Source organism: Foliimonas ilicis (assembly GCF_039939195.1).
Classification (GTDB): domain Bacteria; phylum Pseudomonadota; class Alphaproteobacteria; order Rhizobiales; family Rhizobiaceae; genus Foliimonas; species Foliimonas ilicis.
Window position 1 is genome coordinate 399,350 of record NZ_JBDUUH010000001.1, and the last position, 54,197, is coordinate 453,546.

62 protein-coding genes and 1 tRNA gene (2 of these 63 running past the window's edge) are annotated in these 54,197 nt (G+C 57.9%); 35 read left to right on the plus strand and 28 right to left on the minus strand.

Features of this window, described 5'->3' with window-relative positions; genetic code table 11:
- From ehuD to ABFT80_RS01930, 7 genes are all read left to right on the plus strand, one after another.
- Positions 1-484 carry the 3' portion of an ectoine/hydroxyectoine ABC transporter permease subunit EhuD gene (gene ehuD / locus ABFT80_RS01900; RefSeq protein WP_347970158.1) on the plus strand. 173 nt of this gene lie to the left of the window's left edge, so the window shows 484 of its 657 coding nt (coding positions 174-657); its start codon lies off the left edge, out of view; its stop codon occupies positions 482-484.
- Between the two features lie 5 nt (positions 485-489).
- The gene (gene eutA, locus ABFT80_RS01905) at positions 490-1,269 is read left to right on the plus strand and encodes an ectoine utilization protein EutA (protein WP_347970159.1); all 780 of its coding nucleotides are present in this window, start codon (positions 490-492) and stop codon (positions 1,267-1,269) included.
- 5 nt (positions 1,270-1,274) lie between these two features.
- Complete coding sequence (gene eutB / locus ABFT80_RS01910) at positions 1,275-2,267, plus strand: hydroxyectoine utilization dehydratase EutB (protein WP_347970160.1); 993 nt, start codon at positions 1,275-1,277, stop codon at positions 2,265-2,267.
- A complete protein-coding gene (gene eutC, locus ABFT80_RS01915; RefSeq protein WP_347970161.1) occupies positions 2,264-3,256 on the plus strand; it encodes an ectoine utilization protein EutC in 993 nt (330 codons plus the stop codon). The genes eutB and eutC overlap by 4 nt, the downstream gene beginning before the upstream one ends.
- A gap of 38 nt (positions 3,257-3,294) precedes the next feature.
- A complete protein-coding gene (gene doeA, locus ABFT80_RS01920; RefSeq protein WP_347970162.1) occupies positions 3,295-4,476 on the plus strand; it encodes an ectoine hydrolase DoeA in 1,182 nt (393 codons plus the stop codon).
- Positions 4,477-4,481: 5 nt separating this feature from the next.
- Positions 4,482-5,489: a N(2)-acetyl-L-2,4-diaminobutanoate deacetylase DoeB gene (gene doeB / locus ABFT80_RS01925; RefSeq protein ID WP_347970163.1), complete on the plus strand. Its 1,008-nt coding sequence runs from the start codon at positions 4,482-4,484 to the stop codon at positions 5,487-5,489.
- Between the two features lie 341 nt (positions 5,490-5,830).
- The gene (locus ABFT80_RS01930; RefSeq protein WP_347970164.1) at positions 5,831-7,123 is read left to right on the plus strand and encodes an NCS2 family permease; all 1,293 of its coding nucleotides are present in this window, start codon (positions 5,831-5,833) and stop codon (positions 7,121-7,123) included.
- 126 nt (positions 7,124-7,249) lie between these two features.
- Here ABFT80_RS01930 and ABFT80_RS01935 read toward each other — a convergent pair.
- Positions 7,250-7,324 (minus strand) — tRNA-Gly (locus tag ABFT80_RS01935).
- A gap of 196 nt (positions 7,325-7,520) precedes the next feature.
- Between ABFT80_RS01935 and ABFT80_RS01940 the strand changes: the two genes are divergently transcribed.
- The 4 genes from ABFT80_RS01940 (at position 7,521) to ABFT80_RS01955 (ending at position 10,120) form a co-directional block, all read left to right on the plus strand.
- On the plus strand, positions 7,521-8,018 hold the full coding sequence (locus tag ABFT80_RS01940; RefSeq protein ID WP_347970165.1) for a prolyl-tRNA synthetase associated domain-containing protein: 498 nt from the start codon (positions 7,521-7,523) through the stop codon (positions 8,016-8,018).
- Between the two features lie 71 nt (positions 8,019-8,089).
- On the plus strand, positions 8,090-9,070 hold the full coding sequence (trxA, locus tag ABFT80_RS01945) for a thioredoxin (RefSeq protein ID WP_347970817.1): 981 nt from the start codon (positions 8,090-8,092) through the stop codon (positions 9,068-9,070).
- A gap of 134 nt (positions 9,071-9,204) precedes the next feature.
- Positions 9,205-9,876 (plus strand): LON peptidase substrate-binding domain-containing protein, encoded by a 672-nt coding sequence (locus ABFT80_RS01950; RefSeq protein WP_347970166.1) that lies wholly within the window; start codon positions 9,205-9,207, stop codon positions 9,874-9,876.
- A gap of 19 nt (positions 9,877-9,895) precedes the next feature.
- On the plus strand, positions 9,896-10,120 hold the full coding sequence (locus tag ABFT80_RS01955; RefSeq protein ID WP_347970167.1) for a Trm112 family protein: 225 nt from the start codon (positions 9,896-9,898) through the stop codon (positions 10,118-10,120).
- A gap of 6 nt (positions 10,121-10,126) precedes the next feature.
- Here the strand turns inward: ABFT80_RS01955 and ABFT80_RS01960 are convergent, their stop codons facing one another.
- The 3 genes from ABFT80_RS01960 to ABFT80_RS01970 are packed head-to-tail and all read right to left on the minus strand — an operon-like array spanning position 10,127 to position 15,835.
- Positions 10,127-13,459 (minus strand): error-prone DNA polymerase, encoded by a 3,333-nt coding sequence (locus ABFT80_RS01960; protein ID WP_347970168.1) that lies wholly within the window; start codon positions 13,457-13,459, stop codon positions 10,127-10,129.
- Positions 13,456-14,892 (minus strand): Y-family DNA polymerase, encoded by a 1,437-nt coding sequence (locus ABFT80_RS01965; RefSeq protein WP_347970169.1) that lies wholly within the window; start codon positions 14,890-14,892, stop codon positions 13,456-13,458. The genes ABFT80_RS01960 and ABFT80_RS01965 overlap by 4 nt, the downstream gene beginning before the upstream one ends.
- Positions 14,834-15,835 carry an ImuA family protein gene (locus tag ABFT80_RS01970; protein ID WP_347970170.1) on the minus strand — a complete coding sequence of 334 codons (1,002 nt, stop codon included), beginning with the start codon at positions 15,833-15,835 and terminating at the stop codon, positions 14,834-14,836. The genes ABFT80_RS01965 and ABFT80_RS01970 overlap by 59 nt, the downstream gene beginning before the upstream one ends.
- Positions 15,836-16,041: 206 nt before the next feature.
- Between ABFT80_RS01970 and ABFT80_RS01975 the strand changes: the two genes are divergently transcribed.
- Complete coding sequence (locus ABFT80_RS01975; RefSeq protein WP_347970171.1) at positions 16,042-16,500, plus strand: metallopeptidase family protein; 459 nt, start codon at positions 16,042-16,044, stop codon at positions 16,498-16,500.
- A gap of 9 nt (positions 16,501-16,509) precedes the next feature.
- On the opposite strand, the gene ABFT80_RS01980 is transcribed toward ABFT80_RS01975, so the two are convergent.
- Positions 16,510-16,716 (minus strand): DUF1737 domain-containing protein, encoded by a 207-nt coding sequence (locus ABFT80_RS01980; RefSeq protein ID WP_347970172.1) that lies wholly within the window; start codon positions 16,714-16,716, stop codon positions 16,510-16,512.
- On the minus strand, positions 16,713-17,606 hold the full coding sequence (locus tag ABFT80_RS01985; protein WP_347970173.1) for an HpcH/HpaI aldolase/citrate lyase family protein: 894 nt from the start codon (positions 17,604-17,606) through the stop codon (positions 16,713-16,715). Before ABFT80_RS01985 ends, ABFT80_RS01980 begins: the two co-directional genes overlap by 4 nt.
- Between ABFT80_RS01985 and ABFT80_RS01990 the strand changes: the two genes are divergently transcribed.
- Both ABFT80_RS01990 and ABFT80_RS01995 read left to right on the plus strand, forming a co-directional pair.
- Complete coding sequence (locus tag ABFT80_RS01990) at positions 17,599-17,721, plus strand: hypothetical protein (protein WP_347970174.1); 123 nt, start codon at positions 17,599-17,601, stop codon at positions 17,719-17,721. The genes ABFT80_RS01985 and ABFT80_RS01990 overlap by 8 nt on opposite strands.
- Positions 17,708-18,877, plus strand: coding sequence for an NAD(P)/FAD-dependent oxidoreductase (locus ABFT80_RS01995; protein WP_347970175.1), 1,170 nt, complete (start codon positions 17,708-17,710; stop codon positions 18,875-18,877). Before ABFT80_RS01990 ends, ABFT80_RS01995 begins: the two co-directional genes overlap by 14 nt.
- On the opposite strand, the gene ABFT80_RS02000 is transcribed toward ABFT80_RS01995, so the two are convergent.
- The gene (locus ABFT80_RS02000; protein ID WP_347970176.1) at positions 18,870-19,589 is read right to left on the minus strand and encodes a DUF72 domain-containing protein; all 720 of its coding nucleotides are present in this window, start codon (positions 19,587-19,589) and stop codon (positions 18,870-18,872) included. The genes ABFT80_RS01995 and ABFT80_RS02000 overlap by 8 nt on opposite strands.
- A 222-nt stretch (positions 19,590-19,811) precedes the next feature.
- Here ABFT80_RS02000 and ABFT80_RS02005 point away from each other — a divergent pair, with 222 nt between their 5' ends.
- From ABFT80_RS02005 to leuB, 5 genes are all read left to right on the plus strand, one after another.
- Complete coding sequence (locus ABFT80_RS02005) at positions 19,812-20,252, plus strand: glyoxalase superfamily protein (RefSeq protein WP_347970177.1); 441 nt, start codon at positions 19,812-19,814, stop codon at positions 20,250-20,252.
- A 127-nt stretch (positions 20,253-20,379) separates the two neighbouring features.
- Complete coding sequence (leuD, locus tag ABFT80_RS02010) at positions 20,380-20,985, plus strand: 3-isopropylmalate dehydratase small subunit (protein ID WP_347970178.1); 606 nt, start codon at positions 20,380-20,382, stop codon at positions 20,983-20,985.
- A gap of 151 nt (positions 20,986-21,136) precedes the next feature.
- Positions 21,137-21,964 carry a DUF1292 domain-containing protein gene (locus tag ABFT80_RS02015; protein ID WP_347970179.1) on the plus strand — a complete coding sequence of 276 codons (828 nt, stop codon included), beginning with the start codon at positions 21,137-21,139 and terminating at the stop codon, positions 21,962-21,964.
- A gap of 8 nt (positions 21,965-21,972) precedes the next feature.
- On the plus strand, positions 21,973-22,353 hold the full coding sequence (locus tag ABFT80_RS02020) for a RidA family protein (RefSeq protein WP_347970180.1): 381 nt from the start codon (positions 21,973-21,975) through the stop codon (positions 22,351-22,353).
- 87 nt (positions 22,354-22,440) lie between these two features.
- Positions 22,441-23,553: a 3-isopropylmalate dehydrogenase gene (gene leuB / locus ABFT80_RS02025; protein ID WP_347970181.1), complete on the plus strand. Its 1,113-nt coding sequence runs from the start codon at positions 22,441-22,443 to the stop codon at positions 23,551-23,553.
- Here leuB and ABFT80_RS02030 read toward each other — a convergent pair.
- Positions 23,534-23,938 (minus strand): hypothetical protein, encoded by a 405-nt coding sequence (locus ABFT80_RS02030; protein ID WP_347970182.1) that lies wholly within the window; start codon positions 23,936-23,938, stop codon positions 23,534-23,536. The two genes, leuB and ABFT80_RS02030, sit on opposite strands and share 20 nt — an antisense overlap.
- 1 nt (position 23,939) lies before the next feature.
- On the opposite strand from ABFT80_RS02030, the gene ABFT80_RS02035 reads away from it, so the two are divergent.
- Complete coding sequence (locus ABFT80_RS02035) at positions 23,940-24,974, plus strand: aspartate-semialdehyde dehydrogenase (protein WP_347970183.1); 1,035 nt, start codon at positions 23,940-23,942, stop codon at positions 24,972-24,974.
- Positions 24,975-25,051: 77 nt separating this feature from the next.
- Here the strand turns inward: ABFT80_RS02035 and rpsP are convergent, their stop codons facing one another.
- The 6 genes from rpsP to ABFT80_RS02065 form a co-directional block, all read right to left on the minus strand.
- Positions 25,052-25,435 (minus strand): 30S ribosomal protein S16, encoded by a 384-nt coding sequence (gene rpsP / locus ABFT80_RS02040; protein ID WP_347970184.1) that lies wholly within the window; start codon positions 25,433-25,435, stop codon positions 25,052-25,054.
- 42 nt (positions 25,436-25,477) lie between these two features.
- Entirely contained in the window at positions 25,478-25,840 is a 363-nt protein-coding gene (locus ABFT80_RS02045) for a chorismate mutase (protein ID WP_347970185.1), read from the minus strand.
- 5 nt (positions 25,841-25,845) lie between these two features.
- Positions 25,846-27,432, minus strand: a complete 1,587-nt coding sequence (ffh, locus tag ABFT80_RS02050; protein WP_347970186.1) for a signal recognition particle protein — start codon at positions 27,430-27,432, stop codon at positions 25,846-25,848.
- Between the two features lie 345 nt (positions 27,433-27,777).
- Positions 27,778-28,065 (minus strand): hypothetical protein, encoded by a 288-nt coding sequence (locus ABFT80_RS02055; protein ID WP_347970187.1) that lies wholly within the window; start codon positions 28,063-28,065, stop codon positions 27,778-27,780.
- 64 nt (positions 28,066-28,129) lie between these two features.
- Positions 28,130-28,402 (minus strand): hypothetical protein, encoded by a 273-nt coding sequence (locus tag ABFT80_RS02060; protein WP_347970188.1) that lies wholly within the window; start codon positions 28,400-28,402, stop codon positions 28,130-28,132.
- Between the two features lie 373 nt (positions 28,403-28,775).
- On the minus strand, positions 28,776-29,834 hold the full coding sequence (locus ABFT80_RS02065; RefSeq protein WP_347970189.1) for a zinc-binding metallopeptidase family protein: 1,059 nt from the start codon (positions 29,832-29,834) through the stop codon (positions 28,776-28,778).
- A 235-nt stretch (positions 29,835-30,069) separates the two neighbouring features.
- On the opposite strand from ABFT80_RS02065, the gene ABFT80_RS02070 reads away from it, so the two are divergent.
- A complete protein-coding gene (locus ABFT80_RS02070) occupies positions 30,070-30,891 on the plus strand; it encodes a lytic murein transglycosylase (protein WP_347970190.1) in 822 nt (273 codons plus the stop codon).
- Positions 30,892-30,953: 62 nt separating this feature from the next.
- On the opposite strand, the gene ABFT80_RS02075 is transcribed toward ABFT80_RS02070, so the two are convergent.
- Positions 30,954-32,177: an argininosuccinate synthase gene (locus ABFT80_RS02075; protein ID WP_347970191.1), complete on the minus strand. Its 1,224-nt coding sequence runs from the start codon at positions 32,175-32,177 to the stop codon at positions 30,954-30,956.
- A gap of 167 nt (positions 32,178-32,344) precedes the next feature.
- On the opposite strand from ABFT80_RS02075, the gene ABFT80_RS02080 reads away from it, so the two are divergent.
- Both ABFT80_RS02080 and ABFT80_RS02085 read left to right on the plus strand, forming a co-directional pair.
- Positions 32,345-33,238 (plus strand): hypothetical protein, encoded by an 894-nt coding sequence (locus ABFT80_RS02080; RefSeq protein ID WP_347970192.1) that lies wholly within the window; start codon positions 32,345-32,347, stop codon positions 33,236-33,238.
- Between the two features lie 102 nt (positions 33,239-33,340).
- Complete coding sequence (locus tag ABFT80_RS02085; RefSeq protein WP_347970193.1) at positions 33,341-33,982, plus strand: LysE family translocator; 642 nt, start codon at positions 33,341-33,343, stop codon at positions 33,980-33,982.
- A gap of 3 nt (positions 33,983-33,985) precedes the next feature.
- Here the strand turns inward: ABFT80_RS02085 and ABFT80_RS02090 are convergent, their stop codons facing one another.
- The 4 genes from ABFT80_RS02090 to ABFT80_RS02105 form a co-directional block, all read right to left on the minus strand.
- On the minus strand, positions 33,986-34,531 hold the full coding sequence (locus ABFT80_RS02090; RefSeq protein ID WP_347970194.1) for an acyltransferase: 546 nt from the start codon (positions 34,529-34,531) through the stop codon (positions 33,986-33,988).
- Positions 34,532-34,536: 5 nt separating this feature from the next.
- A complete protein-coding gene (locus ABFT80_RS02095) occupies positions 34,537-34,980 on the minus strand; it encodes a hypothetical protein (RefSeq protein WP_347970195.1) in 444 nt (147 codons plus the stop codon).
- Positions 34,981-34,988: 8 nt separating this feature from the next.
- On the minus strand, positions 34,989-36,224 hold the full coding sequence (rlmN, locus tag ABFT80_RS02100; RefSeq protein ID WP_347970196.1) for a 23S rRNA (adenine(2503)-C(2))-methyltransferase RlmN: 1,236 nt from the start codon (positions 36,222-36,224) through the stop codon (positions 34,989-34,991).
- Positions 36,225-36,360: 136 nt separating this feature from the next.
- Complete coding sequence (locus ABFT80_RS02105) at positions 36,361-36,864, minus strand: invasion associated locus B family protein (RefSeq protein WP_347970197.1); 504 nt, start codon at positions 36,862-36,864, stop codon at positions 36,361-36,363.
- 330 nt (positions 36,865-37,194) lie between these two features.
- On the opposite strand from ABFT80_RS02105, the gene ABFT80_RS02110 reads away from it, so the two are divergent.
- Positions 37,195-37,761: a sigma-70 family RNA polymerase sigma factor gene (locus ABFT80_RS02110; protein ID WP_347970198.1), complete on the plus strand. Its 567-nt coding sequence runs from the start codon at positions 37,195-37,197 to the stop codon at positions 37,759-37,761.
- On the opposite strand, the gene ABFT80_RS02115 is transcribed toward ABFT80_RS02110, so the two are convergent.
- The 4 genes from ABFT80_RS02115 to ABFT80_RS02130 form a co-directional block, all read right to left on the minus strand.
- The gene (locus ABFT80_RS02115; RefSeq protein WP_347970199.1) at positions 37,758-38,126 is read right to left on the minus strand and encodes a YkvA family protein; all 369 of its coding nucleotides are present in this window, start codon (positions 38,124-38,126) and stop codon (positions 37,758-37,760) included. The genes ABFT80_RS02110 and ABFT80_RS02115 overlap by 4 nt on opposite strands.
- A gap of 74 nt (positions 38,127-38,200) precedes the next feature.
- Complete coding sequence (locus tag ABFT80_RS02120) at positions 38,201-38,494, minus strand: 4a-hydroxytetrahydrobiopterin dehydratase (RefSeq protein WP_347970200.1); 294 nt, start codon at positions 38,492-38,494, stop codon at positions 38,201-38,203.
- Positions 38,495-38,521: 27 nt separating this feature from the next.
- Positions 38,522-39,118: an RNA 2',3'-cyclic phosphodiesterase gene (thpR, locus tag ABFT80_RS02125; protein ID WP_347970201.1), complete on the minus strand. Its 597-nt coding sequence runs from the start codon at positions 39,116-39,118 to the stop codon at positions 38,522-38,524.
- Between the two features lie 113 nt (positions 39,119-39,231).
- Positions 39,232-39,876: an arylesterase gene (locus ABFT80_RS02130; RefSeq protein ID WP_347970202.1), complete on the minus strand. Its 645-nt coding sequence runs from the start codon at positions 39,874-39,876 to the stop codon at positions 39,232-39,234.
- Between the two features lie 65 nt (positions 39,877-39,941).
- On the opposite strand from ABFT80_RS02130, the gene ABFT80_RS02135 reads away from it, so the two are divergent.
- From ABFT80_RS02135 to ABFT80_RS02150, 4 genes are all read left to right on the plus strand, one after another.
- Positions 39,942-40,649 carry an ABC transporter ATP-binding protein gene (locus ABFT80_RS02135; protein WP_347970203.1) on the plus strand — a complete coding sequence of 236 codons (708 nt, stop codon included), beginning with the start codon at positions 39,942-39,944 and terminating at the stop codon, positions 40,647-40,649.
- Between the two features lie 7 nt (positions 40,650-40,656).
- Complete coding sequence (locus ABFT80_RS02140; RefSeq protein WP_347970204.1) at positions 40,657-43,203, plus strand: ABC transporter permease; 2,547 nt, start codon at positions 40,657-40,659, stop codon at positions 43,201-43,203.
- A gap of 230 nt (positions 43,204-43,433) precedes the next feature.
- Complete coding sequence (locus tag ABFT80_RS02145) at positions 43,434-44,213, plus strand: Bax inhibitor-1/YccA family protein (protein WP_347970205.1); 780 nt, start codon at positions 43,434-43,436, stop codon at positions 44,211-44,213.
- An 82-nt stretch (positions 44,214-44,295) separates the two neighbouring features.
- A complete protein-coding gene (locus ABFT80_RS02150) occupies positions 44,296-44,862 on the plus strand; it encodes a GNAT family N-acetyltransferase (protein WP_347970206.1) in 567 nt (188 codons plus the stop codon).
- 26 nt (positions 44,863-44,888) lie between these two features.
- Here ABFT80_RS02150 and ABFT80_RS02155 read toward each other — a convergent pair whose 3' ends face one another.
- Both ABFT80_RS02155 and ABFT80_RS02160 read right to left on the minus strand, forming a co-directional pair.
- Entirely contained in the window at positions 44,889-45,278 is a 390-nt protein-coding gene (locus ABFT80_RS02155) for a DUF2794 domain-containing protein (protein WP_347970207.1), read from the minus strand.
- 354 nt (positions 45,279-45,632) lie between these two features.
- Positions 45,633-46,385: a DUF1223 domain-containing protein gene (locus ABFT80_RS02160; RefSeq protein WP_347970208.1), complete on the minus strand. Its 753-nt coding sequence runs from the start codon at positions 46,383-46,385 to the stop codon at positions 45,633-45,635.
- A gap of 125 nt (positions 46,386-46,510) precedes the next feature.
- Here ABFT80_RS02160 and ABFT80_RS02165 point away from each other — a divergent pair, with 125 nt between their 5' ends.
- On the plus strand, positions 46,511-47,179 hold the full coding sequence (locus ABFT80_RS02165; protein WP_347970209.1) for a ceramidase domain-containing protein: 669 nt from the start codon (positions 46,511-46,513) through the stop codon (positions 47,177-47,179).
- A gap of 110 nt (positions 47,180-47,289) precedes the next feature.
- Here the strand turns inward: ABFT80_RS02165 and acnA are convergent, their stop codons facing one another.
- Positions 47,290-49,980 carry an aconitate hydratase AcnA gene (gene acnA / locus ABFT80_RS02170; RefSeq protein ID WP_347970210.1) on the minus strand — a complete coding sequence of 897 codons (2,691 nt, stop codon included), beginning with the start codon at positions 49,978-49,980 and terminating at the stop codon, positions 47,290-47,292.
- Between the two features lie 47 nt (positions 49,981-50,027).
- Between acnA and ABFT80_RS02175 the strand changes: the two genes are divergently transcribed.
- From ABFT80_RS02175 to ABFT80_RS02200, 6 genes are all read left to right on the plus strand, one after another.
- A complete protein-coding gene (locus ABFT80_RS02175; RefSeq protein ID WP_347970211.1) occupies positions 50,028-50,192 on the plus strand; it encodes a hypothetical protein in 165 nt (54 codons plus the stop codon).
- Between the two features lie 73 nt (positions 50,193-50,265).
- A complete protein-coding gene (gene ccmA / locus ABFT80_RS02180; RefSeq protein ID WP_347970212.1) occupies positions 50,266-50,877 on the plus strand; it encodes a heme ABC exporter ATP-binding protein CcmA in 612 nt (203 codons plus the stop codon).
- A 201-nt stretch (positions 50,878-51,078) separates the two neighbouring features.
- Positions 51,079-51,744, plus strand: coding sequence for a heme exporter protein CcmB (gene ccmB / locus ABFT80_RS02185; RefSeq protein ID WP_347970213.1), 666 nt, complete (start codon positions 51,079-51,081; stop codon positions 51,742-51,744).
- A 97-nt stretch (positions 51,745-51,841) separates the two neighbouring features.
- Positions 51,842-52,012 carry a heme exporter protein CcmD gene (gene ccmD, locus ABFT80_RS02190; RefSeq protein WP_347970214.1) on the plus strand — a complete coding sequence of 57 codons (171 nt, stop codon included), beginning with the start codon at positions 51,842-51,844 and terminating at the stop codon, positions 52,010-52,012.
- Complete coding sequence (locus ABFT80_RS02195) at positions 52,009-52,581, plus strand: DsbE family thiol:disulfide interchange protein (protein WP_347970215.1); 573 nt, start codon at positions 52,009-52,011, stop codon at positions 52,579-52,581. The genes ccmD and ABFT80_RS02195 overlap by 4 nt, the downstream gene beginning before the upstream one ends.
- Positions 52,582-52,623: 42 nt before the next feature.
- Positions 52,624-53,670: a DUF2332 domain-containing protein gene (locus tag ABFT80_RS02200; RefSeq protein WP_347970216.1), complete on the plus strand. Its 1,047-nt coding sequence runs from the start codon at positions 52,624-52,626 to the stop codon at positions 53,668-53,670.
- A gap of 4 nt (positions 53,671-53,674) precedes the next feature.
- Here the strand turns inward: ABFT80_RS02200 and ABFT80_RS02205 are convergent, their stop codons facing one another.
- Entirely contained in the window at positions 53,675-53,842 is a 168-nt protein-coding gene (locus ABFT80_RS02205) for a hypothetical protein (protein ID WP_347970217.1), read from the minus strand.
- A gap of 184 nt (positions 53,843-54,026) precedes the next feature.
- Positions 54,027-54,197: the final stretch of a pyridoxamine 5'-phosphate oxidase family protein gene (locus ABFT80_RS02210; RefSeq protein ID WP_347970218.1), read on the minus strand. The gene runs 444 nt beyond the window's last position; only the last 171 of its 615 coding nucleotides appear in the window; its start codon lies beyond the right edge, outside the window; it ends in the stop codon at positions 54,027-54,029.

A 54,197-nucleotide genomic window follows, 5' to 3' on the forward strand; every position in this document is an offset into this window, starting at 1 on the left:
TGCCGAATTCATCCGCGGCACGCCGTTGCTGGTTCAGCTCTATTTCATCTTCTACGTTCTGCCGGATATCGGGATCGTGCTGTCGCCGCTTGTCGCTGGCGTCATTGGCCTCGGCGTGCATTACGGCACCTACACGGCTGAGGTTTATCGCGCCGGCATCGACAATGTGCCGCGCGGTCAGTGGGAAGCGGCGAAGGCCTGCAATCTGTCGGCCAATCAGACCTGGACGCGGATTATCATGCCGCAGGCTCTGCCGCCGATGATCCCGGCGCTGGCGAATTACTTCATCGCCATGTTCAAGGAAACGCCGCTGCTTTCCGCGATTACCGTGCTGGAACTGATGAATCAGGCGAAAAGCGTTGCGAATTCCAGCTATCGCTACATCGAACCCATCACAATGGTCGGCGGGTTTTTCCTCGTCATCAGCGTGATTTCGGTCATCGCTCTGCGTTGGCTCGAACGCCGCTACGGCCGGATCGGGTGAAAGAGATGCTCGACAAACCAATCATACGACTTGCCGATCTCGCACCGGTTCTGGACGATAGGCCGCTTCGCAAGCGTATCGGCCTGATCATTCTCGCGACCGATCACACGTCGGAGCCGGATTTCGCGCGCATGGTTTCGAGCGAGGAGATCGGCGTTTATGTCACGCGCATTCCCTATGCCAATCCGACGACGCCGGAGAATCTCCGCAAGATGCAGCCGGTTCTGACAGACGGCGCAAGGCTTTTGCTGCCGGACGCGGAGCTCGACGCGATCTGCTATTCCTGCACGTCGGCCTCCGTAGTGATCGGCGACGAGGAAGTAGCGGCTGCAATCCGCGCGGCAAAACCCGGCGTGCCGGTGGTGACGCCTACCGATGCAAGCGTAAAGGCACTGCAAGAACTGGGTGCCAAACGCATCAGCGTGCTGACGCCATACACGGTCGAGACGAGCCAGCCTATGGCCGACTATTTCACGGATCGCGGCTTCGATATTCGCAGCTTCATTTGTCTCGGCCTCGATGATGATCGCGACATGGCGCGCATTTCGCACACCTCGCTGATCGAGCACGCTAAAGATGCGATCGCGCCCGATGCTGACGCGCTTTTTATCTCGTGCACGGCGGTTCGTGCTGCGGCTGTCGTCCCTCGCATTGAGGATGCGATCGGCAAACCTGTGGTCAGCAGCAATCTTGCCAGCGCATGGGCGTGCCTTCGAATTTGCGGCGACAAAGCGGCCCGTCCTGAACTCGGCCAGTTGATGACGCTGCCGGGCAATTGGGCCTGATTTTCATGCATCAGGTCACGCTCAAACATATTGAGGCGGCGCGCAGCCGTATCGCCGGAAAGATCGAACGCACGCCAACGATCATATCGCATTCGCTCTCGGAGCGGTTTGGTGTGCCGGTCTGGCTGAAGCATGAGCATCGGCAACTAACAGGCGCTTTCAAGCTTCGCGGCGCGACGAATGCAATCGCGCAATTGTCTGCTGAAGAGAAGGCGCGAGGCGTAGTTGCGGCATCGACCGGCAATCACGGACGCGCGCTTGCGCATGCGGCAAAGCTGGAAGGCATCCGTGCCGTAATCTGCATGTCGCGGCTGGTTCCGGAAAACAAGCTGGCCGAAATCCGCAGGCTCGGTGCGGAAATCAGGATCGTCGGCAAAAGCCAGGATGACGCGCAGCAAGAGGTCGAGCGCCTTGTCGCGGAAGAGGGCCTTATCATGGTGCCTCCCTTCGACAATGCGGCGATCATTGCCGGGCAAGGGACGATCGGGCTTGAGATCGTGGAAGACGTTCCTGATGTCGCGATGGTTCTCGTTCCGCTTTCCGGCGGCGGGCTGGCCGCTGGAATCGCGGCCGCTGTCAAAGCGCTGAAGCCCGACTGCAAGATCGTCGGTGTCTCGATGGATCGCGGTGCCGCGATGAAAGCCAGTATCGATGCCGGAATGCCGGTTTCGGTCGAGGAGTTCGCCAGCCTTGCGGATTCGCTCGGCGGCGGCATCGGGCTTGAGAACCGCTATACGTTTTCGATGTGTGCCGAGCTCCTGGACGAGGTGATCCTGCTTTCGGAGGCCGAGATAGCAGCCGGGATCGACCACATTTACGGCCAAGAGCGTGAGATCGTCGAAGGTGCCGCAGCCGTAGGTGTTGGCGCGCTGCTTGCGGGAAAACTCAACCCTGCAGGGCCGGTCGTCGCACTGCTTTCGGGGCGAAACATCGACATGGCGTTGCATCGCCGGGTGATTTCCGGCGAAACAAACATATTCGGGGAGGTGGCGGCATGAGCCGGATGACGATCCTGACGGAAAGCGATTTGCGCGCCGTCGTGAAGCTCGATCTCGACACGGTTGCATGCGTTGAAGGTGCATTTCATGCCTTGGCAACGAAGCCCGTCGCGATGCCTCCCATCCTGCGTCTCGACATTCCCGAACATAATGGCGAGGTGGATGTCAAAACGGCCTATGTTCCGGGCATCGATGCGTTCGCCATCAAGATCAGCCCCGGATTTTTTAATAATCCAAGCCTCGGCCTGCCCAGCCTCAACGGTATGATGGTGCTTTTGAGCGCCAAGACGGGTCTGGTCGAAGCACTGCTGCTCGACAATGGCTATCTGACGGATGTGCGCACCGCAGCCGCCGGTGCAGTTGCTGCAAAGCATTTGTCGCGTGCGGATTCCAGCAAGGCTGCGATATTCGGCGCGGGTACGCAAGCCAAGCTCCAGCTTCAGGCGCTGATGCTTGTGCGACCGATCCACGACGCACGCATCTGGGCGCGCGACAATGTGAAAGCAGAAGCCTGCGCGCAGGCATTGTCGAGCGAGCTAGGCATCGACGTGCGGGCGTTCGCTAACCCGAAACAGGCTGTGCTCGGCGCAGACATAATCGTGACGACTACACCCGCGACGCAGCCGATCCTTCAAGCTGACTGGATCGAACTCGGCCAGCACGTAACGGCTATGGGGTCCGATTCCGAACACAAAAACGAAATCGAGCCGGAAATTGTTCGCAAGGCGCATCGCTATGTGGCCGACAGTTTGAAACAGACACTGCGCCTGGGGGAATTGCACCATGCCGTCGCCAGCGGCGCAGTCGATGCAAATGGCGATTACGCTGAACTCGGCCGCGTCATCGCAGGGCTCGATATGGGCCGCGCGTCTCATTCTGCGATCACGGTTGCCGACCTGACCGGGACCGGCGTTCAGGACACCGCAATTGCCACTCTGGCGCGCGACCGCGCACGGTCAGCCAATGCCGGCACGAGCTTCGAAAGCTGATCGAGACCAACGAGTCTCAAAACGAGGAAATAGAGGAAATGTCCGAACCTAATCTCAAATTCTCGCGGGCGGAATTTGCCGAGCGTCTCACCAAGACGCGCGCCGCCATGGAAAAGCGCGGTCTCGATCTGCTGATTGTCAGTGATCCCTCCAACATGGCCTGGCTGACGGGCTATGATGGCTGGTCGTTCTACGTGCATCAGGCGGTCATTGTGCCGCCGCAGGGCGAGCCCGTCTGGTTCGGTCGCGGGCAGGATGCGAATGGCGCAAAGCGCACGGCCTATCTCGATCATGCAAACATTATCGGCTATGCCGATCATTACGTGCAGTCGACCGAGCGGCACCCGATGGATTATCTGGCAACGGTGCTCGCCGAGCGTGGTTGGGACAAGCTCCGCACGGGCGTCGAGATGGACAATTACTGGTTCTCGGCCGCCGCCTTCGCTTCGTTGCAAAAGCATCTTCCGAATGCGCGTTTCTCGGATGCGACAGCACTCGTGAACTGGCAGCGCGCCGTAAAAAGCGCGCAGGAACTGGACTATATGCGCAAGGCCGGGCGCATCGTCGAATTGATGCACAAGCGCATTGCGGAGAAGGCCGAAGTCGGCATGCGCAAATGCGATCTCGTTGCTGAGATTTACGACGCGGGCATTCGCGGAACACCGGAATTCGGTGGCGATTATCCGGCAATCGTGCCGCTCTTGCCATCGGGCGCGGATGCTTCCGCACCGCATCTGACTTGGGACGACAAGCCGATGAAGCGCGGCGAAGGCACGTTCTTCGAAATCGCCGGCTGCTACAATCGCTATCACGTTCCGCTGTCGCGCACCGTATTTCTGGGCAAGCCGACGCAGGAGTTTCTCGATGCGGAAAAGGCAACGCTCGAAGGCATGGAAGCCGGTCTTGCAGCCGCAAAGCCCGGCAACACTTGCGAGGACATCGCCAAGGCTTTCTTCGCCGTTCTCAAGAAATATGGCATCGTGAAAGACAACCGCACAGGCTACCCGATCGGTATTTCCTATCCGCCGGATTGGGGCGAGCGCACGATGAGCCTGCGCCCGGGCGACAAGACCGAGCTGAAACCCGGTATGACATTCCATTTCATGACCGGTCTATGGCTCGAAACAATGGGTCTGGAAATCACTGAAAGCATCCTGATCACCGAAACCGGCGTGGAGTGCCTTTCGAACGTTCCGCGCCAGCTTTTCGTCAAGGATTGACACTCATGCTGAACCTCAGCACAAGGCCGTCGCCAGTGACGCCTACGGTCGATTTCCAGCAGCAGGGCCTGCAGCACGGGTTTCTGCGGCTGCCTTACAGCCGGGACGATTCGGCATGGGGGTCGGTGATGATTCCGGTCTCGGTATTCCGGAATGGGGAGGGGCCGACGGCTCTTCTCACCGGCGGCAACCATGGCGACGAATATGAAGGGCCAATCGCGCTTTTCGATCTGGCTGCGAAGCTTCGTCTGGAAGATGTTTCGGGAACGGTCATAATCGTTCCTGCGATGAACTACCCGGCGTTTCGCGCCGGAACGCGGACGTCACCCATCGACAAGGGAAATCTCAACCGCAGCTTTCCGGGCAGGCCGGACGGCGGGGTGACCGAGAAGATCGCAGACTATTTCCAGCGCCATCTCTTGCCGCTTGCCGATATCGTTCTGGATTTTCACTCCGGCGGCAAAACACTGGATTTCTTGCCTTTCTGTGCCGCGCACATTCTGCCGGATAAGGACATCGAGAAGAAAGCCTTCGATGCAGTTGCGGCGTTTTCGGCGCCATGGTCGGTGAAGATGCTGGAGATCGACGCCGTCGGCATGTACGACACTGCGGCAGAAGAAATGGGCAAGATCTTCGTGACCACAGAGCTTGGCGGCGGCGGCACGTCCAACGCAGAGACAGTGCGCATTGCCAAGCGCGGCGTGATGAATGTTCTTAGACATGCAGGCATCGTGAAGGGCGCGGTCGAAACCCAGCCCACGCGCTGGCTCGACATGCCATCCGGCGATTGCTTCTCGTTTGCTGAAGATGATGGAATGATCGAGCCTCTCGTCGATCTTGGCGAGGCGGTGGAAGCTGGCCAGACAGTCGCGCGCATTCATGCTGTCGGGCGTACCGGCGTGCAGCCTATCGAGATCAAGGCAAAGCTTTCCGGCATTCTTGCCGCCCGCCATTTTCCCGGTCTGGTGAAAGCTGGCGACTGCGTTTCTCTCGTAGCCGTCATCGAAGCCTGACAACGCAAGGCATTCTCGCGCCCGCTTCCGCCTCGTGCGGGGCGGGCGTTTTTTATGGCTCTGCGCGCCATTCATCTCAATTTCCAGGCGAAACTGCTTCATCTTAATCGACGATAGTGAGGGCTTGTGCCTCTCGCGCGATGAGCGGAATGTGCGTGTCAGGCAGCCAATCTGGAGGAACGGCTGCCGACGATCTGTCTGGCGTTGTGGAGATGCACCCCGTCAAGCAATGGCTTCACCATTGTCGGGAAGACGCTCAAACCGCAATCGCTGCGCAGCATCGACATGTTCATTCGTAGCGAGGTCATGCTTTAAAGTATGACGCTCGCGGGGAGGTAATCTTGCTCGAGAAGCTGTTTTCATTACGCGAACACGGTACCAATGTTCGCACCGAAGTCGTGGCCGGCCTGACCACATTTCTCACCATGTCCTACATCATCTTCGTAAATCCGGAGATATTGTCGAGCACGGGCATGGACCGCCATGCGGTCTTCGTCGCGACCTGTCTTGCCGCAGCACTCGGCACATTGGTCATGGCCTTCGTCGCCAAATGGCCGATCGGCATGGCGCCCGGCATGGGGCTCAACGCGTTCTTCGCCTTCACGGTGGTTGGAGCGATGGGCTTCACCTGGCAACAGGCATTGGGTGCCGTTTTCATCTCCGGCGTCATCTTCTTCATCCTGACGATAACCGGCGTTCGAAGCTGGCTGATCGCCGGAATACCACATTCCATGCGCAGCGCGATTGCAGCCGGTATCGGCCTTTTTCTGGCGATCATCGCGCTCAAGAGTTCCGGCATCGTGGTGGCCAGCGAGGCGACATTCGTCACACTTGGAAATCTCGGCCAGACGGGGCCGCTGCTGGCAATCTTCGGCTTTTTTCTGATTGCGGCACTCGATGCGCTTAAAATTCGCGGTGCGATCCTCATCGGTATGCTCGCCGTAACCGTGCTTTCCATCCTGCTCGGTGTAAGCCAGTTCAACGGTGTGTTTTCAGTCCCGCCAAGTCTGGCACCAACGTTCCTGCAGCTTGATATTCTGGGCGCGCTGCATGTCGGTCTCGTCCACGTCATTCTGGTTTTCGTACTGGTCGAAGTGTTCGACGCGACGGGAACGCTGATCGGCGTTGCAAAACGGGCGGGGCTTATCGAGGAAGGCAAGCCGAATCGTCTTGGCCGCGCGCTTCTGGCCGACAGCACGGCAATCATCGGCGGCTCGCTTTTAGGAACCAGCAGCACCACCGCCTATGTCGAAAGCGCTTCCGGCGTTCAGGCGGGCGGGCGTACCGGCCTTACCGCGCTAGTTATCGCGATTCTCTTTCTCGCAGCGTTGTTCATCTCGCCGCTGGCAAGCTCGGTTCCGGTTTATGCCACCGCCCCCGCGCTGCTTTACGTGGCCGGCCTGATGATGCGCGAGCTGGTCGAGATCGAATGGGCCGATGTGACGGAGGCGACGCCTGCAGCACTTACCGCGCTGATCATGCCATTCACCTATTCCATCGCAAACGGTCTGGCCTTCGGCTTCATCTCTTACGCCGTGCTCAAGGCGCTGACGGGTCGCTGGCGCGAAGTGCACCCGGCAGCCTGGATCGTTGCGGCGCTGTTCATCGTCCGCTTCGCGTTTTTCGCGGATTAAACCGCGGAAGATGTTGGAAATACCAAAAGCCACGCTGATGCGTGGCTTTTTGCTTTCAAATTTGCGGTTTAAAAGCCTGAAAACGAAAAAGCCGCGGCGAACCGCGGCTTTTCGATGCTTGCTTATTGGAGCGGGTGAAGCGATTCGAACGCTCGACCCCAACCTTGGCAAGGTTGTGCTCTACCCCTGAGCTACACCCGCTCACATGACGTTTCCGCCACAAGCCGCGCCTATATGGCCGAAGAGCGAAACGAATGCAACAGGGAATTCAGATGTCTCGTAAGGGAATTTGCAAAATTTTTCGCCGCTTCTTCTCTCCTGGACAAAAGGGCGGGCTTGTCTCGCGACCGGCTTTGGCCATAAACCCCTTATTTCCCCGACGAACGGATTGTGAATCATGCCAAAGACGCCGGATGAGCTTTTCTCCTTCCTCTCCGACCTGAATATCGAGGTGGTCACAAAGACGCATCCGCCGCTTTTCACCGTGGCCGATTCGCAATCGCTTCGCGGCGAGATTCCCGGGGCGCATACCAAGAACCTCTTTCTCAAAGACAAGAAGGACAAATATTTCCTGATGACAGTCGATGAGGCGGCGCAGGTCGATCTGAAACAGATCCATCATCTGATCGGCGCTTCCGGCCGCGTGTCTTTCGGCAAGCCGGAGGCGCTTCTGGAATTGCTGGGCGTTACGCCGGGCTCGGTTACCGCGTTCGGCCTCATCAACGACCAGTCGAACAGGGTGAAATTCATAATCGATGCGGATCTCGTCGAGCATGATATCATCAATGCGCATCCTCTGACGAACGAGGCAACCACGTCGATCGCAGCAAACGATCTGCTGAGCTTCGTCAAGGCGACCGGACATGAGCCTACGGTCTTGAAAGTCTCGGCCTGATCGCCACATGCGTTAGAAATTTCGTCCGTCCGCGTCAGATAGATTGCCGGACCAGAATTCAGGGTAAAATGATGAGCGGAAACGACAATTCATTCGGCGGCGTTGGTGGCCAGTACACGGTGAGCTTCGGCGACGAACCGCAGGCCAGTGTTCCCGGAGCCAATGGTGCGGTTTCTGCAGGCAACCTAATCAAGGACACGACGACCGCAAGTTTTGCCGTCGATGTCATTCAGGAATCACGCAATCAGCCGGTGCTGGTCGATTTCTGGGCGCCATGGTGCGGACCCTGCAAGCAGCTAACGCCTGTCATCGAAAAGAGCGTGCTGGCTGCAAAGGGCAAGGTCAAACTCGTAAAGATGAACATAGACGAGCATCCGGCGATTGCCGGCCAGCTCGGCATCCAGTCGATCCCGGCAGTCATCGCATTCAAGGACGGCCAGCCCGTCGATGGCTTCATGGGAGCTGTTCCTGAAAGCCAGATCAACGAATTCATCGGAAAGCTCGGTGGGAAGGACGCAGGCGCTGCCGCACTGGAAGAGGCGCTCGCTGCCGCCGCCGAGGCGCGCGCTGCAGGCGACATGCAGGGTGCAGCTTCCATCTACGATTCCGTTCTTGCCGAGCAGCCCGATAATCTGGATGCAATCGCTGGCCTAGCCGATTTGCTTTTCGAAGCTGGCGACAAGGACGGTGCGCGCGAATTGCTTGTTACGGCAGGCGAGGGTGCTGAGAAACATGCCGGGCTTGTCGCTGTGCAGGCAAAGCTCGCGCTTGACGAACAGGCCTCGTCGCTCGGCGATCCAGCGGAAATGGAGCGGCGTCTTGCTGCCGATCCGAAAGATCATCAGGCGCGTTTCGATCTGGCCATGATCCAGAATGCGCAGGGCAAACGCGAAGAGGCTGCCGACAATCTGCTGGCGATCGTCAAAGCCGACCGTGAATGGCATGATGACGGCGCACGCAATCAGCTTCTCGCCTTTTTCGAGGCTTGGGGCATGACCGACGATGCGACACTCTCGGCGCGCAGAAAGCTTTCATCCCTGCTGTTTTCGTGAAACGGGACCGCGTGTCTTCGCGCTTTTCAATCATGAAACATGCATTGTGATGTCGTTTGCACCGGTTTTGCCAAGATCGGGGTTGAGAGTCGCATCATGCGCACCAGATGTAGCGCAGAGTGATTGGAGCCAGGATGCAAGCGGGTAATGCGCATTATCGCAACGAGGCGGATTTGCCCGCTACGTTGCCGCTTTTTCCGCTTTCGGCCGCTTTGCTGCTGCCGGGCGGTAGAATGCCGCTGAATATTTTCGAACCTCGTTATCTACAGATGATCGATGCCGCCATAAGGGGCGACAGACTGATCGGCATGATCCAGCCTGCATTGGATGGTTCCCTTCGCGAAGATGGCGAGCCTGAATTGTGTCAGGTCGGTTGCTTGGGCCGTATCACATCTTTCGCCGAAACCGGCGATGGCCGTTACCTCATGTCCCTTGAAGGTATCTGCCGGTTCCGTGTGTCCGAGGAACTTCACACGCGTTTGCCGTTCAGGCAGTGCAAATACGCACCTTTTCTGACCGATCTGATCGATAGCGGCGCGGAAGAGATCATCAACCGGCCAGCATTGCTGAAGGCGTTTCGCGATTATCTTCAGGCGAACGATCTGGATGCCGACTGGGAAAGCGTCAGTCGCGCGGAGGATGCATTGCTCGTTAACACGCTGTCGATGATGGCGCCTTATGGTGCGGCGGAAAAGCAGGCACTTCTCGAAGCGCCTGATCTCAAAACGCGTGCAGACACATTGATCGCGATTACCGAAATGACGCTTGTGCGCGACAATGAGGATTTTTCCTCGGGGCTTCAGTGAAATGGCATCGGATCAGGACATGAATCAAACCAAGCCCGAGATCGATGTTCGTCTGCTGGAACTGCTTGCCTGTCCTTTGACGAAGGGCCCGCTGGTCTGGGATGCAAACCGCAACGAACTGGTTTCCAGACTGGCGAAACTTGCCTATCCGATACGCGACGGAATTCCGATCATGCTTCCTTCCGAAGCACGCCAAATTTCGGCTGATGACGGTTTCCCCGACAAAAGCAAAAGCGCTCTCTGAGACGGTTCATTGAAAATTGCGGCCTTTCGGCATGACCCTTCCGGTATCGCGCGATAATTGCTCATAGCGTCCGCGTGTCGGTGTCTCCATGAGAGCGCCGCGTTCCTTCGGATTGGCCTGCGGCTGGAAATCCGGGTCGATCGATTGGGCGGCTTCGGTCAGCGATCCAAGCCATGAGCTCAAATCCTCGATTTTTTCTGCCACGATGTGAATGACGCCCGATTGGGATTGAAGCTTGCCGCTGACTCGAACAAATCGGGCGCCCAGCACGATGGGACGAAAGCGTTCGAAGGTTTTTTGCCAGACGATGATATTGGCGACGGATTCCTCGTCTTCCAGCGTCATGAAGATTACGCCTTTCGCCGATCCTGGCCGTTGGCGAACCAGAACGAGGCCAGCGACCGTAATGCGCCGTCCGTTAGCGATATTTTCCAGCGCGGCATTCGGCGTAACACCCTCGCGCTCAAGTCTCTTGCGCAAGAACGAAACGGGATGGGCCTTTAGCGAGAGGCCGAGAGTTCCGTAATCATGGATGACATGCTGGCCGAGCGGCATGATTGGCAGCCGGGTTTCGGGCTCATTTTCGCGCAAGCGCGTTCGGGTCTGATCGAAAAGAGGAAGACGCTCGGCGGCTGTCTTTCCGTCGAGCGCACGAACCGCCCACAAGGCTGCACGCCGGTCGAGCCCGATCGAGCGGAAGGTATCTGCCTGGGCGAGCTTTTCGATAGCGGCAACGTCCAGACCTGACCGAAGCCACACATCGCGGACGGATTCATAGCCCCCGCCGCGATTGAGCACGAATGCCTCCATCGTTTTCTCAGACAGTCCTTTTATCTGACGAAAACCAAGGCGAACGGCCCGCTTGGAATGAATGACTTCGCGCATTGAAATATGGCGTGCGGAAATGCGGGAAGGATCGAATTCTGCCGCTTCCAAAGTGCAATCCCATTCGGACAGATTGACGTCCACCTCGCGGATTTCGAGGCCGTGATCCTGCGCATCGCGCACGAGCTGTGCCGGCGGATAAAACCCCATGGGCTGCGAATTGAGGATCGCCGCGCAGAAAACATCAGGGTAATGAGCCTTGAACCAGCTCGACGCATAGACAAGAAGGGCAAAGGACGCTGCATGGCTTTCGGGGAACCCATACTCTCCGAAGCCTTCGATCTGCTTGAAGCAACGCTCTGCAAATTCCTCCGGATAGCCGTTCTGCTTCATTCCATCGATCATTTTTTGCTTATAATTTCCGATGGTGCCTGTGCGTTTGAAGGTCGCCATGGCGCGCCTTAATTCGTCCGCTTGGCCGGGCGTGAACCCGCCTGCGTCAATGGCAATTTTCATCGCCTGTTCCTGAAAAAGCGGAACGCCGAGCGTTCTCTTCAGAATATTTTTCAGCACCTCACTGTGATACTCGACAGGCTCTTTTCCTTCCCGGCGCCGTAAATATGGGTGAACCATGTCACCCTGTATCGGGCCTGGACGCACAATCGCCACCTCAATGACGAGGTCATAGAATTCTCTTGGTTTCAGGCGCGGCAGCATCGACATCTGCGCGCGGCTTTCGATCTGGAAAACGCCCAGCGTATCGGCACGGCAGATCATGTCGTAGACTGGCTCTTGCCTTTGCGGGATCGTGGCCAGTTCGTAGGATCTGCCATACTCATCGCGGGCGTCATAATTGGCGTGCAGAAGATCGAATGCTCGGCGTAGGCAGGAAAGCATGCCAAGCGCCAGAACATCGACTTTGAGAATGCCGACCGAATCGAGATCGTCCTTGTCCCACTCGACCATTCGGCGCTCATCCATGCCGGTCTTGATGATAGGCACCACCTCATCGAGACGGTCATTGGTGATGACGAAGCCGCCGACATGCTGGGTGAGGTGACGGGGAAAGCCCATAAGCGCATTGGCATGTTCGAAGAATTGCTTCGTCAGTGCCACGTTCATGTCGAGCCCGGCCGATTGACCTTCCGTCTTGCCGAGATCTTCCGAGGTCCAGCGCCATGTCGAGCTTGCCAGTGCATCGATCGTGTCGTCCGAGAAACCAAGTGCCTTGGCGACTTCGCGCATGGCCGAGCGCGAACGATAGGTGGTTACGGCTGCAGCGAGGGCTGTGCGTTTATGGCTGTATTTTGTGTAGATATATTCGATGACTTCATCGCGACGCTCATGCTCGAAATCGACGTCTATATCAGGCGGCTCATGGCGTTCAGTCGATATGAACCGCTCGAAGAGAACTTCAATCAGGTCGGGATCGACTTCGGTTATGCGCATACAGAAACAGACCGTCGAATTTGCTGCCGAGCCGCGCCCCTGACAAAGTATTCCCTTATTTCTAGCGAACTGAACTATGTCGTGAACGGTCAGGAAATAGGGTGCGTATTCCTTTTCGGAGATAAGCGTCAGTTCTTTCCTAATCGTATCGCGAACATGTTCCGGAACGCCCTTAGGGTAACGCCATGCTGCGCCTTCCCATGTCAGCCTTTCAAGTTCGGCCTGAGGTGAAATGCTCTTGCCGCTAGACTCCTCGGGATAATAATATTTGAGTTCCTTCAGCGAAAATTTCAGGCTTTCGGCAAAGCGTACTGTTTCAGCAATTGCTTGCGGGTAAGCGCGAAACAACCGGGCCATCTCCAGGGACGGCTTGAGGTAGCGTTCGGCATTTGCCTGAAGCGCGTGGCCCGCTTTGAAGACTGTCGTCTTGAGACGGATCGCGGTCACTATGTCCTGCAGAGATCGACGCTCCGGGACGTGATAGGCCACGTCGTTCGTGGCCATCAGCGAAAGGCCCGTTGCGCGGGAAAGTGCTGCTGCCTGCTCTATGCGAAAACGGTCATTGCCGTGATAAAGCGGCGCCACGGCAATTCGTACGGCCTGTCCAAAGGCCTCGCGCGCTTCATTCAGGAAGTTCAGATTCGCTTTCTGCTCATTTTCCAGCAATGGCAGGACGGCGAAGGATATGTTGGCACCCCATTCGAAAAAATCCTCGCGCAGAAGGATTGGTGCGCCTTTTTCTCCTCTTTCGTTCGCCTGCGTGAGCATACGGCAAAGATGGCCCCAGCCCTTCCTGTTTTGCGGATAAGCGAGAATGTCCGGAGTCTCGTCAGCGAAGACCAGCCGGCATCCGGGATGATAGTCAATGCCGGTCTGCTTTGCCTGTTGCCAGGCGCGCACCACGCCCGCGACCGTGTTGCAGTCTGCCAGCCCCATCGCAGAATGACCCATCATCGTCGCTGCAACGACAAGCTCTTCAGGCTTCGATGCCCCGCGCAGAAAAGAGAAATTCGACTGAACGCCGAATTCGGCATAGCCCAATTCGGGATATGAGGGCGCGTTCATGCAAAAATCCCCTGCATGAACCAGCGTGGCGGCGGTGTTTTGCCGTAAAGACCTTCGCGGTAGAGCCAGAATCGGCGGCCTTCTTCATCTTCCACACGAAAATAATCCCGCGTCGGAGCCTCTATGCCGTCATGCCACCATTCCGGCGCGATGCGCTCTGGCCCTTCGGAATGCGCGACTTTGTGGAAAACACGCCGCCAGCGGAAATGGCTGGGTGGCCCCTCCGGTACTTCGACTGCGCTTACTTCGACAGGTTCGGGATTGGAGAACAGGCGGATCGGCCTTTCCGCCGATATTGGCTGCGGGTTTTCCTTTTGTTGCCGAGGAGCTGCGGAAAAAGGAACCGACATCACCGCGCGCTCGGGAATATGGCTTTCGACTGCAACGCTACTCAAGACGGCATCGGTGCCGTGCCGCGCACGAATACGGTCGGTAAATATCGCCAGACCTTCGCCGTCGTCGGCTGAAGCATTCGTCAAATCGGATTGCCTTGCGTCGAAATTGGCGGTTTCCAGAACCGACAATCTTATGAGATCGAAGCCGTAGCCAGCGTCGATTTCATTGCCGAGTGCACCGAGCCGTTCCTGAAACAATTTTTGGACAAGGGCCGGCTCACGCAGCGGATGCGATGCGCCGATGGTGATGCGGCTGACCATGCCGTCCACTCTGAACAGCAAAAGCTGCAAGGCGCGCGCGCCTTCCGCGCGGCGCTCCAGATCTTCTTTCAGAGTTCCGGCAAGTTGAAAGATCAGCCCTTCCACGCCCTCGATCGCCGATACAGGTTCCGGCAGGTGGCGCTCCACCGAAAGAGGCGGCACGGGCAGGCGGGGCGAGATTGCTTCTTCTATGGACCCCAAGGCCTGATCGAGCCGCAGGATGAGTAACTTTCCGAAACGGCGAACGAGCGGTGCACGCGGTGCCTGCATGACGGCGCCAACCGTACGCAGGCCCACGCTTTCGAGGCTGGTGCGCGTTTCCGGCTGGAGGCGAAGGGCGGAAAGAGGCAGGCGCGCCAGAAAATCCTTCTCGCCGCCATCTTCTAGAATGAGCGTGCTGGAAAATCTGGCCGCAGCCCATGCAGCGCCGGGCGTTGAGGCGAGACCTGCGCGTGCATCGAAACCCTGATGGAAGAACCGCGCCAGGAGATCGTCAAGCAGTGCTTTTTCGCCGCCGAAAAGATGCGCGCAGCCAGTGATGTCGAGCAGCAGGCCGTCCGTTCCATCGATCGCCACCAGCGGCGTATAGCGGTCGCACCAATCGGCCAGACTTTCCAGCAACAACCGGTCGGCATCAGGATCGGCTTCCACGATTTCGATGGAGGGATGCATGGCGCGTGCATCGGCAATGCCCATGCCGCGTTTCAGCTTGAGCCGTTCAGCCTGCTCGTCGATTGCCGCGATGCGCTGGGCGTTCTTCTCGCGATGGCTGACCACCAAGGGCTGCGTCTGCGTTTGCCGGTTTGAACGCCAAGACCTCCCCAGACGCTTGCGCAATATCCGTTCGATGGTCAGACGCGGAAACCACACTGCGAGTATTCTCTGGCAGCGCGGCTCGTCTTTCCTCAAATGCGTAGTCATCGGCGTACCACTCCAGGGTGAACTGTCCGGTTCGGGCAAGGCGGCTTTTGTCGATCCTGACCGTGAAACCTGGTGGCCCGATCGAGCCGTCGAGCGCGCCTTCCATGGTCTGGCGGGATGCGGCGGGAGCAGGCGATATAACCAGCCGCAGCGTGGCTGCGGTCGGTTCCGGCTCTGCAGCCTGCCGCAAAAGGAAAATCGGACGGCCAGCGAGTTGCGCGCGCCGATGCAGGCGCCGTGTTGCGGTCAGGTCCAGCCTTTGGGAATTGCCCCGAATTTCCAGAAGGACAAGCGAAAGCGCCTTCAACTGCGCTGCTTCCTCGGCCACCCACAATGCGTCGACAAGCTTGGGCATACGGGCAATCAGAAGGTTTTCGGGCTTTATTCCGAAGCGGGAATGAAGCCCCGGCGCATAGGGAAACCCTGCTTCCTGAAAGATTTCATGCGTGCCGATCCATAAAATGGGAAGGCGCTCTTCCGCCCTTTTCAACATCAACCCGGCAAGAGAAAGCGCAAAGCCTGCGACCGAACCGGCATCGCGGGTCTGGTGCCCATGAATTTCCGTCAGTGCCGCTTTCGGCAAGCCGCCTCCCAGGGCTGCATCGAAATTCTGCACACCGGTCGGCACATAAGGGTCTTTTGGAACGGCCACGCCATTATGGCGGAGCACGATGTCTCCATCATCGGACTGCTGCGAATCGAGCGGCACTTCCAGCCTTTCGGGCAGGGTCCCTTCGATCCTGGCTATTGTCCGGCGCAGGGAAAAAAGTGTCTCCCGCGCCACGGCTGATGTCGCCATGACGGTAATGCTTTCCGAAAATTGTTCCTGTTATGTTCCTATAGATTCCAAAGCCGACCCGAAGAGTCAAGCGGCATAGAGGAGAATTTATTCCTGTGGATGCGATTCACAAAGCAGCCGGGCAGTGCGGCTTATTTCTCCGGCTTTCGAGAAAGCCACTCGAAAGGTGCAGCATGAAAGGCTATATGCCCGTCAAAGGACAAAAAATGGCCCGTATCTACAAGACCCGTTCCTGGCACGATCAGCTTTCGCCTTCCATCGATGAGCTGGAGCTTTTGGCTCTGGAAGCTTATGCGCATCTGCCGGAAGAGTTCCGCAAGCTTACCGGCGAAATCATCATTCAATTTGCCGAGTTTCCGACCGACGAGATCATGGATGATCTGTCGCTGGAAACGCCTTTCGACCTGCTTGGTCTTTTCGAAGGGCGCGGCATTGCCGAACGCTGGAACCCGCAGACGGGCGAAGGCCCCAACCGCGTCACGCTCTACCGGCGGGCGATCATCGATTATTGGGCCGAAAACGAGGAGACGATGGGCGACATCGTCACCCATGTCCTGATCCACGAAATCGGCCACCATTTCGGCCTTTCCGACGACGATATGGAAAGGCTGGAAGAGGAAGCTGATTCCAGCAATCAGCCTTCCGCCGGCGAGCTTGGCCAGTAGTTTTCTGGATTAGTGTTCGCTGAGTTTCGTGTCGGGCGTATATTCCTTGCCTTCGACGTCCTTAACCACGGCCTGCCCGCAGCGCATCGTGTTCGTGGCGGTATCGAAAGCGTAAGTGGGCGAGCCATAAAGGTGCCAGCCCTTGTTGAGCGCTGCCGTTACTTTATGACAGAAGCTTGCATCATCGACGGCGGTCAGCAGGCGGTAGAGTTTCATACTTTATCCTTCGAAATGTTCGTTTCGCCCGCTCTGGCGAGCAGTTTTTCGGCTTGCGCGAGATGCAAGCGTTCGACCATGCGGCCATTCATCGAGATTGCACCTTTTCCAGCATTTTCGGGCAAAGCGAAAGCCGAAACGATATCATTAGCTTCGGAAATCGCTTCATTTGATGGCGAAAAGGCACGATTTGCCGGTTCTATCTGCGCCGGGTGGATGAGCGTCTTGCCATCGAAACCCATAGCCGCCGCTTCCGTGCATTCCTTGGTGAAGGCATCGATGTCGCGGAAATCATTGCTTACGCCATCGAGAATTTCGAGCCCGCCAGCGCGGGCGGCCAGAATCATTTGCATCAGCCATGGCACGAGATAGCGCCGGTCCGGCGTCGCAAGGATGCCGGTGTCTTTGACGAGATCGTTGGTCCCGGCGACGAAGCAGGCAAGCCTTGCTGCAGGGTCTCGTCCGAGTTCGGCAATAGCACCGATGTTCAGCATCGCCTTCGGCGTCTCGATCATCGCCCATAGCCTGACGCTATCTGGCGCGTCATTGTCGTCGAGCACGTCGCCCGCTTCGAGAATGTCACGCGCGGTATCGACCTTAGGAAGCAGGATGCCGTCCGGCTCGCATTCCATCGCGGCGGTCAGATCTTCCGCGCCCCATTCGCCCGAAAGTGCATTGATGCGGATGATCATTTCGCGTCCTGGCTTGCGCGCTGAAAACAGCGCCTTCAACCTGTCGCGCGCCGCCTGCTTCTCGGATGGCGCGACGGCGTCCTCCAGATCGAAAATAACGCAATCGCAGGCGAGGCTTTCCAGCTTTGCCAGCGCTTTTTCGTTGGAAGCGGGAATGTAGAGAACCGAGCGGCGCGGGCGGAAAATCTGATTGAGCATGGGCGAATTCATGCATCTCAAACAGGCGACGCGCAAGCCCTTGCGAACAGGCCGCGAAACTGGTTCCCTCTCGACGATTCGAGCTGAAAAAGGTCTGGTTCATGGCGCGTTATGATGTCGTCATCGTCGGTGGAGCGATTGTCGGAAGCGCCGTCGCCTATTATCTGCGCGAGGAAGGATTTTCAGGTTCGATCGCCGTGATCGAACGCGATCCCCAATTCTCTCAAGCCGCCACGACGCTTTCCTGCGCCTCGATCCGTCAGCAATTCTCTATCCCTGAAAATATTCGCCTTTCGCAGTTTACGCTCGGCCTTTTCCGGCGGCTCAAACAGGAATTCGGCGAAGAGGCGGATATCGGCTTTCGCGAGAAGGGCTATCTCATTCTCGCCAGCGATGACGGCCAGAGCATTCTGGAAGCCAATCACCGTGCGCAAGAGGCTGAGGGAGCCGACATTCTGTTGGAAGATGCTGAAGCGCTTGAGCGCCGCTTTTCCTGGATTTCGACGGAAGGCATAGTTGCTGGCGCCTATGGCCGTTCGGGCGAGGGCTGGTTCGACGCGCATGCACTACTTCTGCTGTTCCGCAAGGCGCTCAAGAGCAAGTCCGTCGATCTCATCTTAGGCGAGGTAGTGGCGATGGAGCGCAATGGCACCAGCGTCGATTCGGTGACTTTGGAAAGCGGCGATAAGCTCGAGGCAGGCATCGTCGTCAATGCGGCGGGGCCGAATGCCGGCAAGGTTGCGGCGATGGCAGGGCTTGTCCTTCCCGTCGAGCCGCGCAAGCGCAACGTCTTCGTGTTCGAAGCGCATGACCGCTTTACCGATATGCCTTTGATGGTCGATCCGAGCGGTGTCTATGTCCGGCCGGAAGGCAGCGTCTACATTACCGGCGGTGCCGAGCCAGAAGATACAGACGGCCCCGCTGATCCTAATGATTTCAATCCCGATTGGCCGCTTTTCGAAGAGGTGATCTGGCCGGTTCTGGCAACGCGCGTTCCCGCCTTCGAGGCGATCAAGCCGACACGCGCATGGGTCGGCCACTATGATTACAATGTGCTCGACCAGAATGCGGTGATCGGGCGGCATCCCGAGATGACGAATTTTCTGTTCGCCAACGGGTTTTCCGGCCACGGACTCCAGCAGGCTCCAGCAGTCGGCAAGGCAATTGCCGAACTGATCGTTCATGGCGGATACCGAAGCATCGATTGCTCGGCATTCGGTTATGAGCGGATTGCCGAGAATCGGCCATTTCGCGAGCTGAACGTCATTTAAGCATCGATGATTTGAGCGAAAGCGCGTTTTCCAGCGCGTGAAATTGCGCGGTATTGTCGAAAATGCACCAGCTTTCCGCGTTTGCCGCTTTCATGTTTCCGGCGATGGTTTCAATGCGGTCGGGCTCGTAATTCGAATGATAGATGCGCGGCGAGCCGTGCATTCGAAAATATGCGAGGCCATTCCAGCCGCCCGGTGATGTGGCGTCAGGAACGGGCGGCGGGTCTGCGGCGACGCGCGAGATTTTAGCATCTTTGAGCATTGCAGTCGGCTTCGGCCCGAACCAGCTTGCGTGACGCGGCTCTAGAGCAATCGGCGTATCACTTCTCGATCTCAGCTCATCGAAAAACTTTGATGCAATTTCCGGTTCGAAACGCAGGCTAGGCGGAAGCTGGACCAGAAGTACGCCGAGCTTTTCTCCAAGGCCATTTGCTTCGGACAGAAATTTCTCCAGAAGCGCTTCGCATTCCTTCAAACGATGCTCATGCGTAATGGCTTTCGGGATTTTCACCGAAAAACGGAATATTTCAGGAACAGACCGAGCCCATTTTTCGTAAGTTTCGCGCCGATGCGGTCGGTAAAAGCTGGAGTTGATTTCGACCGCGTTCAGTTGGCGCGCATAGCGTTCGATATGCGCGCCATCGCCCGGAAATGCATCTGCATGGTGCGATGCTATGCTCCAGCCTGCCGTGCCGATATAAATGCGATCCATGCCTTGCATCTGGCAGTAAACCGGCGAACGTCAAGCCGTTGACGTTTAGCATCGCAATCCCTATCTGAGCCGGGTCAGGGCGGGAAGCCCCTGCCGCTCGCGGCCAAAAGCCATGGTGAAGCTTCCCTCTAAAATTCGTTTCCCCTGTCATAGCGACGGCCGAAACGGCAATGCGGGCTCCCGTTCTTTTATGCGCCGTTTGTGAAAGCAAGGAGCGAAACGATGACCAGCATTCAGTCATCCGACCACAAAACACATGCCCGCAGGCTGCGCGATGCGCTGGCTGCCGAAGGGCTAACCATATCGCACGCCAAAGCGCTCGAACTCGTCGCCCGCCAGAATGGTGCGCGCGACTGGAACACACTTGCCGCGCGTCCTGTCGAAAAGAACGAGCCTGCGATCGGCGCGCCCTTTTCGGTAGGCGAAAACGTAGCCGGAACCTTCAACGGCAATCCGGCGCAAGGCCGCGTCATCGGCCTGTCGGAAACGATCAAGCCCGATCTCTGGCGCGTCACCGTCGCGTTCAACCCGCCGGTCGATGTGGTGACCTCGAAGCTGTTTTCCTCGCCGCGGAAGCGCGTGGAAATGGTGGTGGGCGCCGATGGAAAGTCGCGCCGCCTGACTGGCACCGAAACCGGCGTCATGGCTTTGCAAAGAGCCTGATCGGCTTCAAGTGCTGTTTTTACGATCACATTAAGGGGCAGCAGCAATGCTGCCCCTTTGATTTGCCGGCCAGCTTGTGTAAAGCGTTTCAGAGAAATCCTTAGGTCGAACCCACGGACTGATTGCGATGGAAAAATTCACGAAGCTGACTGGCGTTGCCGCGCCCATGCCGATTATCAATGTCGATACGGACATGATCATTCCGAAGGATTATCTGAAGACGATCAAGCGCACGGGTCTACGTGCGGGACTTTTCGCGGAAATGCGCCTCAATGATGATGGCAGCGAAAATCCTGATTTCGTGCTGAACAAGCCGGCTTATCGCAACGCTCAGATTCTTGTGGCGGGTGATAATTTCGGTTGCGGATCGTCGCGCGAGCATGCGCCATGGGCGCTTCTCGATTTCGGCATTCGCTGCGTGATTTCGACCAGCTTCGCCGATATTTTCTACAATAACTGTTTCAAGAACGGCATTCTGCCGATCGTCGTCAGTCAGGAAAACCTCGACAAGCTAATGGATGACGCCTCGCGCGGTGCCAATGCGACCGTGACCGTCGATCTCGAAGCGCTGGAAATTCGTGGCCCCGACGGCGGCGTCGTCAAGTTCGACGTCGATGCGTTCAAGCGTCATTGCCTGCTCAACGGTCTGGACGATATCGGCCTGACCATGGAAAAGGCATCGTCGATCAGCGCCTTCGAAAAGAAGAACGCCGAAAGCCGTCCCTGGGCTTAATCCTCTAAGCGTATTTTTTCGCAATTCCGGACGGAAAACCGCACACACTTTTCCTGGAGTTGCTTTGGCGGGCTGACAGCGGCCCGCCCATCGTGGCACACTCCGATCAATCGAACGCGCCGTAAAGGCGCGCATCTTGACGGAGGCTTCCATGAAAACCGCCCTGTTTCTAGCCGCGTTCTTGGCTAGTGCCAGTATTGCGTTCGCGCAGGATGAAAAGCCGCAATCCATCCCTTTTGAGGGTGGAAATTTCACTGTCACGCAGAATGAGGATTTCGAGAAAATCCTCACCTTCGACGGTAAGGAACTAGCGCGTAATTATGTCGTCTATTACGATCGCACGGTCGAGCTCGGCGATGTGAAAGTGGCGCTTTTCGCTGTCGGAGATGGCGGCAATGCCTGTGGTCCCGCACAACTCATGGTCTGGAAAGACGACGGCGGCGAAATCCAGACCGAGAGCGTCGGCGAGGATGATTGCGGCGCGCCGCCTCCTGCGGTCACACAAGACACGATCTTCTTCGTTCCTTATCTGATGCCGGGCGATGAAGCGCCGGTCAGAAGCTGGTCACCGTCCGAGGGTTTGAAGATTTCAGGCAATCTGGTTTTCACCACGCAGCCTGGAACAGGATGGGCGGATCTCGATCCGAAAAAGCTCGGACACATCATGGAAATTTTCACCAATGAGGATGTCTACAATGTCTCAAAAACGCTGCTCGGCGATGCGCTGGGCGATGTCACGACAGGGCTGATCGTCGGCAGCGAGCCAGAGACGCTTGCTTCCGGCGTGATTTATGCGAGAGGCTGCGTTCCGCATGCTTGCGGAAGTTCCGATGCTTTTATGGCCGTCGATGCGGCCAACAAGAAGCTCTATTTCGCGCAGCAGGGCGACAAGCCGGTGCCTGCCGCATGGCCAGCGCTTGACGAATGGCCAGCCGATATTCACGAAGCGATGACACAGGCGCTCGCGCCGCAGCAATAGGTTCATCCATGCGCAAACTGATTTCCACGGGCTCGCCCTTCGAGAAGACGGCCGGATATTCGCGCGCGGTCGTGCAGGGCGACTGGTGCTTTGTTTCCGGCACGACCGGCTATGATTATGCGACCATGATCATGCCGGAAACGGTCGAAGAACAGACAAGCAATTGCCTGAAAACCATCGAAAAGGCGCTCAAGGAGGGCGGGTTCTCGATGGAAGATGTGATGCGCGCGAATTATTACATCACGGATTCCGCCTTCGTTGACCTCGTATTCCCGATTCTCGGACAGGCATTCGGCGAAATTAGACCGGCAGCCACGATGATCGTCTGCGGCCTCAACAAGCCTGAAATGAAGATCGAGATCGAAGTCACGGCATTGAAACGCCCATAAGCTTTTTGGACGCTGCGTAAGCTCTTGCAAGGCGACCTTTCGCGGTTTAGCAAGGCGCCAGTTCATCGCAGTCAGAAAGGCTTTTCCATGGCATCCCGCAAGCTTCTTCTTCTTCCCGGCGACGGCATCGGCCCAGAGGCCATGGCCGAAGTGCGAAAGCTCATTTCCGCGATGAACGAGACGCTCGGCACCGACTTCGTAACCGAGGAAGGTCTTGTCGGCGGTTGCGCCTACGACGCGCATGGTCAGGCGATTTCCGATGCGGACATGGAAAAGGCGCTTGCGGCCGACGCCGTGCTGTTCGGTGCGGTCGGCGGCCCGAAATGGGATAGCGTGCCTTACGAGGTTCGCCCGGAAGCCGGTCTTCTGCGTCTGCGCAAGGACATGGAGCTTTTCGCAAATCTGCGTCCTGCTATCTGCTATCCGGCACTGGCCGAATCCTCCTCGCTCAAGCCTGAGGTGGTCGAGGGTCTCGACATCCTCATCATTCGCGAACTGACCGGCGGTGTCTATTTCGGCGAGCCTAAGGAAATCATCGATCTCGGCAACGGCCAGAAGCGCGGCATCGATACGCAGGTTTATGACACGTTCGAGATCGAGCGCATTTCAGGTGTCGCTTTCGAACTCGCGCGCACGCGCCAGAACCGCGTCACTTCGATGGAAAAGCGCAATGTCATGAAGTCCGGCGTGTTGTGGAACGAGGTCGTGACGGCCACGCACAAGGCGAAATATTCCGATGTGAAGCTCGACCATATGCTGGCCGATGCGGGCGGTATGCAGCTTGTGCGCTGGCCCAAGCAGTTCGACGTGATCGTCACCGACAATCTATTCGGCGATATGTTGTCGGATGTCGCGGCTATGCTGACCGGCTCGCTCGGTATGCTGCCGTCTGCCTCGCTTGGTGCACCGGATGCGCTGACGGCTAAGCGCAAGGCGCTTTACGAGCCGGTTCATGGCTCGGCGCCCGACATTGCAGGGCAGGGCATCGCAAACCCGATCGCCATGATAGCGTCTTTCGCCATGTGTCTGCGTTATTCGTTCGAAATGGTGACGGAAGCCGATCGTCTGGAAGCAGCGATTGCCGCTGTCCTCGACGACGGTCTGCGTACCAAGGACATCATGTCCGAAGGCAAGACCGAAGTCGGCACCGTCGCTATGGGCGATGCCATCATCGCGAAGTTCAAGGCGCTTTCTGCCTGATCTTCTCAACCATCAACGTGGCTGTTTTTTTTGAGCATGTCTTTATCCCGAAACCGGTTCCCACTTTCGGGAGACATGCTTTATCCAGCCACGTTGACTCTTTTTCGAAACCGGCTACAAGCACCCGCGAACGGGATTTTTCGAGCATGCGCGGCCTTTTGATGGCGCTTTTTGCATTCGACTTCCCCGGCCACAGCGCCGGGAGTTTCGACGCGTCCATCCGTTCCCGCACAGCCACGTCCAAAACCAAGGCCAAAACGACCACCAAAACGGTGTGATTTCCCTTGGCCTGCTCGCTCTCTCCCTGGGCCTGGTCCGGGGGATAAGACCCCCACCGGCCGTGGGTCTTGTCATGAAACGAGCGGAGAGGGACTGGAGAAAACATAATGGGTTTCAAGATTGCGATAGTCGGCGCCACAGGCAATGTGGGCCGGGAAATGCTGAATATTCTGGAAGAGCGCGGCTTTCCGGCAGAAGAGATCGTGGCGCTAGCTTCGCGCCGCAGCCAGGGCACCGAAGTCTCCTATGGCGACCGCACGCTGAAGGTAAAGGACCTCGCCCAATACGACTTTTCGGACACCGATATCTGCCTGATGTCGGCTGGCGGCAATATTTCCAAGGAATGGTCGCCGAAGATCGGCAAGCAGGGTTGCGTCGTCATCGATAATTCGTCGGCATTCCGCTACGATCAGGACGTGCCGCTGATCGTGCCTGAGGTAAATCCGGATGCAATCGATCTGTTCACGCGCAAGAATATCATCGCCAATCCGAACTGCTCGACCGCGCAGCTTGTCGTGGCGCTGAAGCCGCTGCATGACAAGGCGCAGATCAAGCGCGTCGTCGTCTCCACCTACCAGTCGGTTTCCGGCGCGGGCAAGGAAGGCATGGACGAGCTTTTCACGCAGACGCGCGCCGTTTTCGTCGCCGATCCGGTGGAAGCCAAGAAGTTCACCAAGCGTATCGCCTTCAACGTCATTCCCCACATCGACGTCTTCATGGAAGACGGCTCCACCAAGGAAGAGTGGAAAGTGATGGCCGAAACGAAGAAGATGCTCGACCCGAAGATCAAGGTCACCTGCACCGCCGTACGCGTGCCTGTCTTCATCGGCCATTCGGAAGCCGTGAACATCGAGTTCGAAAACCCGATCACCGCGGACGAGGCACGCGAGATCCTGCGCGAAGCGCCGGGCTGCCTCGTCATCGACAAGCATGAGGATGGCGGTTACGTCACGCCGCTCGACTGTGCCGGTGAGGATGCAACCTATATTTCGCGCATCCGCGAAGACCAGACGCTGGAGAATGGCCTCAACATCTGGGTCGTGTCCGACAATCTGCGCAAGGGCGCTGCCCTGAATGCAGTGCAGATCGCAGAGCTTCTGATTGCGCGCGGCCTGATTTCGCCAAAGAAAAAGGCTGCGTAAGCAGCCTTTTAAATTCAACAAAAAACCCGCCGGATGCTTGAGCGTCCGGCGGGTTTTTTTGTTTTATGCGACAGTGGTTATTCTGCCGGAGCTTCTTCGGCTGGAGCTGCAGCGGCAGCCGCTGCGGCGTCTTTTGCCTTCTGGAGAATAGCGGCGCGTTCCTGCGCCTTCTTGCCCGGCTCAGCCTTGGTTGGGTTGCTGCGTGCTTCGCGCTTGGAGATGCCAGCGGCATCGAGGAAGCGAGCGACGCGGTCGGTCGGCAGCGCGCCGTTGCTCAGCCAATGGTTGATGCGCTCTTCGTTCAGCTTCACGCGTTCCGCATCCTTGGGAAGGGTCGGGTTCCATGCGCCGACTGCTTCGATGAAGCGGCCGTCGCGCGGCGAGCGAACGTCAGCGATGACGATGTGGTAGTAAGGGCGTTTCTTGGAGCCGGCGCGAGCCAGGCGAATTTTCAGTGCCATAGTCTTTCTCCTAAAAGTTCTGTTTTCGAGGTCTCTGGTTTGTCATTCACCGCTGGATGCGGTGGAATTCGATTTGCCCGCCTTCGCGGCGTGCAGGTCGGTCACGACACCGCCGGATGCGGCGATGGCTTCGTGATGGCGGATGACTTCGCGCACGATGAAATTGAGAAATTTCTCGGCGAAGTCGGGATCTAGTTGGGCGTCGTTGGCCAATCGGCGAAGGCGCGCGATCTGCGCCTGCTCGCGCGAAGGATCAGCCGGTGGCAGGCCATGGTTCGCCTTTAGAACGCCGACTGCCTTCGTGCAGCGGAAGCGTTCGGCCAGCATGTGGATTAGCGCTGCGTCGATGTTGTCGATCGAGGCGCGATATTCGGCAAGCTGCTTTTTAGGATCGATGTCGCTCATGCCGCTCACTTCTTCTTGCCCATGTTGCCGGGAAAGCCGCCGCCCAGACCGGGCAGCTTCATGCCGCCGGGCAAGCCCGGCAATCCGCCGCCGCCAAGGCCCGGAAGGCCACCGGGCAGACCCTTGCCGCTGAGGCCAGCGGCCTGCGCCTGCTTCTGCAACGCTTCGAGCTGCTTGGGGTCCATCTTGGAGAGGTCGGGCATTCCACCCGGCATACCGCCTGCAAGTCCGCCGAGACCCATCTTCTGGGCCATGCCGCCCATGAGGCCGCGCATCATGCCGCCGCCCTTGCCCTTGCCGCCCATGGCTTTCATCATGTCGGCCATCTGACGATGCATTTTCAGGAGCTTGTTGATGTCGGCGGCATCCGTGCCGGAACCGGCAGCGATGCGCTTCTTGCGGCTGTGCTTGAGAAGGTCAGGATTGGCGCGCTCTTTTTTGGTCATGGAAGAGATGATCGCAAGCTGACGGCCGAACAGTCGGTCGTCGAGACCGGCTGCCGACATCTGATCCTTCATCTTGCCCATGCCGGGCATCATTCCCATGATGCCGCCCATGCCACCCATTTTCTGCATCTGCTGCAATTGGCCGGCAAGATCGTTCAGGTCGAACTTGCCCGACTGCATCTTCTTGGCCATCGCAGCCGCCTGTTCGGCGTCGATGGTTTCGGCAGCGCGTTCGACAAGGCTGACAATGTCGCCCATGCCCAGAATACGGTCGGCGATGCGCTTGGGGTGGAATTCCTCAAGCGCGTCCATCTTTTCGCCGGTGCCGATCAGCTTGACCGGCTTGCCGGTGACGGCGCGCATCGAGAGAGCGGCACCGCCGCGCCCATCGCCATCCATGCGGGTAAGCACGATGCCGGTTATGCCGACGCGTTCGTCGAAATTGCGGGCGAGGTTCACCGCGTCCTGGCCGGTCAGCGAATCGGCGACAAGCAGGATTTCATGCGGTGTCGAAACGCGCTTGATCTCGGCCATTTCGGCCATCAGCGGTTCGTCGATATGGGTACGACCAGCAGTGTCGAGGATGACGACGTCATGGCCGCCGAGCTTTGCGGCCTGCACGGCGCGCTTGGCGATATCGACCGGCGTCTGGCCTGCGATGATCGGAAGCGTGGCGACGCCCGTCTGCTCACCCAACTGGCGCAATTGTTCCTGTGCTGCGGGGCGTCGCGTGTCGAGCGAGGCCATCAGGATCTTCTTGCCCTGCTTTTCGGTCAGGCGCTTGGCGATCTTGGCCGAGGTCGTCGTCTTGCCCGAACCCTGAAGGCCGACCATCATGACGACAACGGGCGCGACCGCATTGAGGTCGATCGTCTGGCTTTCGGCGCCGAGCATTTCGACGAGCTCGTCATGGACGATCTTGACGACCATCTGGCCGGGCTTGATCGATTTGAGGACGCCGGCGCCAATAGCCTTTTCACGTACACGGTCGGTGAACGAGCGCACCGTGTCGAGCGCCACGTCGGCCTCGATCAGCGCACGGCGCACTTCGCGCAGCGCAGCCGTCACGTCGCTTTCGGAAAGCGCGCCGCGGCCGGTAAGGCCGTTCAGGATCGAACCAAGACGGTCCTGTAAGCTCTCAAACATCCAAATTCCTCTTCCCGGATCTTCTTGCGATGACCGAGAGGTAATACGCCTGCCCGCCAAGTCCAAGGAAAGATCGTCAACCCAAGCAATGCACAAAGCCAAAAAGCACCCGGGGGCGCATTGCGCTGCCGGGTGTTGGCCTCCAGGATCGTTTTATACCGTTAGGGTCCTGGTCGGCTGCTCGGAGTTCTTTACTCGTCGCGGAATTGGGTCGCTGTAGACAGGAAAAGGCCGCAAGAGTCAAGCGTGGCTTGGTTTTGAGCCCAAAAGTAAAGGGCGCCGGCAATGCCGACGCCCTTTTTTGCTTGCCCTTTTACTCAATACAAGGGGTTCGCAATGTCGCTGTTAGCGCTGATTGCCAGCACCGCGAAGCGTGGTCGAAAGCGCGTTGTAGCCAAGCGGATTGCTGGAAGCATCCGTCTGAGCGTTCTGAGCGCGGGTGCTGATCGAAGCGGTCGTGCCGTAATCGACGCCACCGATCGAAGCCGAGCCTGCAGTGCCCATCGACAGGTTCTGCGAAGGCTGGGTAGGAGCAGGCGCGTCGCCGTAGATATACTGCGAGGAAACGACCTGAGCCATGGAAGCGCCCGTGGTAAGAGCGATAGCAGCGGCGGCGATGATGAGCTTTTTCATAATAATTCTCCTTGGGTTTTGATTTGGCCGTTAGTGGCCGAATTTGAAATGAGTGATGTGAAGCTTAGTTGGCGCCCGCTCCGCGCAAAGTCTTGGAAAGCGGGTTGTAGCTAAGCGGGTTGTCCTGATTGGTCTGCGTTGCGCTCACGGCGAGGGGATTGTGCACCGAAGCCGTGGAACGGTAATCGAACGATCCGCTCGTTACCTTCTGGGAAGCTACTGGCTGCTGGCTCTGGGAAGGAGCGTCGCCATAGACATAACGTGAAGAAATGCCATCTGCGAACGCAGCGCTCGAAGTCAATGCAATCGTAGCAACAGCAAGAATTACCTTGTTCATTTTACTCTCCTATTGTCCGAAACGTAGAATTTATGAAATTAGTTTCGAACGTATCTTTCAACATTAAAACAAATCTGGTCCGTCTTATTTAATGGAGCTTCTTGGAGGATTTGATTGTCCCGTTGGAAGGCATTCTAAAGCGTCCGGATAACTGTCTACTTTAACATCGGGGTAACGTGTGATGCCCGGTGATAGTTTCACAGATAGGAACGATTTTTCGGTTTCTCAATTCAACAGACCGAGACGGACTGTTCACATTGACTCACGAAATCGTGCATCCGGCTAAGGGTTGTACCGGGGGTTGAAAATACCTATCGCATCAGCCCGAAAGCCGGATCGGTTGAGGAAAGCACGAGCCAGCAGAGTCAAAGCGTTAGAGTGCGGCCTTGGCTTGCCTGCCGATGAGGTCGTGGATGAAACGCAGCTTGCCCGATGTCATCTCCGAAATGACGAAGGGGTAAAGGTCGGGAAGGCCCATGCATCGGTTGATGCAATTGGTTGCCTCCGACAGGATCAGCCAGCGCGCCAGTATTTCGTCGAAAGTGAATGTCCGGGGATCGTCTCTCTGTATCAAGGTCCTTGAACGATCATCCGTCACGGTCGCGCTTTCGGGAATGTCGAGCTTGCCAAGCGGCAAATCGAGCGCATCGACCATTTCGAGCGTATCCGTGATGTGCAGATAATGCGCCCAGCTTTCCGCCCAATCCTCCCACGGATGGCTGGTCGCGTAAGGCGTGATGTGGCTCGTCTGCCAATCGACCGGCGCGCCTTGGGTATAATAGGTCTGTAGCGCCTGTTCATAATCGGTGCGTTCGTCGCCGAATTCCGTGCGATAGGAATCGAGTTCGGCCGGATTGTCGCGAATCAGCAGGTCCCAATAATAATGGCCGAGCTCATGCCGGAAATGGCCAAGCAGCGTGCGATAGGTTTCGCCCATCTGCATGCGCCGCTGTTCGCGTTCGGCCGGATTGGCTTCTGCGACGTTCAGCGTGATCAGGCCGTTGTCGTGGCCGGTCAGCACATGCTCGCCGCTGACGCTGACGCCGATCGGATCTGCCAGAAAGTCGAAGGCCAAGCCGCCTTCGTCCTGATCGTCGCGTTTTGGGCGCACGGGTAGCTTCAAAGCGAGGAGCGAATAGACAGCGCGTTTCTTGGCGCGTTCGACATCCGCCCAGCGGTCACGATTTCCGTCGACAGAAAGATCGGGAATGATCTTGTTGAGCGAGCAGGCAAGACAGAATGTCGATTTTTGCTCGGCGCGCCAATTGCATCCGCACGCGGCAGCATTCGTGCATAGAAAGACGTTTTCCGTATCCGACAGGACGAAACTGCTCTCGACGGGCTCGTAGACGACGAAGTTGCCGCATTTCAGGCATTGGGCATTTTCGAAATACAGGCGGTTGCTGCAATGCGGGCAATCGAAGAGCTTCATGAAGTTGGTCTCACTGGCGGGGCTGGACGAACAACGGCAGCTTGCCGCATTCGTTCCGGTTCTTCAGCCAGCAATGACAATCGCGTGATCCACGGTTTTTTTACCGTTCACGCCTTGTTACACATGGGCTGGCGTACTTTCCACAAACTGGTGTAAATGGACCCTTAACCATAAACGTTCATTGCTAGTTCGAGATGCCCATCTCGGGCTCGATTCAGGCAACCAGGAGAAAAGAATGGCAGTATTTGCCAGGAAAAGCACCTTTGCAGCCGTGGCTGTTGCCATTCTCGGCTTCACAGGTGGAAATGCATATGCAGCGACTTGCGGAAACACATCCGCCGGATTCGAGAACTGGAAACAGGAATTCGGTCGTGAGGCTGCGGGTCGCGGCATTAGCAATCGCGCTTTGAGCGCGCTCGCGGGCACGAAATACGCATCCAAGACAATTTCCGCCGACCGCAACCAGCACAGCTTCAAGCTGTCGCTCAACCAATTCATGCAGAAGCGCGGTGCAAAGACCATCGCTTCCAAGGGCAAGGCCCTGAAGAAGCAGAATGCCAAGCTTTTCGCATCGATCGAGCAGCGCTATGGCGTTCCTGCAGGTCCATTGATCGCGATCTGGGGCATGGAAACCGGCTTCGGCGGCTTCATGGGCAACCAGAACACGCTGTCGGCTGTTGCGACGCTTGCTTATGATTGCCGTCGCTCGGCATTCTTCACCGAGCAGCTCTACGCGGCGCTCAAGCTCGTTGAAAACGGTACGATCAGCGCAAACACGATCGGCGCGGCGCATGGCGAAATCGGCCAGACGCAGTTCCTGCCGGCCAACGTCCTGAAATATGGTGCCGATGGCGATGGAAATGGCCGCATCGACATGATCAAGTCACGTGCGGATGCGCTTGCCTCGACTGCCAACTTCCTGCGTGGCCATGGCTGGCGCGCCGGTGCAGGCTATCAGCCCGGCCAGGCGAATTTCGGCGCTCTTCAGGGCTGGAACGCGGCCAGCGTCTATCAGCAGGCAATCGCGATCATCGGCGCTGAAATCGACGGCAACTGATCGAAACTGATATTCAGAGACTTAAAAAAAAACCCGGCGTTTCCGCCGGGTTTTTTGTTTGATCAGGAGTTTCTCTCGCGAGCAGCCAGCGTTCGCAGGCGAAGCGCATTGAGGCGGATGAAGCCCGCCGCGTCCTTCTGGTCGTAGGCGCCGCGATCGTCCTCGAAAGTCACTAGCGCGTCGGAATAAAGCGATTTCGGCGATTTGCGGCCTGTCACGATGACGTTGCCCTTGTAGAGCTTGAGCCGGACAGTGCCTTCCACGTCGTGCTGGCTCTTGTCGATCAAGGCCTGCAGCATCTCGCGCTCCGGCGAATACCAGAAGCCATTGTAGATGAGTTCCGCATAGCGCGGCATCAACTCGTCCTTGAGGTGAGCTGCACCCCGGTCAAGCGTGATGCTCTCGATGGCGCGGTGCGCGGCAAGCAGGATCGTACCGCCCGGCGTTTCATAGACGCCGCGCGACTTCATGCCGACGAAGCGGTTTTCCACGAGGTCCAGACGGCCGATGCCATTGTCGCGGCCAAGATCGTTGAGCGCGGCCAGAAGCGTTGCGGGCGACAAGGCCTTGCCGTCGAGTGCGACAGGATCGCCGTTTTTGAATTCAAGTGTGATTTCGGTGACGACGTCGGGCGCGTCCATCGGCGAGACGGAACGCTGATGCACATATTCCGGCGGCTCGTTCCACGGATCTTCCAGAACCTTGCCTTCGGAGGACGAGTGCAGAAGGTTGGCATCTACCGAGAAGGGAGCCTCGCCCTGCTTGTCCTTAGGAACCGGGATCTGATGGTCGCGGGCGAAGTTCAGAAGATCGGTACGCGACTTGAAGGTCCAGTCACGCCAAGGTGCGATGACCTTGATGTCCGGATTGAGCGCATAGGCTGAAAGTTCGAAGCGAACCTGATCGTTGCCCTTGCCGGTCGCGCCATGCGCGATGGCGTCCGCGCCGGTTTCGCGTGCGATATCGACCAGATGTTTCGAGATCAGCGGACGTGCGATGGACGTGCCGAGCAGATAGGTGCCTTCATAGACAGCATTGGCGCGGAACATCGGGAAAACGAAGTCGCTGACGAATTCCTCGCGAACATCCATGACGCGGATGTCCTTGATGCCCATAAGCTCGGCTTTTTGCCGCGCGGGTTCGAGTTCGCCGCCCTGGCCGAGATCGGCGGTGAAGGTCACGACCTCTGCACCGAGTTCCGTCTGCAGCCATTTCAGGATGATGGATGTGTCGAGACCGCCCGAATAGGCGAGCACGACTTTCTTGACGTCTTTCAACTTGGACATTCTTTCCCCGAATGTTGGTGCGGCCCTGCCGCGCGTCATGTTTCGGGCGTGACTTTTAGCAGGAATGCCGTGGCGGGCAAGGCCGCAGGCGATATGGCTTCTGCGCCAATGAGGCGGATTGAAGAAATTTTTAATCATTCTCACCAAAGCTTCCGGTCATGAGAAAAATGTTGAACAGCCTTGTGCTGCCCTTGGCGTTGCTGATCGCGACCGCCGGTTCTGCCTGGTCGGCGGAGCGCTGGCAGGAAGCCGCGGACGGTGCCGTCGCTATTTTGCCCGCACCGATCAAGTCGGAAGGCATAATTGGCGGATCGCTGGTCTGCGCCGGGCAGCAATGGAGCTTCCGGTTTCGAACGGAACCTGCAAGCGTTCTGCGCGGTGCGCATGGCCCGGCCCGGCTGACCGTTGGAAAACAGAGCTTTTCCGGTGAAATTATCGAGCAGGAGGGTGCGCTCGATCTCGCCGTTCCGCGCGATATTCTTGAACCGCTGAAGCAGGCGTCGGCTCTCGTTCTCGAGGCGGGCGAAAAGAGCAGCATCGCTTCTGCCAGCTTCTCGCTGAATGGTTCGCGCGTGGCGATAGAGACGATTACGCCGCGATGCAGCCCGATCGACATGAAACCTTATCAGTCGATTGTCTTGGGCAGCGATAGTGATGCAGCCAATGAGGTGCGCTTGTTGCTTACCGACGAGGCAAAGCTTTTCCGGGAGGCGACGGAGCGCGAGCCAAATATCACTGCGGCAAAATTGCAGGCGGATGGCGGCAGGCTGCTTCTGTTCGCCTCGATTTGCGGCTCGACCCGCTATTACGGCGAATCCGGGTGCAATCTGACCGGTTATGTCTCGCAGGGCGATGATTGGAAGGAAGTCTACAACAGCGAGGGCATGCACCTTTACAGCGATCCTCGCCACATGAATGGCGGAATGCCCAACCTCGTCACGGTCGAACTGGTTGACGGCATGGAAGCGATGCACTGGATCTGGAACGGCGAGGCTTACGAGCTTGGCGAACAGATGGTCGATGCCGATCACGACAGGGATCGGGACAAGGTGTTGCAATAGAGTTGGGCCATAGAACTGGCCCACCGGAACCCTGATTTCGATCCGTAGCGCGGATCGCGGCATTAATGTATAGCTTCGCCGGTTCCAGCGAGAGCTTTTGCGATGTCTTTCATTCCCGAAACGTCCATCCTGATCCAGTTCGCGATTGCGACATTCATCCTGTCGGTAACGCCCGGTCCTGACATGACGCTGTTCGTCGGTCGCGCTTTGTCCGAGGGACGCGCGGCGGGTTTTGCCTGCATGTTCGGCGCAATGTCCGGCATCGTGATTCACACAGCACTTGTCGCGCTGGGGTTGTCGGCGCTGATCGTCGCGTCGCCGCAGGCCTTTCTGGCGCTCAAGATCGTCGGCGCAGGTTATCTCGTCTGGCTGGCCTTTCAGGCGCTTCGCCATGGGTCGGCATTCTCTCCCGAAAAAAATGGTGGCAAGAAACACACGCTGTTCCAGAACTGGTTGACCGGACTTGGCATCAATTTGCTCAATCCCAAGATCATCCTGTTCTTCATGACCTTCCTGCCGCAATTTGTGTCGGCAAACGATCCGCATGCACCGGGAAAACTGTTCTTTCTCGGCGTCTGCTTCATTCCGCTGGCCTTTCCTGTGACCGCGCCGATGGTGATTGCGGCAGACAAGTTCGCGGGGCTTCTCAAGAAGAACCCGACGGTCACGCGTGTCGTTGATTATCTGTTCGCAGGGGTGTTTTCGGCGTTTGCGCTCAAAATATTGACCGCGCAGGCAAAGTAATGCCTATCGATCTTTGATGCGCTTGGCGGGCGCGCCGACATAGACGCCGAAAGGCTCTGTCGATTTCGTGACGACGGAGCCGGCGCCTATCACACAGCCTTTTGCAATGCGAACGCCGTCAAGCACTGTCGAATGGGTGCCGATCCAGACATCGTCCTCGATCACAACGCCTTTGCGGGTGAGCCCTTGCGTACGAATTGGCGCATTACGGTCTTCAAAAACGTGGTTGGAAGTGACGATGGCGCAGTGTGAGGCGATTCTCACATGATTTCCGATAGTGAGCGTGCCTTGCCCATCAAGCGTCGTGAATGGGTTGATCGAGACATAATCGCCAAGTGTTATGCTGCCGCCGCCAGCGCGGAAAAAAACGTGGTCATAGATGCTGCAATTGTTTCCGATGACGATCTTGCCGGTTTTTCCTGATTTTATGCTGACGCTGCTTTTTATACGTGTGCCGGTGCCGACTTTGTAATTGTTGCGCCATGCGCGATAGGCATTCGCCTTGTCTTTTATGCGCGCGCTTAGTCTTTTGCGAAACGTCAAAGTCACAGTCCTTACCTGCGTTCCGCTCTGTTGCGCCATTCGCCGGCAAAGCGGCCAGCGACCAGCCAATAGGCGATGCCGCCGCAAATTCCGCTGCCGATCAATGTCATCGCGAAGCGTGGATCGTCTAGCATGGTTCCGTGGTGGCCGGTTTGCCATGCAGCACCGATAAAGGCGATTGCCGAGATGGAACCTGCGATCGCGTAGAAAAGCCAGTCGCGCTGGCCGGTCACTTCGGCAATGCCAATGGCGATTACGGCAGGCACAAAGCCGAAATAGCCGATGAAAAGCGCCAGAAACGGGATCGAAAACACGAAACTATGCGCGACAATCGGAAATTCATCGGCATTCAGGTTAAGAATTCCAAGCGCCATGACATTTAGAAATGCGCTGGCCGCGAGGGCGGCTGCGATATAGCCGAAAACAAGTGCTGCAAATCGTCCGATATAGACCATGAGGTGGCTCAAGCTTCGCCGTGGCCCGCGATCATCATGGCTTCGAGCGCGAGGCGCTCGGTTTTCTTCATCCTTTCGGATTCGGATTTGAGCTGACCGCAGGCCGCCAGAATGTCGCGCCCGCGCGGTGTGCGGATCGGCGAGGCATAACCGGCATTGTTGATGTAATCGGCGAATTTCTCGATCGTTTCCCAATCAGAACACTGGTAGTTCGTGCCCGGCCAAGGGTTGAACGGAATGAGATTGATCTTTGCCGGAACGCCCTTGAGCAGCTTGATGAGCGCCTTGGCGTCTTCGATCGAATCGTTGACGTCTTTCAGCATCACATATTCAAAGGTGATGCGGCGCGCATTCGATACGCCGGGATAGTTGCGGCAGGCGTCGACCAGATCTTTCAGCGGATACTTCTTGTTGATTGGCACGAGCATGTCGCGCAGATCGTCATTCGTCGCATGCAGCGAAATCGCCAGCATCACGCCGATCTCATCGCCGGTGCGGAAGATTTCGGGCACGACGCCAGAGGTCGACAGCGTGATGCGGCGCTTGGAAAGCGAAAGACCGTCGCCATCCGAGGCAATCAGCAGCGCCTTCTTGACTGCTTCGAAATTGTAGAGCGGTTCGCCCATGCCCATCATGACGATGTTGGAAATTTTGCGCCCTTCGGCCGGAACGATCGCGCCGCTTGGTGTATCGCGGTCCGGGAAGTCGCCCAGCCGGTCGCGCGCGGTCATTAACTGCGTCAGGATTTCCTCGGCAGTCAGATTGCGTACCAGCTTTTGCGTGCCGGTATGGCAAAAGGAGCATGTGAGCGTGCAGCCGACCTGGCTGGAAATGCACAGCGTGCCGCGGCCTTCCTCGGGAATGTAGACGGTTTCGATCTCCACGGGACGCCCCGCACCGCGCGGCGGAAAGCGGAACAGCCATTTGCGGGTGCCATCGGAGGAAATCTGTTCCTCGACGATTTCGGGGCGTGCAATCGAAAAATGCTTGTCCAGTTCGACTCGCAAATCCTTCGAGATGTTGAACATCTCGGAGAAGTCGGAAACGCCGCGCACGTAAAGCCAATGCCATAGCTGCTGCGAGCGCATCTTCGCCTGACGCTCAGGGACGACGCCGGACGCAACCAGCGCTTCGGCAAGCTCACTGCGGGTGAGGCCGATCAGCGGCGGTTTTTCGGATACGGCAGTGCGTACGCGGATTGCGTCGCGCGCGCCGGCATCTTTGAGGTCAAGCGAAAGGGTCATGGTCGCGATATAGGTTCAGTCTGGAGGAAATTGAATGCGCACATATCACGCAATGCGCCTTACGTCACGTCTGCACGGAAAATGACAAAGGCCGGGACAACGCCCGGCCTTTTCGTAGATCGTCGATCCAAATTTCTTATTTGCAGTTCTGAATGGAGCTCAGAGCCGCCGTGATGCCCTTCAGCGAGAAGGTGTAGTTGGTCGGATTGCCACGGCCGGACCGTGCAGCGACCTTCATGTCGGCACCGCTGCGCATGGCTGCAATCAGATTGGGCTCTTCGGCGGCATTCTCGACCCACGCTGATTTTCCGCGTGTGAACAGGGTGAAGTTTCTGTCTCCGACAGTGACCGTAACCTTCGAATCGGCCTGGAAATCGTAAGAGGCGATGAATTGCGGCTCGTAAGAAACTGCCTGGCCTGGGCGCTGGCTGACGAAGAAGAAGATGTCGCCGTGGTTCAGCGAAGGCGGCTGTTTGTCGGTCGGAACCGTCAGCACATAGCAGACCTTACCGGTGTTGACCTGGTAGGAATATGTGCCCCAGGCATTGTGCTGGCCGATCTTGGTCGCGGACTGGGCGAGCGCAGGCACCGCCCCGGCTACCAGGATCAGGCTCGAAACTATCGCTATCAATCCGCGCATTGTCTTTTCCGTATCCCTGTTCGCATGAAAGCAGGGCGAGCGTTCTGAGCGCCGGCCCTTCAGTTCATTTTGATTTAATCTGGGTTACCAAAGGGTGAAGACCCCCTGAAAAGGTTCATTTTCGCCATATGGCAACCCCGTAATGAGAACACCGTCCGGTGTTTGTCCCTTCCTGCTGTTCAAGACGTGAAAAACGGCAAGAGTTTGACTTTTCATTTCAAGCTGTAATTGGCAGATGATGAAGCTGCTTGCAAAGCCTGTATTGCCGATGAGCCATCGGCTGCGTAATTTGCCGCATTCCATGGAGGATTTTTGTCTGCGGGAAGAACTATGACCGAGATTTCGTCTGGCGATCAGGCCCGTCTGGCGGAGCTCGTGGCGAAAAATCGCGACAGAATTGCCTTTACGCGGCTGTTCGATCATTTCGCGCCGCGCATCAATGGCTATCTCCAGCGTCTCGGCATGAACGCCGAGGCTGCCGAAGATCTGACGCAGGACGTGATGACGGTGCTCTGGCACAAGGCAGAGCTTTTCGATCCGGCGAAATCCTCTCTCTCCACATGGCTTTTCCGCGTGGCGCGCAATCGTCGCATCGACGCGGCAAGGCGCGACAGTTCACGGAAATTGGACCCCGAGGACCCGTTTCTGTGGCCAGAACCGTTGGAGCCTGCCGACAGCCAGATGGATGCGCGCCAACGCGACGAGCGCGTGCGAGCCGCGTTGAAAGATATACCGGAGGAGCAGCGTTCGCTGCTACGCGACGCCTATTATCTCGGCCTGACCCAAAGCCAAATCGCCGAGCAGACGAAACTGCCGCTCGGCACGGTGAAATCGCGAATCAGGCTGGCCTTTGCGCGATTACGGCTGGCTTTGGACGCTGATGGACTGAAGGATTAGCTTTCGTCGGCTAGCGCTTCACGCGCCGCAGCCTTGTGCGCGGGTGTGATGTGATTGCGCACAGCGGCAATTGCCGCACTCAAAACCGCAATATCATCAGTGAAGCCAAGGCCGAAAATAACGTCGGGAATGGCATCGGCGGGCATGACGAAATAGGCAAGTGCGGCGATCAGGATGCCTTTCGCGCGCAACGGCGTCTGGCTGTCCATAGCGCAATAATAGGCCGCGACAACGTCGTCCATGAACGGCACATGGCGTGCCGCACGCTTGGCCGTGCGCCAGAAGCGCGCGCGAACGTGCTGCTCGTCGCGATCGGTTTTCCCGATGCCGAAGGCAGAAAAATCAAAGTCGGCGAATTTCACCATACCCACGCTCCTATAACCCAGCTCCTTGTAACGGAAATGTGGGGACGGAAAACGCACTTCGCAAGATGCGACGCTCAGGCAGCAAACCGATCGATTTTTGCGGCCAGTTTGAAGTCGAGTTCGGTCAGGCCCCCGGCGTCATGCGTGGTCAGGCGAATATCGACGGTTTTATAGACGTTGGACCATTCGGGATGATGATCCATCTTTTCCGCAGCAAGCGCCACGCGTGACATGAAACCGAAGGCTTCGCTGAAATCCTTGAAGGTGAAGGTGCGCTCGATGGCGTTGCCGTCCTCATTCAGGCTCCAGCCGGAAGCGGCTTCAAGGGCCTTCCCCAGGGCCTCTTTGGAAAGTTTATCGCGTGCCATTTGTTTCTTCCAATCTGCCTCTGCCGGTCAGCGAAGGCCGACCCCAACATCCTGGCTTTCGTCCTGCAAGCCCGCCCATCGCGGCTCGCCACCCGATAGAGGCCAGGCTTCCTCGACGATGTAAGGGCCGCCGCCGACCGAATCGCGCGACGACATCAGGACGAAACGTCCGACCTTGAAAGGCGTTGCCGCGAAATTGCCGCGTGCCGACAAATAATGCGCGACATCGATCGGGCTCGTGTTGCGCAGCCGCGCCAGCGTCACATGCGGCATGAATTTTCGAGGGTCTGCAGGCAGTCCAAGCCGCTGGCAAATGCGGTCGATTTCGGCCTGAAGCGCGTTGAGCTCGGGCGTTGGCGTCACGCCTGCCCAGACCGCATGCGGCTTTTTCGAGCCGAAAGCGCCGACGCCTGAAAGTTTCAGCGAGAAGGATGGTCGCCGCACCCTGTCGAGCGCATTGGCGATCTCGTCAGCAACATGGCCTTCGATGTCACCGAAAAAGCGGAGGGTGAGATGGTAGTTCTCGACGTCTATCCAGCGTGCACCGGGGAGGCCGCCGCGCAGCAACGACAATGACATTGCCGCGTCACGCGTAATTTCGAGGGCGGTGAAAAGTCGCGGCATTGCCAGGCTCCCTTCATCGAATCGAAATCGGTAGTCCAAGCGAATCATTCTTCTGGGTTCGGAGCAAGTGGATTATTCGCCACATGATTTACGTTGCGGAATGTGCCTTCGGATCACGAAGGCTTGGCATTCGCATCGACGATTTTCTCGAAATCGGGCAGGAAGCGCTCGACCATTCGATCCACTCCCTCGGCATTGGGATGCATTCCATCCTCAAGCAAAAGGCTCTGATCTGCCGCCACCCCATCGAGAAAGAACGGATAGAGCGGGATGTCGTATTTGGTCGCCAGTTGCGGGAAAATCTCGTTGAAGCGGTTGCCATAATCCGCTCCCAGATTCGGAGCAGCCTGCATTCCGGCCAGATAGACCATGATGCCGCGATCTTTCAGTTTGCCGATCATCGTGTCGAGGTTTTTCTCGGTGATGCCCGGCGATATGCCGCGCAGCATGTCGTTCGCGCCGAGTTCGAGAATGACGAGATCGGTTCCATCGGGCACCGACCAGTCGAGACGCGAAAGTCCGGCACTGGTCGTATCACCGGAAACACCGGCATTCGAGATCACGACATCGTGACCTTTGTTTCGTAGCGCTGCCTCCAATTTTTCTGGAAAGCTCTCGCCAGAATTCAAATTGTAACCGGCCATCAGGCTGTCGCCGAAGCCAACGATCTTGAAAGGCTCTGCAACACTCTGAGAAGACGCAGCCAAAAGCCCGATAAATGCGGCAAAGAGCGCCGCTGCAATGTGTTTGAAAGCCATTACACCTATCCCATATGACGGGTACGCCGCCCGTCCTCAAAAACAGCATATAGGAAAGTTTTTACGTGACAGCACCCGTCATCGAGTTGAACAACGTGTCGCTTACTCTGGGGCAGGGGGCTTCTTCCGTCCACGTCCTGAAGGGCATCAGCCTCGAAGTGACGGGAGGCGAAGCGACCGGTATCGTTGGTCCATCCGGTTCTGGAAAATCAACTTTGCTGATGGTTCTGGCCGGTTTGGAAAAGGTGGATTCCGGCACGGTAAAGATCGCGGGCGAAACGCTGAACGGCAAAAGCGAAGACACGATCGCAGCCTTCCGCGGACGCAATATCGGCATCGTCTTCCAGTCATTCCATCTCATTCCGAACATGACCGCGTTGGAAAACGTTGCCGTGCCGCTCGAACTTGCCGGCCATGCGGATGCTTTCGAGATTGCGGCGCGTGAACTGGCTTCTGTTGGCCTCAGCGAGCGCGTTACCCATTATCCGGGCGAGCTTTCAGGCGGTGAACAGCAGCGCGTGGCGATTGCACGCGCGCTGGCACCCGATCCGCGCATTCTGATTGCCGACGAACCGACCGGCAATCTCGACCAGGCGACCGGGCGGCAGATTGCCGATCTGCTGTTCGCCAAGGCGGCAGAGCGCGGCATGACGCTCGTTCTGGTCACGCATGATCCATCTTTGGCGGCGCGCTGCACACGGCAGATTGCGATGCGTTCGGGCCGGATCGAAAACGAGCCGGCCGTTAGCCCAGCGCTTGCCGTTTCCGCCTGAGGACCAGATGAAGCTTACACAAACGCTGCGTCTCGCCCTTCGGTTTTCGCTGCGCGAATTGCGCGGCGGTCTTTCCGGGTTTCTGATTTTCATCACCTGTATCGCACTTGGCGTTGCCGCAATCGGTGGCGTCAATTCGGTCGCGCGGTCGATCACGGCTGGCGTCGCCAATCAAGGCCAGGCACTGCTTGGCGGTGACATCCGCTTCCAGCTCAACCAGCGCGAAGCGCGCGACGACGAGCGCGCATTTATGGACGGACTTGGAACCTTGGCCGAAAGCGCGAATATGCGCTCGATGGTTCGGCTGGAAGACGGTTCGGACCAATCGCTGGCAGAGGTCAAGGCGGTCGATGCAGCCTACCCGCTCTACGGTGCGCTTGAGACAAATCCGCCTTTGCCGCAGGCTGAGATGTTTGCCGAAAAGGATGGTGTATACGGTGCCGCAGCGCCTGCGACACTTTTCGAGCGGCTCGGACTTGAACGCGGCAGCCGCATAAGGCTTGGCGAAACAACCTTCGAATTGCGCGCCGAACTCATCAGCGAGCCAGATGCGCTCTCCGACGGTTTCGGTTTTGCGCCGCGCCTGCTCGTTTCGATGGACGGATTGCGCGCTTCCGGTCTGATCCAGCCCGGAAGCCTTGTCGAACATGGCTACAAGGTCAAAATTGACGGCGCGACCGAGGCCGATCTTACGGCGCTCAATGCCCGCGCGACGGAAGAATTCCCGGAAGCCGGATGGAGCATCCGCAGCCGCAGCAACGCGGCACCTGCTCTGTCGTCCAACATCGAACGCTTTTCGCAATTCCTGACGCTGGTCGGCCTGACCGCTTTGGTCGTCGGCGGCGTCGGCGTGGCCAATGCCGTGCGTGCCTATCTCGACAGCAAGCGCGGCGTCATTGCGACCTTCAAGAGCCTTGGCGCTTCCGGGCGTTTCGTCTTCACCGTCTATCTCGTGCAGGTCCTGATGATCGCATCGATTGGCATCGTGATCGGTCTCGTTCTGGGTGCAATGATGCCGTTTGCAGCGAGTGCTGCGCTAAGCACGCTGATCCCGGTGCCTGCCGAAGGCGGGATTTATCCTGCTGCTCTTGCAATGGCTGCACTGTTCGGCCTCCTGGTGACGCTTGCCTTCGCGCTTTTGCCGCTTGGTCGCGCCCGCGACGTGCCGGCGACCGCCCTGTTCAGGGAAATGGGCTTTGAAGGCAAGGGGCGTCCGCGCCTCATCTACATCGTCTCGGCGGTGGGGATCGCGGCGTTTCTGGCGTTGCTTGCGATCTATTTTGCCGCTGACCGCCGTATCGCCTGGATATTCGTCGGCGCTTCGATCTTTTCATTCATTGTGCTGCGCCTCGTCGGTGCTTTGGTGCAGTTTCTGGCGAAGAAGGCACCGCGCGTTCGCTCGACCGCGTTGCGGCTGGCGCTCGGCAACATTCATCGGCCCGGCGCGCTTACGCCTTCGGTCGTCCTTTCGCTTGGTCTCGGCCTGACATTGCTGGTCACATTGGCACTGATCGACGGCAATCTGCGCCAGCAGATCGCGGGCAGCCTGCCCGAACGCGCGCCGAATTTCTTCTTTGTCGACATTCAGGCTTCCGAAGTCGATCAGTTCGCCGATCTGGTTCAGGCGCAAGCACCCGAAGGCAAGCTCGTGCGTGTGCCCATGTTGCGCGGCCGGGTCATGGAGTTGAACGGCGTCAATGTGCGCGACGTTCAGGTGCCGCCGGAAGGTGCATGGGTGCTGCGTGGCGACCGCGGCCTGACCTATACCCGCAACGTGCCGGAAAATTCCTCGCTTTCGGCGGGTGAATGGTGGCCTGACAATTATGACGGCGAACCGCTCGTCTCGTTCTCGGCCAAGGAAGCCGGCGAACTCGGCCTGAACATTGGTGATACAGTCACGGTCAATGTGCTTGGCCGCAACGTCACCGCCAAAATCGCCAGCTTCCGTCAGGTCGAATGGGAATCGATGGGCATCAATTTCGTGATGGTGTTTTCGCCCAACACATTCGCCGGTGCGCCGCACGCCTGGCTGGCGACGCTGACGCTGGACAACGCTACGCCACAGGATGAATCGCGCATTCTTAACACGATCACCCGCGCTTACCCGGCTGTGACATCCGTTCGCGTGAAAGACGCGCTGGACATCATCAACACGCTGGTCGAGCAATTGGGTACGGCAATCCGTGCCGCGGCCAGTGTCGCGCTTATTGCATCGATATTGGTGCTTTCGGGGGCCTTGGCTGCCGGAAACCGCGCACGCATCCACGATGCAGTGGTTTTGAAGACGCTCGGCGCGACGAGACGAACGCTGATTACAGCCTTTTCACTCGAATATCTGCTGATCGGGCTCGCGACCGCTGTATTCGCCCTTGCGGCGGGTGGTGTGGCGGCGTGGTTTGTTGTCGCACGCATTATGCGGCTGCAGGCCTCGTTCTCGCCCGAAGTCGCACTTGGTACGATTGCGCTAGCACTCGTGCTGACGGTCGGCTTCGGATTGGTTGGAACATGGCGGGTGCTTGGCCACAAAGCAGCTCCGGTGCTGCGCAATCTTTAAGCGCTGCATCAGCTTTGTCTGAGTCTAACGGCAAGTTCTTCATACAAAACCGCGTGATTGGATGTCTTTCTGGCCCAATCCCTTCAATCACGCTGCATTGCGTATAGTAACGGGTCTTGTTCTTACGCTAAAAAATCATCATATTCGGCGCAGGCATGCTGGAATCCCGCCAGCGGCGCCTGGGTCGGTGGACCCGACACCGGACGGGATAGAAGCAACAGAGGAATTAAATGGCTGATATTCGCAACTATCAGACCCGCCCCGCCAATACCGGGGCATACGCCGACGCCGCGATCGACCAGGGTCTTCGCGCTTACATGCTCAAGGTTTACAACCTTATGGCACTGGGTCTGGCGATCACCGGTCTTGCCGCTCTCGGCACGATGATGATGACGACCACGAACGATCCGTCCGCTGCGGTCGCGACCCTTGCCAATGGCAAGATGCTGACCAATGCCGGCGTCGCTCTTTACGGTTCGCCGCTGCGTTGGGTCGTCATGCTCGCGCCGCTCGGCATGGTCTTCTTCCTGAGCGCCCGCGTTAACAAGATGAGCCTTTCGGCTGCACAGACCTCGTTCTGGGTGTTTGCAGGCCTGATGGGTCTTTCGCTGTCGTCGATCTTCCTGGTCTACACGGCACAGAGCATCGTTCAGACGTTCTTCATCACGGCTTCGGCCTTTGGTGCGCTGTCGCTTTACGGCTACACCACCAAGCGCGATCTGAGCGGCATGGGCACGTTCCTGATCATGGGCGTGTTCGGCCTGATCATCGCGATGGTCGTCAACATCTTCCTGCAGTCGCCCGCAATGCAGTTCGCCATCTCGGCGATCGGCGTGCTGATCTTCTCGGGCCTCACCGCCTACGACACGCAGAAGATCAAGGAAATGTACTTCGACGGTGATGACGTTCTGGTCTCTGGCCGCAAGGCTATCATGGGCGCGTTGACGCTCTACCTCGACTTCATCAACCTGTTCACCTTCCTGCTGCAGTTCCTCGGAAACCGCGAATAGTCAGGACTGGACCAATCGAACGCAAAAGGGCGGCTTTCGGGCCGCCCTTTTCTTTTGTCTCGAGTTGCGCCAAAACGCGATCATGAGCGACACGATTTTCATCAGACAGGCAGTACGCGGCGATATCGACCGCATCACTGATATCTACGCACACGCCGTAAGGCATGGCACCGCAACCTACGAGCTTGATCCGCCGTCGCGGGTCGATATGGCGGTGCGCTATGCCGCGCTGAATGAAGGCGGCTATCCTTACATCGTTGCAGAAGAAGGCGGGACGATAACCGGCTTTGCCTATGCAGGCCCGTTCAGGCCTCGACCGGCCTATCGCTTCATCGTCGAGGATTCGATCTACCTGTCGCCCGATTTTCAGGGCAGAGGCATCGGCAAGGCGCTGCTGAAGCGGCTGATGGACGAGTCCGAGCTGCTGGGCTTTCGCCAGATCATCGCCGTCATTGGTGACGGCACGCCTGAAAGCGCTTCGGTGAAGCTGCACAAGGCGCTCGGCTTTCGCCTTACCGGCACGATGGAAGGGTCCGGCTTCAAGCATGGCCGCTGGCTCGATACGGTTCTCATGCAGTTTTCGATGAATGGCGGCTCCAGCGTGCCGCCAGATCCGCAATCGCTGCCAGAGCGCAATTTCAACAAATAGAGTTCAGGTCCTCGGCGTTTCTATAACTAGGCCCGGACGACTTTCAATTTCTTGTCGAAGACTGAAAGCACGCGGTCCAGTTCGTGACCGCGTTTCAGGATTAGCCCGCCAGCACCAACAACGGAAAACGCGCCCTGTTTACGGGCGTTTTTTGGATCCTTGATGATCTGGAAGAGCGGGGTTTCGCTGGCGCGGCGAAAGACGGAGAAGATCGCGCGATCCTGCAGATGGTCGATTGCGTAGTCACGCCACTCATTTGCTGCGACCATAATGCCGTAAAGTCTGAGAATCTGGTCTAGCTCTCGTCGCTGGAAGGAGACTGGCATTCCCGATTTCGCCGGATGCAGCGGGATGAGAACTCCGTATTCGTCGCTTCCATCCCCGGAATCATGACCCGAATCCTGGCGATCCATCATGCCGAGACCCTTTCATTGCCGCTTCGCTACCGGAAGGGTACGCGTTCGTTTTTGAATTGCAAGCCTCACCGTCAGCCGGCGAATGGGAACGCCTGTCTCACAAATAAGTACAGGCTGTGTTTATTGGTGATCCTATGCCTTATTTCTGACACCTTTTACGCAAGCTTCCGCCCCAATCTGAAACGACGATCCCCCTGTTGCCTGAGACGGTTCGGTCCGGCACTGACTCGTAAACCCCAAGCCCCCGCCCACGGGTCCGGGTCGGATCGAACCAACCTCCGTCTGTTTAAGACCTATGTGCAGCAAGCCATTGGCTGGAACCGGTGTCGTATTCGACGCCGGTTTTTTCTGCGTTCAGATGCTGGGTTTGCGCACCATCGCCGCGCCGAGAATAGCGCCGGGCAACCCGTTTTCGTCGGTCGCCTGCAGGAGCACTGCACAACCGCCTTTCTTGGCAATCTCGCGTGCTGGCAGGTCGAAGCGCGCTGCCTTGCCGTACCACATGCCGGCGGCCTGAACGTCGCTGACGGCGTTCCAGTAGGTCAGCGTCTTCCCCTTGTTCTCACCCCTGTCGACCGTAATCGGCTGCGGGGGGTTGAAATAGACGAGAACGAGCTGCGCCTGCTTCTCCTTGCCGGTCGCAGCGCCCGTTTCTATGGTGATGGTGTCCTTTGTCTTCGACACTTTCACGCTGACCGAGAGGCCCTTGCCCTCGCGCTGCATCTCGTCGATGGACGTGTTGATCGCGATGCGATCCGCGCCGTTCACATGTTTGCGCCCATTCAGAACGGCTTGCGGCGTATAGACGGAGCGGGAATCGAAGGAGCGCATATAGTCGTATTGGCGAGTCGTGCTTGCGGGCGTGCTCAGCGTGTCGCGCCACCCCAGATAATTCCAGTAATCGACATGATAGGCGAGCGCGACGAGATTATCCTTGGCGGCAAGCTCTTCAAAAAGCGAATCCGCAGGCGGACAGGAGCTGCAACCCTGACTGGTAAACAGTTCGATCACGCCGATCGGCTGATCCTTATTTTCCTGTGCCCAAGCCGACGACGTTGCGATAAAGGAAAACGCAGCCGCCAGCTTGAGGAAAGTTCCAAAGCTCATGGTCTTTCCGAATTGCTTTTTGGTTTTGCCGGACCATGCGATCCTGACCCTAGAAGGTTTAATCTAGGCAGAACAGATGCTCAACAGGAAGTAAATTTGCGGTGAGAGAAGGCGACTTTTGAGCGATGAATGCAGCAATTTCTACGCATATCGACCTTTATTGTGAGCGAACCGGCCCTGAATTCTGGTCCGAACCGGTAAATGCGCTAACAAATCTCAGTTTTATCATTGCAGGGCTTTGGGGCGTCTGGCAGGTCCGCCGCCGTGGTACGGGTGGCTTTGCGGAGGCTCTCTCATGGTGGGTCGTGGCAATCGGCCTGGGCTCCGGCCTGTTCCACACATTCGCCAACAGGCTGACCATGTGGGCCGACATTTTGCCGATCGCCGGTTTCACGCTGGCCTACACGCTGCTCAATCTCCGTCGTTTCATGGGCATGGCATGGCCGAGAGCCTTGGCCATTTTCCTCGCCTTCTACGTCGTGGTCGGGTTCCTGACTTATATGGTGCCGGATTGGCTGCGCCTCGCCTCAAACGGCTCCACGGGCTATCTGCCGCCCTTTCTGGCGCTCATTTTCTTTGGAGCGCTGGTTATCCGCAGCGGTAATCCGGCAGGTTGGTACAATATGGCGGCTGCGGCGATCTTCGTCGGCTCAGTCACCTTCCGGGCAATCGATCCGCATGTCTGCGAGACTATGCCGCTCGGCACGCATTTCATGTGGCACACGTTGAATGGATTGATGCTGGGCGTGTTGCTTGCTGCAACAGCGAGATATGGCGCGCCTCGACGTTCCTAGATTGCGCCGCCTTTGCTTCGTTCCGTAACGTCGATAATCTTGGATGATGTCCCAGATGTAAAAAAGCCGCCGACGCTTTCGCACCGGCGGCTTTTTCAATTTATCGCTTTTTAAGCAGCGAGATCGCGCAGAACGTACTGCAGAATGCCGCCATTCTTGAAGTATTCCAGCTCGTCCACCGTATCGATGCGGCAGAGAATCGGGACGTTCTTCACGGTGCCGTCGCCATAGGTGACGTTTGCCACCATTTTCTGGCGTGGGCGGATCGTGTCGATGCCGTCAATCGTGACCAGCTCGTCACCCTTCAGCTCGAGGGACGCCCATGAGGTGCCTTCTTCGAGCACGAAAGGAACGATGCCCATGCCGACGAGGTTCGAGCGGTGGATACGCTCGAAGGACTGCGCGATGACAGCGCGAACGCCGAGCAGAGTGGTGCCCTTTGCCGCCCAGTCGCGCGACGAGCCATTGCCGTATTCGATACCGGCAAAGATGACCAACGGCACGTTTTCCTGCTTGTAGAGCATGGCTGCGTCGTAGATCGACATCTCGTCCTTGGACGGATAGTGGATCGTGTAGCCGCCTTCGCGTCCGTTTTCGCCAAGAATGTGGTTGCGAATGCGGATGTTGGCGAAGGTGCCGCGCATCATGACTTCATGATTGCCGCGACGCGTGCCGTACTGGTTGAAGTCGGCAACGCCGACGCCGTGGTCGGTCAGGTACTTGCCGGCTGGCGAAGCAGCCTTGATCGAACCGGCAGGCGAGATGTGATCGGTGGTGATCTTGTCGCCGAACAGGCCGAGCACGCGTGCGCCCTTGATCTCGCCGACCTGGCCGGGCTTTGCCGACATGCCAACGAAGTAAGGCGGGTTCTGCACATAGGTCGAGTTATCATCCCATGTGTAGGTCTGGCCGGTTGGAGCCTGAACCGCCTGCCAGTTCTCGTCGCCTTTGAAGACGTCCGCATATTTGCGGGAGAACAGGTCGCGCGTGACGTTCTTTTCGATGAACTCCTGGATTTCTGCCGAGCTCGGCCAGATATCGCGGAGATAGACCGGGTTGCCGTCGCGATCTTCACCGAGCGGTTCGGTGGTCAGATCCTTGGTGACGGTTCCTGCCAGAGCGTGCGCGACAACGAGCGGCGGCGAAGCGAGATAGTTTGCCTGAACGTCCGGAGAGACGCGGCCTTCAAAATTGCGGTTGCCGGAAAGAACGGCTGCCGCGATCAGGCCCTTGTCGTTGATCGTCTTGGAAATCGGTGCAGGCAGCGGGCCGGAATTGCCGATGCAGGTCGTGCAGCCGAAACCGACGAGGTTGAAGCCGATCTGGTCGAGTTCCTTCTGAAGACCCGAATTTTCCAGATATTCCGCAACCACCTGGCTGCCCGGAGCAAGCGAGGTCTTGACCCAAGGCTTCTGCTTGAGGCCGAGGCGGTTTGCGTTGCGAGCCAGAAGACCAGCGCCGATCAGAACGCTCGGGTTCGAAGTGTTGGTGCAGGAGGTGATTGCAGCAATTGCAACGTCGCCGTGGCCGAGATCATAGTCGGCACCTTCGACGGCGTAGCGCTTATGCACATCGACCGTCTTCTTGTACTCGGTTTCCATCGCCTTGGCGAAGCCTTCGGCAATGCCTTCCAGCGCAACGCGACCTTCAGGACGCTTCGGTCCTGCCATCGAAGGCACGACTTCGCCGAGGTCGAGTTCGAGCAGATCGGTGAAGACCGGATCGGCAAGATCGGTATCGCGCCACATGCCCTGAGCCTTGGAATATTCCTCGACCAGTGCGATGCGGCCTTCTTCGCGGCCCGACATGTTCAGATAACGCAGCGTTTCGCCGTCGACGGGGAAGAAGCCGCAGGTTGCGCCATATTCAGGCGCCATGTTGCCGATCGTCGCACGGTCGGCCAGCGTCATGTTCGACAGGCCGGGGCCGAAGAACTCGACGAACTTGCCGACGACGCCCTTCTTGCGCAGCATCTGTGTGACGGTCAGCACCAGATCGGTCGCGGTCACGCCTTCCTTGACCTTGCCGGTCAGGCGGAAACCGATGACTTCCGGCAAAAGCATGGAAACAGGCTGGCCAAGCATGGAAGCCTCGGCCTCGATGCCGCCGACGCCCCAACCGAGAATGCCAAGGCCGTTGATCATCGTGGTGTGCGAATCGGTGCCGACGCATGTGTCCGGATAGGCGGTAACTTCGCCATCCTCATCATTCGTCCAGACGACCTGGCCGAGATATTCGAGGTTGACCTGATGGCAGATGCCGGTGCCGGGCGGCACGACGCGGAAATTGCGGAATGCCTGCTGTCCCCATTTCAGGAACTTGTAGCGCTCTTCATTGCGCTCATATTCGAGCTCGACATTGCGGGCAAAGGCCGTTGGCGTGCCGAATTCATCGACGATGACCGAGTGGTCGATGACGAGATCGACGGGAACGAGCGGGTTGATCTTTTCAGGGTCGCCGCCGAGCGACGCCATGGCATCGCGCATTGCAGCCAGATCGACAACGGCGGGAACGCCGGTGAAATCTTGCATCAGAACGCGGGCCGGGCGATAGGCGATTTCAACGCCCGCAGTGCCCTTGTCGGCGATCCAGCCGGCAACCGCCTGAATGGATTCCTTGGTGACTGAGCGGCCATCTTCATTACGAAGCAGGTTTTCAAGCAAAACCTTCATCGAGAACGGAAGGTTTGAAATGCCCGTCAGGCCGTTCTTTTCGGCTTCCGGCAGGCTGTAATAAACATATTCCACTCCACCCGCGGTAAGCGTGCGGCGGCAATTGAAACTATCGAGAGATTTTGACACGTGCGATCCCATCCTGGTCAGTTCTGCCTAAGCGGGAACAGACTCCTGTGGCATGCAAATCACGCGCAAAGGTTGCGGGTACGGCCATTTCCGCTGTCCGTTCCCAAGCAACCCGGCCGTTCAAGGCGGCGCGCGCGCTGGTCGGCGCAAATTCGGTTCCCATGCCGACCGCTGGCATGGTTGCTGCGGATATAGAGAATTTTCTGGAATAGTTCTAGAGAGGAAGCGAGCAAAATTTCCTCAATGCGAAAAGAGCATGAAAGTAGCAGTCTCTAAAGGTGACCGATGCGGCTGATCGCCGACAATCTTGGCGGCGAACGCGGCGGGGAAGAAGTGTTCGGAGCGGTGAGTTTCGCGTTGCCCGAAAAGTCGTGCCTTGTCGTCACGGGGCCGAACGGCGCGGGAAAATCAACGCTGCTTCGGGTGATTGCCGGGCTTTTGCCGGTCTCGTCCGGATCCGTGCGCCTTGAAGACGGCGGCGAGGATTGGCCGACGATTGCGGCGGCAAGCCACTATCTCGGTCATCAAAACGCGATGAAAACCGCGCTTTCCGTCACCGAAAATCTGAAATTCTGGCAGGATTTTTGCGGAAATCCGCATCTTTCCATCGAAGAATCACTCGAAGAGGTCGGTCTGGAATCAATAGGCCACCTTCCTTATGGGTATCTTTCGACCGGACAGAAACGTCGCGTGTCGATCGCGCGTCTTCTGGTGAGCTACCGTCCGGTGTGGTTGCTGGATGAGCCGACGGCCGGGCTGGATCGCGCATCCGAGACGCGGTTCGCGGGATTGATGGAAGCGCATCTGGATGATGGCGGGCTGATTGTCGCGGCGACGCATCTGCCGCTGGGGCTGGATGGCACGCAGGAGTTGAAGATGGGCGAGGCTGATGATTAGTCAGCTCCTTGGAAATACTAACCGCAAAACGTTTCGCTCTACGTTGCCCCCCTCTGTCCTGCCGGACATCTCCCCCACGGGTGGGGAGATTGGCAGTTTCAATGTTGGAGATTGGCTGATCTCCCCCCTTGTGGGGGAGATGTCCGGCAGGACAGAGGGGGGCAACGTAGAGCGAAACCCTCAAAGTCAGAGTTTAGTACCATGCTAGCCCTCTACGTCCGAGACATACGCCTCGGCATCCGTGCTGGCGGCGGTGCATTGACCGGCGTGTTGTTTTTCCTCGCGGTCATTGCAACGATCCCCTTCGGCATCGGCCCCGATCTCAATCTTCTGGCTCGGATCGGACCGGCAATTCTTTGGATCGGCGCGCTGCTGGCGAGCCTGCTCGGCTTAGACCGGTTGTTCCAGGCCGATCGTGAGGATGGATCGCTCGACCAGCTCATTCTCGCAGACGAAAGACACATGCTTGCGCTGACGGTGTTCGTGAAATGCCTCGCGCATTGGACCGTCAGCGTCTTGCCGCTGGTAATAGCTGCACCTCTTTTCGGGCTATTCCTCAACATGGGGCCGGTCAGCATTTTTGCGGCAGCAGCGACGCTGCTTGTCGGCACGCCCGCAATCACCTTCATTGGTGCGGCGGGTGCTGCGGTCGGTGTCGCGCTTCCGCGTGGCGGCGTGCTGATTTCCGTGCTGGTGCTGCCGCTGGTCGTGCCGGTTCTGATCTTCGGCGTCACCGCCAGTTACGGCGCGGTCAATGCGAATGACCCGTTCGCGGCACCTTTCCTGATTCTTTGCGCGCTGACGCTTTTCTTTGCGGTCATCGGCCCGCTGGCAGCCTCATTGGCGCTACGCTGGGCTGCGGATTAACACGATCCATTCGGGTCATCGCAAAGCTGCGGCAAGGGGGCCGATTGCGGCGAAGCGATTGCGGGGCTATCTAAACCGCTGAATTGGATCATTCGAAATGAGCGCACACGCACTCTATGTGACAGCGGCCTACGGCGTATCGGCAGTGGCGATTGCCGGGCTGATCCTGTGGGTATTGCTCGACCAGCGCGGCCGCAGGCGCGATATTGCCGAGCTCGAAGCAAGCGGCGCGCGTCGTCGTTCCGACAGGCGCGGGGCTGCTTCGTGAGCGAAAACATCGAAACGCAGAAGCGCCCGCGCCGCCTGATCGTGCTTTTGCCGCTGGCGATTTTCCTGACGCTGGCTGCGATATTTCTTCTTCAGCTTCTGTCCGGTCGCGATATTTCGGCAATTCCATCCGCTTTGATCGGCCACGAAGCGCCCAAGACGAACCTCCCGCCACTTCAAGGCATGAGCCTGCCGGGCCTTGTTTCCGGTGATTTCAAGGGCAAGGTCACGCTGGTCAATGTTTGGGCGTCCTGGTGCGCGCCGTGCCGGGAAGAGCATCCAATCTTGCTGGCGCTTTCGCAGGATAAGCGTTTTGACATTGCCGGGCTGAACTACAAGGATCGGCCTGAAAATGCGCGCCGCTTTCTGGGCGACCTCGGCAATCCGTTCAGCGCAATCGGTGTCGATCAGGCCGGAAGCACGGCCATCGACTGGGGCGTCTACGGCGTACCGGAAACCTTTCTGATCGGGAAGGACGGCAAGATTATCTACAAGCATGTCGGCCCGCTGAGCATCGATGCGGCACGCGACGATATCTTGCCGCGCATCGAAAAAGCGCTGGCTGAGTAAGGCAAACTTCCAGTTTCGGTACGAAGCAGATAGATTCGACCGATGAGCGAGACAGAAGATTATATTCGCCAGCATTTCCGCCGTCAGGGCGACGCCTGCGAAAGATTGGGTTCACCCTTCAACGCAATGCTCTGCCGGATTTTGGCAGATAATCTCGACGAGACGACCAAGGTCGGACACAAAATTCTGACGTGGCCGGGCACGGCTGGCGATGATGCACTTGCGCTGCGCCTTTGCGGCGGGCTCCATGTGCTGGTGCTTTCAGATGCAGATCCGAAACTCGCAGCGCTTTATCCTCCGCATTTGTCCGATTGGGAACGGCTGCGCCTGATCCTGCCGGAAATTCTGACGCGGAACGAAGAGGCGTTGTTGCAAGCGCTTCAAAGCGCACCGCAAACCAACGAGATTGCGCGTTCCGGCATGTTGTTGCCGGGCTTTCTGGCGATTGCGCGCGAGACGGGCTTGCCGCTTTCGCTTCACGAAATCGGGTCGAGCGCTGGGCTAAACCTGCTTTTCGATCTCTTTCATTATTCGATGGGAAATGCGGCGTGGGGCGATGCAAACTCGCCGGTTCAGCTTTCGCCGGAAGTGCGCGGGCAAGTACCGCCGCTGGACGGTGAGCTGCAAATCCTGTCGCGTTACGGCAGCGATATTTCGCCGATCGAGGTTGAAAACGACAAGGACAGGCTGCGCCTGCGCTCTTACGTATGGCCGGATCAGGCCTTGCGACTGGAACGTCTGGATGCAGCGCTTGGGCTTGGCTTGAAGACGCTATTCAGCGTGGTGAAATCGGACGCAGAAGCCTTCGTCCACAATATGCTTTCAGATCGAAAGCCAAATGTGGCAACAGTGCTGTTTCACTCGATCATGTGGCAGTACATGCCCGAAAATACGCGTGCCGCCATAGTTTCGGCGATGGAAGCTGCCGGGGCGGAAGCGACGGAGAAAGCGCCACTGGCCTGGCTTCGCATGGAGCCGCTGGTTATCAGCGATCCTCATGCGACTTTGTCGCTTACGCTATGGCCGAATGGCGAGACGCGTCATCTCGCCAAATGCGATTACCATGGCCGATGGATCGAGTGGTTCTAGCGGATTAACCGTAAACGTCCTGATATGCCTGATGCAGCATTTCGCTGCGGTCGGCACGGATGTCGGAAAGATCGCGCGTGCTCATGCCTTCGATTTCAGCGACAAGGCGGCGATAGCGGAGACGCTTTGAGAGGCGGTCCTGAGTGCGGGCAACGAGGCCTGAGAAGATCATCTGTTTGGTCCTTCGGAACATGTCGCTTTGTGCGACTGAATTGTTCCTCCCCTTGGTGATGATCATGACATGTGTATTGTGCAATGCAAAATCAATTGTCGCAATGCAGCAATGCGCTGGACGCATGGCGAATTAAGTAGTTACCCGCGAGCTGCTAACGCTTTTTTTAGCATGCGTATTTCGGCTACCACATGGTTTGCTTGTAGCCGTCATCCAGCCAGCGATCCGTGCTTTCGGCAGATTGAGAAAGCGCTAACTGGTCGCGCAGGATCGTGCCGAGCGTGGGAAGCGTCTGCCGGTCGGTCCAGCTTTCCGGTTTCCAGAGTTCGGACCGCATGAAAGCCTTGGCGCAATG

Excerpts from the sequence above, each read along its gene's own strand:
- eutA (WP_347970159.1), top strand. The coding sequence starts at position 490 with ATGCTCGACAAACCAATCATACGACTTGCCGATCTCGCACCGGTTCTG.
- eutB (WP_347970160.1), top strand. The coding sequence starts at position 1,275 with ATGCATCAGGTCACGCTCAAACATATTGAGGCGGCGCGCAGCCGTATC.
- eutC (WP_347970161.1), top strand. The coding sequence starts at position 2,264 with ATGAGCCGGATGACGATCCTGACGGAAAGCGATTTGCGCGCCGTCGTG.
- doeA (WP_347970162.1), top strand. The coding sequence starts at position 3,295 with ATGTCCGAACCTAATCTCAAATTCTCGCGGGCGGAATTTGCCGAGCGT.
- doeB (WP_347970163.1), top strand. The coding sequence starts at position 4,482 with ATGCTGAACCTCAGCACAAGGCCGTCGCCAGTGACGCCTACGGTCGAT.
- ABFT80_RS01940 (WP_347970165.1), top strand. The coding sequence starts at position 7,521 with ATGCCAAAGACGCCGGATGAGCTTTTCTCCTTCCTCTCCGACCTGAAT.
- trxA (WP_347970817.1), top strand. The coding sequence starts at position 8,090 with ATGAGCGGAAACGACAATTCATTCGGCGGCGTTGGTGGCCAGTACACG.
- ABFT80_RS01950 (WP_347970166.1), top strand. The coding sequence starts at position 9,205 with ATGCAAGCGGGTAATGCGCATTATCGCAACGAGGCGGATTTGCCCGCT.
- ABFT80_RS01955 (WP_347970167.1), top strand. The coding sequence starts at position 9,896 with ATGAATCAAACCAAGCCCGAGATCGATGTTCGTCTGCTGGAACTGCTT.
- ABFT80_RS01960 (WP_347970168.1), bottom strand. The coding sequence starts at position 13,459 with ATGAACGCGCCCTCATATCCCGAATTGGGCTATGCCGAATTCGGCGTT.
- ABFT80_RS01970 (WP_347970170.1), bottom strand. The coding sequence starts at position 15,835 with ATGGCGACATCAGCCGTGGCGCGGGAGACACTTTTTTCCCTGCGCCGG.
- ABFT80_RS01975 (WP_347970171.1), top strand. The coding sequence starts at position 16,042 with ATGGCCCGTATCTACAAGACCCGTTCCTGGCACGATCAGCTTTCGCCT.
- ABFT80_RS01980 (WP_347970172.1), bottom strand. The coding sequence starts at position 16,716 with ATGAAACTCTACCGCCTGCTGACCGCCGTCGATGATGCAAGCTTCTGT.
- ABFT80_RS01985 (WP_347970173.1), bottom strand. The coding sequence starts at position 17,606 with ATGCTCAATCAGATTTTCCGCCCGCGCCGCTCGGTTCTCTACATTCCC.
- ABFT80_RS01995 (WP_347970175.1), top strand. The coding sequence starts at position 17,708 with ATGGCGCGTTATGATGTCGTCATCGTCGGTGGAGCGATTGTCGGAAGC.
- ABFT80_RS02000 (WP_347970176.1), bottom strand. The coding sequence starts at position 19,589 with ATGGATCGCATTTATATCGGCACGGCAGGCTGGAGCATAGCATCGCAC.
- ABFT80_RS02005 (WP_347970177.1), top strand. The coding sequence starts at position 19,812 with ATGACCAGCATTCAGTCATCCGACCACAAAACACATGCCCGCAGGCTG.
- leuD (WP_347970178.1), top strand. The coding sequence starts at position 20,380 with ATGGAAAAATTCACGAAGCTGACTGGCGTTGCCGCGCCCATGCCGATT.
- ABFT80_RS02015 (WP_347970179.1), top strand. The coding sequence starts at position 21,137 with ATGAAAACCGCCCTGTTTCTAGCCGCGTTCTTGGCTAGTGCCAGTATT.
- ABFT80_RS02020 (WP_347970180.1), top strand. The coding sequence starts at position 21,973 with ATGCGCAAACTGATTTCCACGGGCTCGCCCTTCGAGAAGACGGCCGGA.
- leuB (WP_347970181.1), top strand. The coding sequence starts at position 22,441 with ATGGCATCCCGCAAGCTTCTTCTTCTTCCCGGCGACGGCATCGGCCCA.
- ABFT80_RS02030 (WP_347970182.1), bottom strand. The coding sequence starts at position 23,938 with ATGTTTTCTCCAGTCCCTCTCCGCTCGTTTCATGACAAGACCCACGGC.
- ABFT80_RS02035 (WP_347970183.1), top strand. The coding sequence starts at position 23,940 with ATGGGTTTCAAGATTGCGATAGTCGGCGCCACAGGCAATGTGGGCCGG.
- rpsP (WP_347970184.1), bottom strand. The coding sequence starts at position 25,435 with ATGGCACTGAAAATTCGCCTGGCTCGCGCCGGCTCCAAGAAACGCCCT.
- ABFT80_RS02045 (WP_347970185.1), bottom strand. The coding sequence starts at position 25,840 with ATGAGCGACATCGATCCTAAAAAGCAGCTTGCCGAATATCGCGCCTCG.
- ffh (WP_347970186.1), bottom strand. The coding sequence starts at position 27,432 with ATGTTTGAGAGCTTACAGGACCGTCTTGGTTCGATCCTGAACGGCCTT.
- ABFT80_RS02055 (WP_347970187.1), bottom strand. The coding sequence starts at position 28,065 with ATGAAAAAGCTCATCATCGCCGCCGCTGCTATCGCTCTTACCACGGGC.
- ABFT80_RS02060 (WP_347970188.1), bottom strand. The coding sequence starts at position 28,402 with ATGAACAAGGTAATTCTTGCTGTTGCTACGATTGCATTGACTTCGAGC.
- ABFT80_RS02065 (WP_347970189.1), bottom strand. The coding sequence starts at position 29,834 with ATGAAGCTCTTCGATTGCCCGCATTGCAGCAACCGCCTGTATTTCGAA.
- ABFT80_RS02070 (WP_347970190.1), top strand. The coding sequence starts at position 30,070 with ATGGCAGTATTTGCCAGGAAAAGCACCTTTGCAGCCGTGGCTGTTGCC.
- ABFT80_RS02075 (WP_347970191.1), bottom strand. The coding sequence starts at position 32,177 with ATGTCCAAGTTGAAAGACGTCAAGAAAGTCGTGCTCGCCTATTCGGGC.
- ABFT80_RS02080 (WP_347970192.1), top strand. The coding sequence starts at position 32,345 with ATGTTGAACAGCCTTGTGCTGCCCTTGGCGTTGCTGATCGCGACCGCC.
- ABFT80_RS02085 (WP_347970193.1), top strand. The coding sequence starts at position 33,341 with ATGTCTTTCATTCCCGAAACGTCCATCCTGATCCAGTTCGCGATTGCG.
- ABFT80_RS02095 (WP_347970195.1), bottom strand. The coding sequence starts at position 34,980 with ATGGTCTATATCGGACGATTTGCAGCACTTGTTTTCGGCTATATCGCA.
- rlmN (WP_347970196.1), bottom strand. The coding sequence starts at position 36,224 with ATGACCCTTTCGCTTGACCTCAAAGATGCCGGCGCGCGCGACGCAATC.
- ABFT80_RS02105 (WP_347970197.1), bottom strand. The coding sequence starts at position 36,864 with ATGCGCGGATTGATAGCGATAGTTTCGAGCCTGATCCTGGTAGCCGGG.
- ABFT80_RS02110 (WP_347970198.1), top strand. The coding sequence starts at position 37,195 with ATGACCGAGATTTCGTCTGGCGATCAGGCCCGTCTGGCGGAGCTCGTG.
- ABFT80_RS02115 (WP_347970199.1), bottom strand. The coding sequence starts at position 38,126 with ATGGTGAAATTCGCCGACTTTGATTTTTCTGCCTTCGGCATCGGGAAA.
- ABFT80_RS02120 (WP_347970200.1), bottom strand. The coding sequence starts at position 38,494 with ATGGCACGCGATAAACTTTCCAAAGAGGCCCTGGGGAAGGCCCTTGAA.
- thpR (WP_347970201.1), bottom strand. The coding sequence starts at position 39,118 with ATGCCGCGACTTTTCACCGCCCTCGAAATTACGCGTGACGCGGCAATG.
- ABFT80_RS02130 (WP_347970202.1), bottom strand. The coding sequence starts at position 39,876 with ATGGCTTTCAAACACATTGCAGCGGCGCTCTTTGCCGCATTTATCGGG.
- ABFT80_RS02140 (WP_347970204.1), top strand. The coding sequence starts at position 40,657 with ATGAAGCTTACACAAACGCTGCGTCTCGCCCTTCGGTTTTCGCTGCGC.
- ABFT80_RS02145 (WP_347970205.1), top strand. The coding sequence starts at position 43,434 with ATGGCTGATATTCGCAACTATCAGACCCGCCCCGCCAATACCGGGGCA.
- ABFT80_RS02150 (WP_347970206.1), top strand. The coding sequence starts at position 44,296 with ATGAGCGACACGATTTTCATCAGACAGGCAGTACGCGGCGATATCGAC.
- ABFT80_RS02155 (WP_347970207.1), bottom strand. The coding sequence starts at position 45,278 with ATGATGGATCGCCAGGATTCGGGTCATGATTCCGGGGATGGAAGCGAC.
- ABFT80_RS02160 (WP_347970208.1), bottom strand. The coding sequence starts at position 46,385 with ATGAGCTTTGGAACTTTCCTCAAGCTGGCGGCTGCGTTTTCCTTTATC.
- ABFT80_RS02165 (WP_347970209.1), top strand. The coding sequence starts at position 46,511 with ATGAATGCAGCAATTTCTACGCATATCGACCTTTATTGTGAGCGAACC.
- ccmA (WP_347970212.1), top strand. The coding sequence starts at position 50,266 with ATGCGGCTGATCGCCGACAATCTTGGCGGCGAACGCGGCGGGGAAGAA.
- ccmB (WP_347970213.1), top strand. The coding sequence starts at position 51,079 with ATGCTAGCCCTCTACGTCCGAGACATACGCCTCGGCATCCGTGCTGGC.
- ccmD (WP_347970214.1), top strand. The coding sequence starts at position 51,842 with ATGAGCGCACACGCACTCTATGTGACAGCGGCCTACGGCGTATCGGCA.
- ABFT80_RS02200 (WP_347970216.1), top strand. The coding sequence starts at position 52,624 with ATGAGCGAGACAGAAGATTATATTCGCCAGCATTTCCGCCGTCAGGGC.
- ABFT80_RS02205 (WP_347970217.1), bottom strand. The coding sequence starts at position 53,842 with ATGATCTTCTCAGGCCTCGTTGCCCGCACTCAGGACCGCCTCTCAAAG.